General features: G+C 46.1%; 49 protein-coding genes (2 of these 49 only partly in view). 22 read left to right on the forward strand and 27 right to left on the reverse strand.

Features of this window, described 5'->3' with window-relative positions; genetic code table 11:
• Together ACRRSY_RS21015 and ACRRSY_RS21020 are read left to right on the forward strand one after the other, a co-directional pair.
• On the forward strand, positions 1-828 hold the 3' portion of the coding sequence (locus ACRRSY_RS21015) for a glycoside hydrolase family 9 protein (protein ID WP_432463965.1). 1,437 nt of this gene lie to the left of the window's left edge; only the last 828 of its 2,265 coding nucleotides appear in the window; its start codon lies beyond the left edge, outside the window; the stop codon is at positions 826-828.
• Positions 829-1,054: 226 nt separating this feature from the next.
• The gene (locus tag ACRRSY_RS21020; protein ID WP_432455621.1) at positions 1,055-1,297 is read left to right on the forward strand and encodes a GlsB/YeaQ/YmgE family stress response membrane protein; all 243 of its coding nucleotides are present in this window, start codon (positions 1,055-1,057) and stop codon (positions 1,295-1,297) included.
• A 55-nt stretch (positions 1,298-1,352) separates the two neighbouring features.
• On the opposite strand, the gene ubiK is transcribed toward ACRRSY_RS21020, so the two are convergent.
• The 4 genes from ubiK to ilvY all read right to left on the reverse strand — a co-directional run bounded on the left by ubiK (position 1,353) and on the right by ilvY (position 3,278).
• Positions 1,353-1,607 carry a ubiquinone biosynthesis accessory factor UbiK gene (ubiK, locus tag ACRRSY_RS21025; RefSeq protein ID WP_432460346.1) on the reverse strand — a complete coding sequence of 85 codons (255 nt, stop codon included), beginning with the start codon at positions 1,605-1,607 and terminating at the stop codon, positions 1,353-1,355.
• A 65-nt stretch (positions 1,608-1,672) separates the two neighbouring features.
• Positions 1,673-1,888: a hypothetical protein gene (locus tag ACRRSY_RS21030; RefSeq protein ID WP_432455619.1), complete on the reverse strand. Its 216-nt coding sequence runs from the start codon at positions 1,886-1,888 to the stop codon at positions 1,673-1,675.
• A 21-nt stretch (positions 1,889-1,909) separates the two neighbouring features.
• Entirely contained in the window at positions 1,910-2,383 is a 474-nt protein-coding gene (gene ybaK, locus ACRRSY_RS21035) for a Cys-tRNA(Pro) deacylase (RefSeq protein WP_432460347.1), read from the reverse strand.
• Between the two features lie 13 nt (positions 2,384-2,396).
• Positions 2,397-3,278, reverse strand: a complete 882-nt coding sequence (gene ilvY / locus ACRRSY_RS21040; protein ID WP_432455617.1) for an HTH-type transcriptional activator IlvY — start codon at positions 3,276-3,278, stop codon at positions 2,397-2,399.
• Between the two features lie 201 nt (positions 3,279-3,479).
• Here ilvY and ilvC point away from each other — a divergent pair, with 201 nt between their 5' ends.
• Positions 3,480-4,961 (forward strand): ketol-acid reductoisomerase, encoded by a 1,482-nt coding sequence (gene ilvC, locus ACRRSY_RS21045; protein ID WP_432455616.1) that lies wholly within the window; start codon positions 3,480-3,482, stop codon positions 4,959-4,961.
• A gap of 893 nt (positions 4,962-5,854) precedes the next feature.
• Here ilvC and ACRRSY_RS21050 read toward each other — a convergent pair.
• Entirely contained in the window at positions 5,855-6,655 is an 801-nt protein-coding gene (locus ACRRSY_RS21050; protein WP_432463966.1) for a helix-turn-helix domain-containing protein, read from the reverse strand.
• Positions 6,656-6,752: 97 nt separating this feature from the next.
• On the opposite strand from ACRRSY_RS21050, the gene ACRRSY_RS21055 reads away from it, so the two are divergent.
• The 4 genes from ACRRSY_RS21055 (at position 6,753) to ACRRSY_RS21070 (ending at position 10,683) form a co-directional block, all read left to right on the forward strand.
• Positions 6,753-8,147, forward strand: coding sequence for an SLC13 family permease (locus ACRRSY_RS21055; protein WP_432460351.1), 1,395 nt, complete (start codon positions 6,753-6,755; stop codon positions 8,145-8,147).
• A gap of 183 nt (positions 8,148-8,330) precedes the next feature.
• A complete protein-coding gene (locus ACRRSY_RS21060) occupies positions 8,331-9,275 on the forward strand; it encodes an ADP-ribosylglycohydrolase family protein (RefSeq protein ID WP_432455614.1) in 945 nt (314 codons plus the stop codon).
• Positions 9,272-10,102 (forward strand): NAD(+)--dinitrogen-reductase ADP-D-ribosyltransferase, encoded by an 831-nt coding sequence (locus ACRRSY_RS21065; RefSeq protein WP_432460352.1) that lies wholly within the window; start codon positions 9,272-9,274, stop codon positions 10,100-10,102. The genes ACRRSY_RS21060 and ACRRSY_RS21065 overlap by 4 nt, the downstream gene beginning before the upstream one ends.
• 71 nt (positions 10,103-10,173) lie before the next feature.
• Positions 10,174-10,683 carry a GNAT family N-acetyltransferase gene (locus tag ACRRSY_RS21070; RefSeq protein WP_432455612.1) on the forward strand — a complete coding sequence of 170 codons (510 nt, stop codon included), beginning with the start codon at positions 10,174-10,176 and terminating at the stop codon, positions 10,681-10,683.
• A gap of 537 nt (positions 10,684-11,220) precedes the next feature.
• Here ACRRSY_RS21070 and ACRRSY_RS21075 read toward each other — a convergent pair.
• Both ACRRSY_RS21075 and ACRRSY_RS21080 read right to left on the reverse strand, forming a co-directional pair.
• Complete coding sequence (locus tag ACRRSY_RS21075) at positions 11,221-12,177, reverse strand: choice-of-anchor A family protein (RefSeq protein ID WP_432460353.1); 957 nt, start codon at positions 12,175-12,177, stop codon at positions 11,221-11,223.
• 271 nt (positions 12,178-12,448) lie between these two features.
• Positions 12,449-13,207, reverse strand: a complete 759-nt coding sequence (locus ACRRSY_RS21080; RefSeq protein WP_432463967.1) for a GNAT family N-acetyltransferase — start codon at positions 13,205-13,207, stop codon at positions 12,449-12,451.
• Between the two features lie 300 nt (positions 13,208-13,507).
• Here ACRRSY_RS21080 and ACRRSY_RS21085 point away from each other — a divergent pair, with 300 nt between their 5' ends.
• Together ACRRSY_RS21085 and ACRRSY_RS21090 are read left to right on the forward strand one after the other, a co-directional pair.
• Positions 13,508-14,344 (forward strand): phosphate/phosphite/phosphonate ABC transporter substrate-binding protein, encoded by an 837-nt coding sequence (locus tag ACRRSY_RS21085; protein WP_432455609.1) that lies wholly within the window; start codon positions 13,508-13,510, stop codon positions 14,342-14,344.
• Complete coding sequence (locus ACRRSY_RS21090; RefSeq protein ID WP_432455608.1) at positions 14,345-15,883, forward strand: diguanylate cyclase domain-containing protein; 1,539 nt, start codon at positions 14,345-14,347, stop codon at positions 15,881-15,883.
• Between the two features lie 52 nt (positions 15,884-15,935).
• Here the strand turns inward: ACRRSY_RS21090 and ACRRSY_RS21095 are convergent, their stop codons facing one another.
• Together ACRRSY_RS21095 and ACRRSY_RS21100 are read right to left on the reverse strand one after the other, a co-directional pair.
• Positions 15,936-17,501, reverse strand: coding sequence for a carboxylesterase/lipase family protein (locus ACRRSY_RS21095; protein WP_432463968.1), 1,566 nt, complete (start codon positions 17,499-17,501; stop codon positions 15,936-15,938).
• A 21-nt stretch (positions 17,502-17,522) separates the two neighbouring features.
• Positions 17,523-18,023 carry a phenolic acid decarboxylase gene (locus ACRRSY_RS21100; protein ID WP_432455606.1) on the reverse strand — a complete coding sequence of 167 codons (501 nt, stop codon included), beginning with the start codon at positions 18,021-18,023 and terminating at the stop codon, positions 17,523-17,525.
• A 133-nt stretch (positions 18,024-18,156) separates the two neighbouring features.
• Between ACRRSY_RS21100 and ACRRSY_RS21105 the strand changes: the two genes are divergently transcribed.
• A complete protein-coding gene (locus ACRRSY_RS21105) occupies positions 18,157-19,020 on the forward strand; it encodes a LysR family transcriptional regulator (protein WP_432455605.1) in 864 nt (287 codons plus the stop codon).
• A 27-nt stretch (positions 19,021-19,047) separates the two neighbouring features.
• Here ACRRSY_RS21105 and ACRRSY_RS21110 read toward each other — a convergent pair whose 3' ends face one another.
• From ACRRSY_RS21110 to ACRRSY_RS21120, 3 genes are read right to left on the reverse strand one after another with little or no spacing between them, the layout of a single operon-like run.
• Entirely contained in the window at positions 19,048-20,163 is a 1,116-nt protein-coding gene (locus tag ACRRSY_RS21110; protein WP_432463969.1) for a DNA alkylation repair protein, read from the reverse strand.
• 43 nt (positions 20,164-20,206) lie between these two features.
• Complete coding sequence (locus tag ACRRSY_RS21115) at positions 20,207-20,647, reverse strand: HNH endonuclease (protein WP_432455603.1); 441 nt, start codon at positions 20,645-20,647, stop codon at positions 20,207-20,209.
• A gap of 34 nt (positions 20,648-20,681) precedes the next feature.
• A complete protein-coding gene (locus tag ACRRSY_RS21120; protein WP_432463970.1) occupies positions 20,682-21,716 on the reverse strand; it encodes an acyltransferase in 1,035 nt (344 codons plus the stop codon).
• A 175-nt stretch (positions 21,717-21,891) separates the two neighbouring features.
• Here ACRRSY_RS21120 and ACRRSY_RS21125 point away from each other — a divergent pair, with 175 nt between their 5' ends.
• Positions 21,892-23,355, forward strand: coding sequence for a sensor domain-containing diguanylate cyclase (locus ACRRSY_RS21125; RefSeq protein WP_432463971.1), 1,464 nt, complete (start codon positions 21,892-21,894; stop codon positions 23,353-23,355).
• 53 nt (positions 23,356-23,408) lie between these two features.
• Here the strand turns inward: ACRRSY_RS21125 and ACRRSY_RS21130 are convergent, their stop codons facing one another.
• The gene (locus tag ACRRSY_RS21130; RefSeq protein WP_432463972.1) at positions 23,409-23,936 is read right to left on the reverse strand and encodes a DUF4136 domain-containing protein; all 528 of its coding nucleotides are present in this window, start codon (positions 23,934-23,936) and stop codon (positions 23,409-23,411) included.
• Between the two features lie 242 nt (positions 23,937-24,178).
• Here ACRRSY_RS21130 and tcdA point away from each other — a divergent pair, with 242 nt between their 5' ends.
• A complete protein-coding gene (gene tcdA / locus ACRRSY_RS21135) occupies positions 24,179-24,967 on the forward strand; it encodes a tRNA cyclic N6-threonylcarbamoyladenosine(37) synthase TcdA (protein ID WP_432455599.1) in 789 nt (262 codons plus the stop codon).
• Between the two features lie 298 nt (positions 24,968-25,265).
• Here the strand turns inward: tcdA and ACRRSY_RS21140 are convergent, their stop codons facing one another.
• The 3 genes from ACRRSY_RS21140 to ACRRSY_RS21150 are packed head-to-tail and all read right to left on the reverse strand — an operon-like array spanning position 25,266 to position 30,053.
• A complete protein-coding gene (locus tag ACRRSY_RS21140) occupies positions 25,266-28,337 on the reverse strand; it encodes an efflux RND transporter permease subunit (RefSeq protein WP_432455598.1) in 3,072 nt (1,023 codons plus the stop codon).
• A gap of 11 nt (positions 28,338-28,348) precedes the next feature.
• Positions 28,349-29,470, reverse strand: a complete 1,122-nt coding sequence (locus tag ACRRSY_RS21145) for an efflux RND transporter periplasmic adaptor subunit (protein WP_432455597.1) — start codon at positions 29,468-29,470, stop codon at positions 28,349-28,351.
• Between the two features lie 16 nt (positions 29,471-29,486).
• A complete protein-coding gene (locus tag ACRRSY_RS21150; protein ID WP_432460361.1) occupies positions 29,487-30,053 on the reverse strand; it encodes a TetR/AcrR family transcriptional regulator in 567 nt (188 codons plus the stop codon).
• 177 nt (positions 30,054-30,230) lie between these two features.
• On the opposite strand from ACRRSY_RS21150, the gene rep reads away from it, so the two are divergent.
• Positions 30,231-32,249 (forward strand): DNA helicase Rep, encoded by a 2,019-nt coding sequence (gene rep / locus ACRRSY_RS21155; RefSeq protein WP_432460362.1) that lies wholly within the window; start codon positions 30,231-30,233, stop codon positions 32,247-32,249.
• A 207-nt stretch (positions 32,250-32,456) separates the two neighbouring features.
• Complete coding sequence (locus tag ACRRSY_RS21160; protein ID WP_432455594.1) at positions 32,457-33,557, forward strand: phosphotransferase; 1,101 nt, start codon at positions 32,457-32,459, stop codon at positions 33,555-33,557.
• Here ACRRSY_RS21160 and ACRRSY_RS21165 read toward each other — a convergent pair.
• Entirely contained in the window at positions 33,505-34,293 is a 789-nt protein-coding gene (locus ACRRSY_RS21165; RefSeq protein WP_432460363.1) for a substrate-binding periplasmic protein, read from the reverse strand. The two genes, ACRRSY_RS21160 and ACRRSY_RS21165, sit on opposite strands and share 53 nt — an antisense overlap.
• A 300-nt stretch (positions 34,294-34,593) precedes the next feature.
• On the opposite strand from ACRRSY_RS21165, the gene ACRRSY_RS21170 reads away from it, so the two are divergent.
• The gene (locus ACRRSY_RS21170) at positions 34,594-35,784 is read left to right on the forward strand and encodes an ROK family protein (protein WP_432460364.1); all 1,191 of its coding nucleotides are present in this window, start codon (positions 34,594-34,596) and stop codon (positions 35,782-35,784) included.
• Positions 35,785-35,839: 55 nt separating this feature from the next.
• On the opposite strand, the gene ACRRSY_RS21175 is transcribed toward ACRRSY_RS21170, so the two are convergent.
• The 3 genes from ACRRSY_RS21175 to ACRRSY_RS21185 are packed head-to-tail and all read right to left on the reverse strand — an operon-like array spanning position 35,840 to position 37,034.
• Positions 35,840-36,262 carry a DUF6691 family protein gene (locus ACRRSY_RS21175; RefSeq protein ID WP_432455591.1) on the reverse strand — a complete coding sequence of 141 codons (423 nt, stop codon included), beginning with the start codon at positions 36,260-36,262 and terminating at the stop codon, positions 35,840-35,842.
• Complete coding sequence (locus tag ACRRSY_RS21180; RefSeq protein WP_432463973.1) at positions 36,255-36,683, reverse strand: YeeE/YedE family protein; 429 nt, start codon at positions 36,681-36,683, stop codon at positions 36,255-36,257. The genes ACRRSY_RS21175 and ACRRSY_RS21180 overlap by 8 nt, the downstream gene beginning before the upstream one ends.
• Positions 36,684-36,737: 54 nt before the next feature.
• Positions 36,738-37,034: an ArsR/SmtB family transcription factor gene (locus tag ACRRSY_RS21185; RefSeq protein WP_432455589.1), complete on the reverse strand. Its 297-nt coding sequence runs from the start codon at positions 37,032-37,034 to the stop codon at positions 36,738-36,740.
• Positions 37,035-37,171: 137 nt separating this feature from the next.
• Between ACRRSY_RS21185 and ACRRSY_RS21190 the strand changes: the two genes are divergently transcribed.
• The 4 genes from ACRRSY_RS21190 to ACRRSY_RS21205 all read left to right on the forward strand — a co-directional run bounded on the left by ACRRSY_RS21190 (position 37,172) and on the right by ACRRSY_RS21205 (position 43,387).
• The gene (locus tag ACRRSY_RS21190) at positions 37,172-37,357 is read left to right on the forward strand and encodes a YgaP family membrane protein (protein ID WP_432455588.1); all 186 of its coding nucleotides are present in this window, start codon (positions 37,172-37,174) and stop codon (positions 37,355-37,357) included.
• Between the two features lie 86 nt (positions 37,358-37,443).
• Positions 37,444-39,132: an FAD-dependent oxidoreductase gene (locus ACRRSY_RS21195; RefSeq protein WP_432463974.1), complete on the forward strand. Its 1,689-nt coding sequence runs from the start codon at positions 37,444-37,446 to the stop codon at positions 39,130-39,132.
• Between the two features lie 53 nt (positions 39,133-39,185).
• Positions 39,186-40,208 (forward strand): efflux RND transporter periplasmic adaptor subunit, encoded by a 1,023-nt coding sequence (locus tag ACRRSY_RS21200; RefSeq protein ID WP_432463975.1) that lies wholly within the window; start codon positions 39,186-39,188, stop codon positions 40,206-40,208.
• 2 nt (positions 40,209-40,210) lie between these two features.
• Entirely contained in the window at positions 40,211-43,387 is a 3,177-nt protein-coding gene (locus ACRRSY_RS21205) for an efflux RND transporter permease subunit (RefSeq protein ID WP_432460367.1), read from the forward strand.
• A gap of 313 nt (positions 43,388-43,700) precedes the next feature.
• Here ACRRSY_RS21205 and ACRRSY_RS21210 read toward each other — a convergent pair whose 3' ends face one another.
• The gene (locus ACRRSY_RS21210; RefSeq protein ID WP_432463976.1) at positions 43,701-45,743 is read right to left on the reverse strand and encodes a starch-binding protein; all 2,043 of its coding nucleotides are present in this window, start codon (positions 45,741-45,743) and stop codon (positions 43,701-43,703) included.
• Between the two features lie 416 nt (positions 45,744-46,159).
• Here ACRRSY_RS21210 and ACRRSY_RS21215 point away from each other — a divergent pair, with 416 nt between their 5' ends.
• Positions 46,160-47,800: a glycoside hydrolase family 13 protein gene (locus ACRRSY_RS21215; RefSeq protein ID WP_432463977.1), complete on the forward strand. Its 1,641-nt coding sequence runs from the start codon at positions 46,160-46,162 to the stop codon at positions 47,798-47,800.
• A gap of 92 nt (positions 47,801-47,892) precedes the next feature.
• Here the strand turns inward: ACRRSY_RS21215 and ACRRSY_RS21220 are convergent, their stop codons facing one another.
• Together ACRRSY_RS21220 and ACRRSY_RS21225 are read right to left on the reverse strand one after the other, a co-directional pair.
• A complete protein-coding gene (locus tag ACRRSY_RS21220; RefSeq protein WP_432455581.1) occupies positions 47,893-48,144 on the reverse strand; it encodes a DUF2498 family protein in 252 nt (83 codons plus the stop codon).
• A 111-nt stretch (positions 48,145-48,255) separates the two neighbouring features.
• The gene (locus ACRRSY_RS21225; protein ID WP_432463978.1) at positions 48,256-49,158 is read right to left on the reverse strand and encodes a DMT family transporter; all 903 of its coding nucleotides are present in this window, start codon (positions 49,156-49,158) and stop codon (positions 48,256-48,258) included.
• 246 nt (positions 49,159-49,404) lie between these two features.
• On the opposite strand from ACRRSY_RS21225, the gene yegD reads away from it, so the two are divergent.
• On the forward strand, positions 49,405-50,778 hold the full coding sequence (yegD, locus tag ACRRSY_RS21230) for a molecular chaperone (protein ID WP_432460369.1): 1,374 nt from the start codon (positions 49,405-49,407) through the stop codon (positions 50,776-50,778).
• A 28-nt stretch (positions 50,779-50,806) separates the two neighbouring features.
• Here the strand turns inward: yegD and ACRRSY_RS21235 are convergent, their stop codons facing one another.
• The 4 genes from ACRRSY_RS21235 to ACRRSY_RS21250 all read right to left on the reverse strand — a co-directional run bounded on the left by ACRRSY_RS21235 (position 50,807) and on the right by ACRRSY_RS21250 (position 56,195).
• A complete protein-coding gene (locus ACRRSY_RS21235) occupies positions 50,807-52,075 on the reverse strand; it encodes a sensor domain-containing diguanylate cyclase (RefSeq protein ID WP_432455578.1) in 1,269 nt (422 codons plus the stop codon).
• A gap of 66 nt (positions 52,076-52,141) precedes the next feature.
• The gene (locus tag ACRRSY_RS21240; protein ID WP_432455577.1) at positions 52,142-53,086 is read right to left on the reverse strand and encodes a substrate-binding domain-containing protein; all 945 of its coding nucleotides are present in this window, start codon (positions 53,084-53,086) and stop codon (positions 52,142-52,144) included.
• Between the two features lie 248 nt (positions 53,087-53,334).
• Positions 53,335-55,161 (reverse strand): ABC transporter ATP-binding protein, encoded by a 1,827-nt coding sequence (locus ACRRSY_RS21245; RefSeq protein WP_432460371.1) that lies wholly within the window; start codon positions 55,159-55,161, stop codon positions 53,335-53,337.
• Between the two features lie 155 nt (positions 55,162-55,316).
• Positions 55,317-56,195 (reverse strand): LysR family transcriptional regulator, encoded by an 879-nt coding sequence (locus ACRRSY_RS21250; RefSeq protein WP_432460372.1) that lies wholly within the window; start codon positions 56,193-56,195, stop codon positions 55,317-55,319.
• 301 nt (positions 56,196-56,496) lie between these two features.
• On the opposite strand from ACRRSY_RS21250, the gene ACRRSY_RS21255 reads away from it, so the two are divergent.
• Positions 56,497-57,671: the 5' portion of an HD domain-containing phosphohydrolase gene (locus ACRRSY_RS21255; protein WP_432460373.1), read on the forward strand. It continues 130 nt past the right edge of the window; the window shows 1,175 of its 1,305 coding nt (coding positions 1-1,175); the start codon lies at positions 56,497-56,499; its stop codon lies off the right edge, out of view.

Consider the following 57,671-nt stretch of genomic DNA (forward strand, 5'->3'; position numbering starts at 1 on the left):
GCCTTGCGCGCATGGGCTTATCTAGAGGCCCATCCGCAATTGGAGATGATAAAACAACGTTATCATCAATTCGAATACGGAGGTCCTTACGATGATGTGGACGACCGAGATGAGCGACTACTCGCGGCACTTGCGCTCTACCAGATGACTGGCGAAGTACACTACCTCAATCACAGCAAACAATACCTCGCAAGTTTACTGGAGTTACCGCGTTTAGGTGATCCTTCCCCCAGCTGGCGAGATAACCGCAGCCGCTCAGTGCTGCTGTATTTAAAAGCTGCGCCGAAAAACGACGATTTATATCCAAGTGTCCACCAAGCTCTGAGCCACTATTTAGAACATATTTTAAGCTTGCAACAAAACAATCCATATGGCATCGCCTTTGCTGGCCATCAACAACAATTCGATTGGGGCTCCAATGGCATTATCGCTAGCACAGGTTTCCAATTACTATACGGTGGATACCTTTTGGATAAACCAGCATGGCTGGCAGCAGCGATGCAGCTGAGCCACTGGTTTTTTGGTCTCAACCCTCACGGCAAAATATTTGTGGTCGGCGACACGCCCAATCATGTGCAACACCCACACTTTCGCCCCTATGTATCAAAAGCCTCACCACTGCCAGTTGGCCTGCTCATTGGTGGCGCAAACTCGGTCGAACTGAAGGGCGATATGATGGCTGCCACCCGAGAAAATATGGCACCAATGCAGGTCTACATTGACCATCAGGATTCTTGGGCCAGCAATGAAGTGGCCATTAACTGGCAAGCGCTGTGGGCAGCTTACTTATGTTTGTTGAATCAGAGCCTGGCCAATAACCTCCAGTGACGCCACGCAAGCTGAGTTCAGGTGAATACAGGTTAGAGTCATCCAAACGAGCCAACTGATGGCGTAAACAGCGGATTAAAATTTGTATTTACACAACGAGACCAAGCAATCTTTGAGGATTGTCAGTAAACTTAAGCTGAAATGAGGCTTGCGGGGCTGAATGCAACAATAACCAGCCGCCTCCAGTTCAGTTGCACGACATAGAGTAAAGCATACAGGGGAAGACATGATGGGAATTTTGATCTGGTTGCTAATTGGCGCAGCCGCAGGCTGGTTAGCGGGACAAATCACCAAAGGAAAAAGCTTTGGCCTACTTGGCAATATTGGGGTAGGTATTGTCGGCTCAATGCTCGGCGGTTTTATTTTTCGCTTACTGGGTTTTCACAGTGCCAGTCTTGTGGCATCGCTGATTACCGCAACGGTCGGCGCGGTATTATTGCTCTATCTAGTGAGTCGATTTAAAAGCTAAAGTACATAAAAAAGCACAGCCGAAGCTGTGCTTTATCAATCAAACAAGGAGCGACTCAAGACTCTTGGTTTAAGCGCTTTTCTAACTCAGCGACTTTCTGCTCTAAGGCACTCAACTTTTCTCGGGTGCGCAACAAGACTTGTGTCTGTACGTCGAAATCTTCACGATTCACCACATCCAGCTGGTTCAACTTGGCTTGAATCACTTGTTTTACCTTGCGCTCAAACTCATCACCAACATTCTTTAAGCCGGGGGGCACCATCTCACTCACTTGTTTGGCGATCTCTTCGATTTTGGCTGGGTTAATCATCTATCTCTCCTTTAAGTTAGACTCATTGTATAGAAGCTCTGCTAAGGGCTCAAGCGGCTCTGGTATTAGTATGACCGAGCTAAACGAGCATCAATTTGAGATATACGACCCACACCACCCCGTAGCAGCAGACCCTGCAGTGCGGCGCATGAACGCTCGGCTTGCATGCCTTGAGTCGAAGCTTTCGACCAATACAAATGCCGCTGTTGGCTAGCCCGTTGATAAATCGAAGCTCTCGCTGAAAAGCCACACCAACAAAACAAACCCGCAGTCAGTCTCATAACCAGCGCTGTAATGAACGACTAATGACTAAGTTTAGCAAACTGAGCACCAAGCACCCGCTGCAGCACATCCGCCTTAAGCTGCAAAGACAAACCACGTTTACCGCCACTCACCACAATGGCAGGCAAGGCTTGAGCGCTCTCATCCACAAATGTCGCTAAACGTTTTTTTTGGCCAAAAGGGCTGATCCCCCCTTTAACATAACCAGTGGTACGCTCAGCAACGGGCACCTCGGCCATCCGCATTTTCTTGATTTTTGCGGCCTTGGCCAGTGCTTTTAAATCCAGTTGGCCAGTCACTGGCACCACTGCCACCACCATTTTCTTGGGATCGTGTTCATCACAGGCCACCAACGTTTTAAAGACTAGCTCTGCGGCCAAACCCAGTTTTTCGGCGCTATCTAGACCAAAGTTGCCCTGCTGAGGATCACTTTTATATTCCAGTAATAAATAATCCTGTTTGGCTTTTTTAAGCTGCTGTACTGCCGGCGTCATAAATCTTCACTCCTTAATTTCGCGCTGCCACTTGCCAGAATCGCTGCAGCAATGGTTCATGTAACCTTCTTGATAACATGCAGATCCCCAAATCGAAAGGCTCCAGCTCCACCCCGACCGGAATACTTTGGATCCGCTCACGCATTGGGCTGTTATCCACCACCACTTGCGGAGCGATCCCCACACCGCTGCCGAGCGCCACCATGCTAACAATAGCCTCGTGACCCGCCACCTTGGCATAAACATGAGGTTGAATACGCATCCCTTTAAACCAATGATCAATCCGAGCACGCGCTGGGCCATGTTCTGGCAAAATAAAGGGAATTTGATCCCAAGGAATAGGATTTCGCTCTAATAGTTTACGAACCGCACAGGGAACCGTGGGGCCAATAATCGACAGGGGCACCTTACTAATACTAGCAAAAGCCATGTTCAGCGGTAATTGCTCGGGGCGGGCGGCAATCGCGATATCGACTTCCCCATCGGCGACCTTACTCACCGCCAACGCCACATCGCCGGTGGCTAATTTAATATCGGCATTTGGGCAGGTAAGACGATACTTATCCAAAATATCTGGCAGGTGACTATAGCTCGCGGTCACCGAACAATACAGGGTTAACTCCCCCGCCAATTCGCTAGATTGCAAAGATAAATCCATTTGCAGCTGTCGCCATTGTTGTAACCAATTTTCGGCAAAACTGCGAAATCGCACTCCCGCCTGAGTCAGATGTACGCTGCGTTTATCACGACTAAACAAACGACTGCCAAGCTCTTCCTCTAGCCGCTGAATCACCCGACTTAAGGTAGAGGGGCTAACATGCATCGCCTGACTGGTTTTCGTAAAATGCAGGCTGTGGCTTAAGTGTAAAAACAGCTCAACACTTCGAACATCCATTGCTTTTCCTTGATAAAGCCTGTTTCATTTTATGCAATACAATATCCCAAAATCATCATTTTACGCAATATTAGTTTAGGTTTATATTAAATCCATCACGAGACAGGATAAGAAACGCGCTCAAGAAAAGAAGTGCATTGGGATCTCGTAAACACAACAACACCATCATCATTTGATTAACGCTATTTTACGGAGTCGAACATGGCTAATTATTTCAACACCCTAAGCTTGCGCGAGAAACTAGAGCAATTGGGTAAATGTCGTTTTATGGATCGCAGCGAATTTGCTGATGGTTGTAACTTTATTAAAGACTGGAACATCGTGGTAATTGGTTGTGGTGCACAAGGCCTAAACCAAGGTTTAAACATGCGTGATTCTGGGCTCAACATTTCTTACGCTTTACGTGATGCGGCAATTCAAGAGAAGCGCGCTTCTTTTGTACAAGCGACCGACAACGGCTTTAAAGTTGGGACTTACCAAGAGCTAATCCCACAAGCTGATATGGTGCTTAACCTCACCCCAGACAAGCAACACAGCAACGTGGTTGAAGCGGTGATGCCGTTAATGAAGCAAGGTTCTACCCTCGCTTACTCGCATGGCTTCAACATTGTTGAAGAAGGTATGCAAGTGCGTGAAGACATCACCGTAGTGATGGTGGCGCCCAAATGCCCAGGCACTGAGGTTCGTGAAGAATACAAACGTGGTTTTGGAGTGCCAACCCTAATCGCTGTGCATCCAGAAAATGATCCTCAAGGCAACGGTCTTGCGATTGCAAAAGCTTATGCTTCTGCAACCGGTGGTGACCGTGCCGGTGTACTTCAGTCTTCTTTTGTTGCGGAAGTTAAATCTGACCTGATGGGTGAGCAAACCATTTTATGTGGTGTGTTACAAACTGGTGCAATCTTAGCCTATGACAAAATGGTAGCCGAAGGTATTGAACCCGGCTACGCCGCTAAACTCATTCAATTTGGTTGGGAAACGGTTACCGAAGCATTGAAGCACGGTGGCATCACCAACATGGTCGACCGTCTATCTAATCCAGCTAAAATCAAATGTTTTGACCTAGCCGACGAGCTTAAAGACTTAATGCGTCCGCTATTTGAAAAACACATGGACGACATCATCGAAGGCGAATTCTCATCAACCATGATGAAAGACTGGGCCAACGATGATGTAAACCTACTAAAATGGCGTGAAGAAACTGGCCAAAGCGGTTTTGAAAAAGCGCCAGTATCTGAGGTAGAAATTACCGAACAAGAATTCTTCGACAAAGGCATCTTGTTAGTTGCCTTGGTTAAATCGGGTGTTGAACTCGCCTTCGAAACCATGGTTGCTGCTGGCATCATCGAAGAAAGTGCTTACTACGAGTCACTACACGAAACGCCACTCATCGCCAACACCATCGCTCGTAAACGTTTATACGAAATGAACGTGGTTATCTCTGATACTGCAGAATACGGTTGTTACCTATTCTCGCACGCTGCCGTGCCCCTATTGCGCGATACCGTGAACAACATCAGCCTGGAGTACATCGGTAAAGGCTTCGAAGAGCAAGATAACGGCGTGGATAACGCGCGCCTCATCGAAGTAAACGAAGCACTACGCAGCCATCCGGTCGAAGTTGTTGGTAAAAAACTTCGTGGCTACATGAAAGACATGAAGAAAATTGCCGTTGGCGGTTAATCTTCACGCTTTTGGCTAATGACGATTAGCTAACTGTGAAATTAAAAGCCCTGAGCAATGCTCGGGGCTTTTTTTGTCGGACTTATCCCCACGGCAAAACAGCACTGCCAACACGCCATTACGACCAATCAGAATCACTCGTAAAAAGCAGCGCTTTCGCCTACGGCGCCGTCATAAGCTTTGTCCAGCTAAAGCTTACCAGCAAAAGAAAGGCTGCCCTGCATCTTCTTAAATCCTGTGTTGCGCACTCACTAGGGCGTCGAAGTAACTCGCTACGCTCAAACAGACTTCAACGAATCTCCCTAGTTCATTTACGCTACTCGGAGAAGATGATGGGGAAGCCCCACTTGGATAGTTGTTGAGCTTTCTTTTATTAAATCGGTTTGCGATTAATAGTTCTTAATTTCAAATGAGTGCCTGTAGCGATTTTGATTTCACGAAGCTGAATATAGCTTAAGTGTCTGTTATCAAAGCGCCACAACACAAAGCGTCATCTCTTTTCATACCTTCATTATCGCCGAGTAGCGCAAGTGTCTAAGTGATAAAGTCGAAACCTGTTTGAGCGTAGCGAGTTTTTCGACGCACTTAGATACGAGCAACGCAGGAGGAAGATAATGCAGGGCGAGTTTTCTTTTTGCTTCGTTTTTCTTTGCTCGTCAAAGAAAAATGACGTCGCCGTCCAGGCGAAATCTACATAACCAGCTCACCTAAAAATCCAATTAAAATAGTAGACTAAAAACAAGAGCTTTCGCCTACGGCGCCGTCCAGGCGAAACCCAAACTGACCACTCGCGCCACAGCCACTAAGAACCCAAAATGTGAACCCTTCATCTTCACCGAATCGGCAAACAGCCTAAGCAACGTTCTCTACAATAAAAACGGGATCACAATAGCTTATCGTTGCTTCGCATAATCCTGAGGCGTGCAGCCAAATTGCAAGCGAAAGGCCTGCACAAAACTACTAACACTTTTATAGCCTAAGGAATGTGCAACCAAGCTGGAACTTTCCCCTCGGCTCAAGAGCTCCAGTGAGTTCATCAAACGAAAGCGGCTGCGCCATTGGCGAAAAGTCATCCCGGTTTCGGCTTTAAATAAACGTTCGATGGTGCGCACACTCGCGCCCACTGATTTTGCTAAGTCTAACAAGGGTAAATTCTGATTGGGATTTTGCACCATATGATGGATCAGTTTCGCCAATCGCGGGTCATTGCCAGCCGGGATCCGCACTTCAAAGGCCGGTAAATTCTCCAGCTCGTCAATCGCCACCAGTCCCAAACGCTGGATACTCGTTTGGTTCATGCTTGGAGGATCTTGATTAAGTCGCAGCACAATTTCGCGCATCAAGGGACTCATGCTTAACATCACCACCGCTTGTTCATGTTGGCGAATAGGAAATGACGGGTCGATGTACAGATTACGAATTTGAACAGCAGTTTCACTACTCACCTGATGATAGGTATTCATCGGGATCCAAACCGAATGAGTCGACGGCACCACCCACACGGCTTGTTCGCTGGTCACTCGCAATACCCCTTCCATGGCCCACAATAGTTGGCCTCGCGGATGGGAATGCGGTGAAATATTGACTTCGGCGAGCATATCTCGGCCATTGCTTAATACTGGTCGGCTCGCATCAATCGTGAATGCGATGTCGCTAGGCGGCAACATTGTCGCATTAGGAATATGTTTTGTCATATTTACGCCTTAAAACGACAAAGAGGATTCGCTATCTTAGAAAGGCAAGCACAATCATTTCAAGTCTTTTTTCACTCTTTCAGGAGAAGCGAACGATATGGATAGCAAACTCAACTTTAAAAATGTGATTCTATTGACGGCATTAGCTCTCGCCCTATGGTTCACGCTGTTTCCTATCGAGGGTCATGCAGATGGATTTTCGCATAGCGCCGCGGTGGTCTTCATTACTCTGATCTTTTGGAGCACTGGTGCACTCCCCCCTTTCCTCACCGGTTTGCTATTTTTTGCTTTAGTTGCAGTATTTAAACTCATCGCACCCAACATCTTGTTCTCTGGATTTGGCTCAACTGCGGTGTGGTTGATTATCTCAGGCTTTATTATTGGTTCTGCGATCTCCGTTTCCGGTTTGGGTAAAAAGCTCGCCTTCAGCATTGCTCCCTATTTAACCGCCAGTTATCCTCGCTTGATCGGTGGCCTGGTCGCCAGTGCGATGTTGCTGGGCTTTGTGATGCCCTCTTCTGTTGGGCGTTCGGTGGTATTAATTCCAATCGGTATGGCATTGGCCGAACAGGTGGGCTTTAGCCTAGGCAGCAACGGGCGTCGCGGGATCGCTACTGCACTGGCGCTAGCTTGTAATATGCCAAGCTTTGCAATCTTACCGTCCAACATTCCCAACATGATTTTGGCGGGCTCGAGCGAAACCCTGTTTAACATTCACTATCACTATACCGAATACCTACTGTTGCATTTTCCTGTCTTGGGGATCCTGAAGTCGCTATTGATCGTATTGCTGGTCCTGTGGATCTTTCCGGCAAAAATTTCATCCGCCACGGGAAAGCATTCGCCCAAACCAGATGAACCATTTGATAGTAAAATTCAAAAACGAGTTGGCATTATTTTGGGCATTACCTTGTTGTTCTGGATCAGCGACTCACTACATGGGGTAAATCCTGCCTGGGTCGGTCTAGTGACCGCGATTATCTTACTGATGCCCAAATGGGGCGTGCTGGCGGCGAAGTCCTTTAACAGCGCCATCGACTTTGGCACCGTCATCTTTGTTGCCGCAGCCTTGGGTTTAGGCGCTTTGGTGAACGCATCCGGGCTGGGTGAATATGTCGGGCAGGCTTTTAGTCACTTACTACCCAACACCGTAGAAAATACTTTCTTAAACTTTATGTCACTATCACTGATTTCGACCTTTACCGGACTCATTACCACCATTCCCGGAGTACCAACGGTGCTCTCTCCGATGGCAGCAAATTTTGCTGAGGCCACCGGCTTTAGCCTACCCGCGGTATTAATGACCCAAGTGATTGGTTTCTCAACGGTGCTGTTCCCTTACCAGGTTGCACCTTTAATCGTCGCGATGCAGCTGTCTGGCGAGCGCCTGGCCGAACTGCTGAAAATTACTCTGCCACTGGCATTGCTGACCATTGTGGTACTGATGCCTCTGGACTATTTGTGGTGGAGACTACTAGGCTGGATAGCTTAGACCGGCGAGTGATAGCTGCAGGCAAATAAGCCACGCGCGCTCTGAACCACGGTTTGGCACTGAGCAAGGCCTTGGCATCAGCTTGAAATAAACCCACAATATATAAAAGGAATTAGCGTCAACTCATGACAACTCAGACAATAAGGTTTAAGTTAAAGCATCAGCATACACAAGGGAGCTGTTATGCCTGTACCCTACGAGAATCTCGCTCAGGATAAGTCCAGGGGATGCCTGGTTGGTCTAGCGGTAGGGGATGCCATTGGCACCACCCTCGAGTTTCAGACCCCAGGGAGCTTTAAACCCCTCACCGATATGGTGGGTGGCGGTCACTTTTGTTTAAAGAAGGGCCACTGGACCGACGATACCTCGATGGCTCTGTGCCTCGGACATAGCTTACTGGAAAGTGAGGGGTTTGACCCAGGCGATCAAATGCAGCGCTACTGCAATTGGCTGGATAAAGGCTACATGAGTAGTATTGGTGTTTGCTTTGATGTAGGGGTGACGGTCTCCTCCGCCCTGCGCCGTTATCAAAAAACCGGCCAAGTCTTTGCTGGCTCCAAGGCACGCTGGAGCTCTGGCAATGGTTCGATCATGCGCCTAGCGCCGATCCCGATTTTTTACCAGCAACAGCCACTTGCAGCGGTTCATTATGGCGGCGAAAGCTCACGCACCACTCATGCCTCACCGCTATGCATCGATGCCTGTCGCTATTTATCGCTGCTATTACTGAGCTTGATTGAAGGTGGCGACAAACAGAGTTTTCATCACATCGCCTACACCCCACAAAGCGATGAAATAAGCCGCATCAAGGCGGGTGAGTTTCTCGAAAAACCTTACGCTGCGCTCACCGGCAGTGGCTATGTGATTGAGAGCCTCGAATCGGCACTGTGGTGTTTTATCAATAGTGACGATTTTGAATCCTGCGTGCTGGCGGCGGCCAACTTGGGCAACGATGCCGATACCACCGCCGCCATTGCCGGTCAGTTAGCTGGGGCTTATTACGGCCATCAAAATATTCGTCAGGACTGGCGGCAGGCCTTGCATCAACACCAACAGATTGCCAGCTTGGCCGATGGGCTGTTCGCGGCTTCACAAAACCAGCCAGAACACGTCATCGCAGCCCGATGAATTCGCAGCTCTACAGCCCCAGCGCCAGCGAAACGCAGTTATTGCAGCAGATCTGCCTGCCGCTGAATCATTGCAATCTGCCTTCCTGGTTACTGGCCAGTTTGGCCTATCAGCAACAGCCGATCCCCTTGCAACTGGATTTAATTAGCACCTGGTATCCAAAATTATTTACGGGTGTAAAGCGGGCCGAAACTGCCGAACAACGCGCCGCACAGTTTAAAGACTTTATGAATTTTCGCTTTAACTTAGCGCAGGGGCGCAGCCAAGCAAACCCAAACCACCAACCTCCGCCGCGGCCGAAGGTCAACTATCGACGGCTATTGCTGGGGTGGTTATTTGACTCCGATAATCAACAGGGGGCGGCGTGGCGCAGCTGGGTGGAGTCACGCTTTGGCCTGCTCACTTGTTTTCACCATGAAACGCTGGCCGATCCGGACGGCCCGGCCTATTTGCGCTTTCGCCAACAGTGTAGCCAAGCGACCTACAATACCAATGAACTCTATGACCAGTTGGATCTACTCTACTGCTTTTGCCAACAGGAGCTGCGGCTGCGTCACCCCAATGGCGAGCACCTCAGCCTCTATCGAGGTTGCACCGCCTTGCCGGAATATAACCTCGAAGGACGAGCGGTAAAACTGTTCAATAACCTCAGCTCCTTCACCGCCGATCCCGAGGCGGCATTACGCTTCGGCTCAAAAGTGTTTGCGGTGCAGGTGCCTTTGAGCAAAATCGTCTGTTTCGAGTCGCTACTGCCCCGCAGCCTGCAAGGCGAGCAAGAATTCATGGTCTTGGGTGGCTTATATCGCGTCGAACCTTTCAAGTTTTAAAGACCAGCAGTTGACAGAATATCAATGAGTGATGCACGTTGGTCTAAGTATATTGCTATTTGGAGCATTCAATGATTAAAACCAAACAATTAAAACTAAGAAAACCCGATACAAACGACATCGACATTATTGCAGAGATTTTATCTTGTCCGCTGCAAACTAAATATCTTCCTCACGAAAAACCATATTCAACACAACAACAACGCAGTTATCTAGAAAATCGAATACAGCATTGGCAAGAGCATCAATTTGGAACCTTTATTATTGAACTTACCCATCAAGCCTCTAAAAAAATCGGCTTTATCGGCTTTGAATATGCACCGAACCCAGCGTTTATCGATATCCGAATGGGCCTGGTCCATGCCTGCGGGGGTTATGGTTATGCGACTGAATCGGCACATGCAGTCCTAAAATGGGCTTTTAATCAAAACATAGCCAATGCGCTCTATGGGGTTGCTGTACAAGAAAATATTGCCTCCCAACGCGTGCTTACAAAGATCGGAATGAAACCCGTGCAAGACGTAGATCTATACCATCGACCGGGTCTGATCAACTTTGTCATTGAGTCGCCAAAGTCATAACACCATCATCAAATCCACCTGAAATGAACTCACAGAGGACCCAGACAAGCATGCAAATAGTCACCGCAGAAAAACAAGAAAAGGAACAAAATATTCAGCGCCACACTCTCAAATTGATAATTCGGTAAAATATGAGTCAACGCCTCCGAACAGAGCAGATTTTGTATTAACTAGAGATGAGAAACAGCAATTCCCATCCAATGAAGCAAAGCTCTCTGACCGCGAGGCCATAATCTACATTCATAAACTGATTCAATATAATTGCTTGTTAACGACACTTCGAGGCAGCAACTAAGCATTTGTTTTTAATCCGAATATTACTAGTGTTGAGCGCTAACAGGTGAATCACATTATCAATACTCAAATTTGCAAAATAGCAAATGATAAACACAACCATTGGGCCATCTGAAGGCGTTTAATACTCGCCTCAAAAAGTGCGGCCAGTCCACCGCCAAACCGTTCGAAATGGCACTAAAAAAGCCCCATGCAAGGCATGGGGCTGTTCACAGGCGCACAGGAAAATAGCTAAAGCTGATTTTAGATGCAATTACGGCGGCGCGATAACACCACAAAGCCTAAGCCAAGGGCAAATAAAATAGAACTCGAACCTTCACTCACCGTCGCAGGAATTTGCGGCTCTTGCCAGTTAAAGCCGGTATTGTGGAATTCTCTGGCACCGGTGAAACTCTCTGCCGCAACACTGCCATCAAACACTGCACCACCAACCAAATCGGCATCCATTGCCAATACCGCGCCGACAAAGGCGATACTGTTAAAATCGATAGTTTCTGCTTCGTAGAAGTTCCACAAAATATTCGCCGCGCCAATGTTCAGGCCATCATCTAAGATCCCAAAACCGCTGGTAAGGTTGACCCCTCCGGCTACCGATACCGCAGAGCCGGCTACGTTAATAACCACCGTTTTAGCCGAGCCAGCCGCTAATGACAAAGAGTTATTTTGGGCAAACACCTCACTGAAGTTGACATTAAATACCGCCATATCATCGCTACCACTATAAGACAAGTGACTAGCGCTAAAGCTACCATTTGCAGTTAAACCGGAAAAATATGCGGAATCGGCACGTAGTTGCGACTCAAGACCAGCCATATTACTGGCCATGGCAGCTTGCTCGCCTGCCGTCACTTTTTGCACACTGGAGCCGCCACCATTTAGGTTTACGTTGCTCACATTTAAGTTGCCACCGTAAGTCAGGCTGCCAGCATTCAGGTTAATATTCGAAGCATTGATATTGCCTGCAACTGTAACCGTATCTTCAAAAGGGACGGTGGTTTCACGAATCGCAAAAGTTGGCGATTGCCCAGCGGCATTTAAGTCACCACCAATAATGGTTCGTCCTTCGACTTCTCCACCTTGGTAGTTATAGTCACCAGTGAGGATTAAATTGTAATCACTTAAAGGCGTTGCTTGGCTAGCAGCTGAGTACAATAAGGCAACACCGATCACTGCTGCTTGGCCAAATTTTTCATAAAACATATAACTTTTCCTGATACTGCTAAGTCGCCTAAATTTATTCTATGTTTTCAAAGTGAAACCGTGATAAGCGATGGTTTCTCGACCGCTCAGTCTGCGCATCAAAAGCAAAAATTAAGCCAACAAGTAAATAACCATTTAATTCAATGCCTTACGAATAAGTAAATAAAACTGTACATGAGGAATGATGCAAATGTGTAAAAAAACTCGACAACTGCTCAATATTAGCATTTCAGCAACAAGCTTTAGATTCGCCTCATCATACGATACGAGCTTAAGCTTGAATGAATTTGTCAAACCGACTATCCATACATGCACTAATATCTGTCGTCACAAACCGACCGTTGTAAAACAAACTAAAGATGGTTGCCGGAGAAGGGCAGTTTTGCGCCTGCTGACAAGTATCAAGCTTAATAACGGTCAATGGAATATGACGTTTTTTACAACTTTCTCTTAAAGATTGAGTCGCATGATATTCAGCAAAAGGGCAGCGATTAGAAAAATAGACGACACAGCCTTGCGGTACAAGCCCCGGGCTTTTAAGCTGAGCAGCGAAGCTAGGGAGTACCAGCTCCTCGTCGAAGGCTAAACAGAGTAAAACGAAGCCATCCGCAGTTTCATCGCTCACCACAAAACCCTGTTTAATTAACCATTTGCTATCGCTCATAAAATGATTTTTGTTGCGACCCGCCACCGCAACTAAACCTAGTTTGGCCTGCTGCTTGGCATCTTCAATCGCTTGGTTTAAAAGATATAGACCATGCCCATGGCCTTTATATTTTCCCGACACCCAAAAACAACCAAGCGCCAAGTAATTAGGCGCCACGATCGGCAACCATGCGGTTTCGGCAGGACCATATTCAATAAACACCTTTGCCCGTTGATTGAGGCGTTTGAATACATAGCCTTGCTCAAATTGTTGGGTTAACCAGTCTTTTTTTGCCTGATAACTTTGTTGACACTTTTTATCCGAAAATGCACAGCAGATATGCTCAGTTGCAATATTCGACGGACTTAAACTGATGTATTCCACTTTTCAACTCCTTGCTCCTTAACCTTCATCCATTAACTCCAATCAAGCGCTTGGTTCGCCAATAAATAAAATAAAGACCACTTTCTACACAAACGCCACTTTCATGCGCCTTAAAACCACACATGATAATGGTACTCACTCATAACAAGCGTTTATAAGTTGAGCCATGCAAGAAGCCACGATCTTGTTTGCCAAAAGTGACATACTCACCAGAAATAACCAGAAATCTCGATGACACGACTCATTGTGACTATATTGTAAAATAAGCTGATAATGCCCCCCAATTAAAGTAGGTGCCCGATGAAGCAACTGACTGCCCTTATTTTATTTATTTTAAGTACGACCAGTACCACTGGTTACACAGCGCAAACAGAGCGAGTTTACTCTGTGGGGATTGTGCCTCAATTTGAAACCAATAAACTGCATCAAATTTGGCATCCAATACTGCTGCAGCTAACCGCTAAAACAGGCTACAAATTTAAATTGTTGGGCTCCACCTCTATCCCTGATTTCGAGCAAGACTTGGCCGCTGCCAAATACGACTTCGCTTACATGAATCCTTACCACCTGCTGATTGCCAATCAGCAAGCTGGTTATCTTCCTTTAGTTCGCGATCATGGCCGTAAGCTTTATGGCGTATTAGTTGTAAAAAAAGACAGCAATATCACAAGCCCTACACAACTAGATGGCAAGACCTTGGTTTTTCCGTCGCCTAATGCACTGGGCGCATCGCTACTGATGCGACAAGAACTGAAAGACCAATATGACCTCAACTTTAACGCTCGCTATGTCAAAACTCACGACTCTGTTTACCTCAATGTATTATTAGATGAAGCAGACGCAGGCGGTGGAGTGCAAAAAACCCTGAATCGCCAAAAGAAACAATATAAAGAACTACTAAACATCATTCACAGCACCGCAAAAGTAGCGCCTCACCCCTTTACTGCACGACCTCAAGTTCCAATTGAAGTAAGAGAGCGAGTACGTGATGCTTTATTAGAGATGGGCAGCTCAAAAAAGGGGCTGTTACTATTATCCAAGATCCCTATTAACAGTATAGGACCGGCAAACCTAGATGATTATTTACCACTCAAAACAATGGACCTTGAACGTTTCTATGTGGCGCCAAATAAATAGATGAAAATTAATTTAAAGCTCGCGATACCACCTTTGATAGGCCTGATTCTGATAAGCCTGATTATTCAGTTGTACTGGATCCCGCTGCAATTGGAAAACGCCAAGACAGAATATAAGAAACATACTTATGAATTGCTCACTTTGGGAGAATCATCAATTGCCAAGAGCCTACTGCAACGAGACTTGGGCGCTTTATACGTTCACCTCGAATATTTAGAAGAAACCTATAAGTCTCGCTGGCAGAACATCGCGCTATATAACTATAACAACAAGCGTTATTACCCCATCGTAAAACCATCGCTAAATGACAAGCAGAGCAAGCAACTAATTCATATTGTTCATGAACTAAGTTCAGGAGAGAAATATCTAGGTCGTATTGAGTTAGACGTAAACTGGAGTGATAAGCGACAAACCGTTATCTCGGATATTAATAAGGTGAGAAACATGGTGATAGGCTTGGTTTTATTAAGCCAACTCATTGCCCTATTAAGCCAATATAAAATTATCTATAGGCCACTTAAAAAGCTCAGCCTCGCCACCCAGAAAGTCGTCGAAGGTGATTTTAGACCGGCACTCCCATCACTAACGGAAGACGAAATTGGCGATCTAAGCAAAGCATTTAAAACCATGGTAGAAGAACTGGCATTCCGTAAAAATGCGCTTGACGAACATGCTATTATTAGCGCCGTAGATCGCTCAGGTCGGATCACCTACGTCAACACCAAGTTTTTACAAATATCCGGTTATTCTGAAGAAGAACTGCTCGGCAAAACTCACCGAGTGATTAAATCAAAAGTTCATTCACCAGAATTTTATAAGAGCATGTGGTCAACCATCACTCAAGGCAAGGTGTGGCAAGGAGAAATTTGTAATTTGACGAAAAACGGTGAGCACTATTGGGTCAGCTCAACCATTGTCCCCTTTTTAAATGAACACGGTGTGCCGCAACGTTATATCTCGTTACGCACCGATATCACCGAGCAAAAATCCGCTGAAGAACGGCTTCGGCACATGGCCAACCATGATGCCCTCACAGGTCTAGCCACTCGACGACTCTGTCGGGAAAAGTTGTCTACCGCCATCGCGATGGCACATCGTCACAAAAAATGCGCAGCTGTTTTATTTATTGACCTCGATGGTTTTAAAACAATCAACGACAGCTATGGTCATGATGCTGGTGATGCAGTGCTGATGAATGTTGGCAAAAGACTTTGCGCCACGGTACGTGAAATGGATACCGTGGCACGGATTGGCGGGGATGAGTTTATGGTGGTATTGAGCGACATTAGCGATCCTGACGATATCAAATTAATTGCGCAAAAGCTGATTAACAATTTGAAGGCTCCTTTTCATTTCAACGAGCAGCCTCTTCAGATCGGAGCCAGCATCGGTATCGCACTGTATCCAGACCATGCTCAAGATGCAGAAAGGCTGATTAATCGAGCCGATGAAGCCATGTATACGGTAAAATCTAATGGCAAAAACAATTATGCTTTTGCCGAAAAAGATTCACCGTCTCATACTGAACACCCGCATTGACGCTCAAATTCCCCTGTTATTTTAGTGGGGTATTTGAGCTTGAAGCGAAGCGCTAGAAAGAATAGCCATCCCATAACAGGCGTCGCGACTTTTCTGGATCGCGCTGTTGCTTTGACTGGGCGTCAAAACGCATGCTATAGCGTTGATTAAGCTGATACTGGCTCCAACTAACTTGACCTGTTTTCGCAAAATCAAGCCACTGACGATGCATCGAATCGGCCAGTGATTGTGGTGCATCACTACCAACAAACGCTTTGGCTTGATCCGTTACTAAGGTATTGAAAGAGAAAGGAACATCCACAAAATGGGCGGCCCCTAACTGACCACCAAATGCTTTTGAACGCCAGGAAAAATTATAATGCCAAACTGGATTACCATTGTTGACCAGTGTCTCTGCAATATGTAACGCCGGCATTCTAAAGGTGTAGTCCGATTGAATATCGGCGAAGATATCCCCCTGAGTTGCTTGCCCATCCTCGGAATACACCTGCATTGGTTTTCCCGCTAACTTTAAGTCCCCTAAAAATAGCGACACCTCGGCATTCGTCATGCGGTCTAGTTGGCCACCAGGAACAAGATACAATCTCGCTTCCTGATCGGTGCTACCAACAATGACCGGAATGCTCGGATCGGCATTTTTAGCAAGGTTCACCATTGGCGTATCAACAATCAGCTTCCCGTCCATAACAGGCAGAAAAGCCGTTCCACCCCAAGACAACTCGCCCCATTGCTCACGGTCTTGGATCTGCTGCCCCAGCGCGACTACCCCAGCAACTAGCTCAGGATAAGGCACACTCGCAATTCCTTCAATTGAGGCTGCAACCTTGAATCGTTCAGCAAATGCCTCGCTTAGGCGCGTGGCTTGCGCTGTGCTTACCGCCTGCATTGGCGGGCTTTGCATAATCGCTTTATGAAATAGACCTTTCGCCGCCGGAGTGCCGAGTAAAATTGCAACACTTTCGGCCCCAGCCGATTGTCCAAATAAAGTCACCTGTTTAGGATCACCACCAAAGGCAGCAATATGCTGTTGCACCCATTGCAAGGCGAGAATTTGATCCAAGATCCCGCGATTATCGGGTGCGCCTTGCAAATGCATAAAACCATCCACGCCAACCCGATAATTAACCGTGACCACAATCGCCCCCTGCTTGGCATAGCTACTACCGTTGTATACCGATTCGCCAGCATCTTCACGAATAAAAGCGCCACCCGGGATCCATACCATCACCGGTAGTTTTCCCGGCAACTTGCCCATCTCAGCAGGAGCCCAAATATTTAAGGTAAGATCTCCTGGAGCGCCAACTAACTCGGTTTTAACACCACGACTCGGCTGCGGAGTTGGTGCGCCCAAAGCGCTAGCATCTAACACCCCACTCCAAGCTTGCTTGGCTTGCGGAGCCTGAAAGCGGCGCCCTTCAACAAAGGGGTTTTCGGCATAGGGCACACCATAGAAGCTGACGATATCATCTTTCACCACACCCGCCACTTGGCCCAAACCCGTAGTCACCATCAGCTGGTTATTAGGGGGAATAGGAGACGCGGCAAAGGCTGAGCTCACAAACATCGAAAGTAGGCTCACAGCACTCAACAATAAGGTTTTAAATGGATAGTTTTTCATGATTAAATCTCTGCTATTGCACTAGTTCGGAAAAGATTCGGGAAGCTCAGCAGGTGCACAGGCGATAATATCATCTCGATCCGCACCACAATCTTCCATGAAGGTTATTTTAGCAAACTCATCAACCACCTCTTTCGGGTAGGTTGGTCCAGCGTCGCGGTATTGCTGCATTAATTCTAGATGTTCATTTTGATAACAAACGGTTTTTTTCGGGTCATTAAATACCCAACGCGGAAAGAAGATCACTCCATGTAACTCTAGTCGCGCTAAATTAATAGTTAAACTTACGCAGGTACCCGTGGGTTCATCCCAAGAAATTTTATAGACGTGCTGCGCGATCGGGTGAATATGGGCGACCTGATCGGTGACCCAGCGACCGCCAACAATACCACTGTGGATCCGGTAGTCAAACACGGTGTCAGACTTCACATAGATTTCGTATTTCCAACCATTTTCATAAGTATAAACAAGATGTTTTCCGACTAACGGGTCCAAAGCTAATTCATTTTTTTCGCTGTTCATAAAATTGCTCTCCTAAGAATGCTTGAGAATAATTTCTCGCATTGAGTTAATTTCGAACAACATTATCATTTGAAATATAAATCTAAAAACGCTATTTTTCATTCACAACAATCTAAAAATTAGATGGATAGTCATGCATCGCTCTACTTTGGAACAATGGTACATCCTGCAAACCGTGATCGATGTCGGTGGATTCACCGCAGCGGCAAAACAAGTGCACCGCAGTCAATCCTCGGTAAGTTATGCGATCAAAAACTTACAACAGCAGCTCGACGTAGAATTGCTGCGGATCCACGGCAAAAAAGTACAGTTAACACCACTCGGGGCAACCTTATTGGAAGACGTTCGACCCTTATTAAAAGAATTCGCCAACATTGAGCTTCGAGCCAAACTGCTCACCGCTGGCGCGCCTGCCAACATTAAGTTAGAAGTCGACAGTATCTACCCTAAGTCATTGCTGTTTAGAGCTTTAAGTGCATTTAAACAAACCTTTCCCCACACTCAGGTAGAACTCAAAGAAATCGTCCGTCTCGCCCCAACCAATAGTCTGGCAAATTGCGATTTATCGATTGGGCTTCCTTTCAATGGCAAGTTAATGGCCCAAAAACTTTTAGATGTAGAATTGGTAGCCGTGGCACACCCCGCACATCCCTTGCATCACCTTAAGAAAACGCGTTTAACTGAAGCCGACTTGAATCATTACATTCAAGTTCATTTGGATAATAACCATCAATATGCCAGTGCAACAATTGAGCGTTCAAGTCAACGCTGGACAGTCAATACCGTTGATGCCGCTATCGAAGCGGTGCGCAGTAATCTTTGTTTTGGCTGGCTACCTGCACATCGTATTGAAGACTTAATCAACCAAGGCGAATTAACGCCACTCCCCTTAGATATGGGAAGAGTTAGAAGCATTCCTTTATACCTAATCTATATGGACTATGATCGACGTAATCCCGCCATACAGGCCTTAGCCGAACTGATTTGCGAGGTTTAAGCAACCTAAGCAAACCAGTTTAAAAACTTAACTTTCGACGATAAAACTTAAACGAGCTAACTCTCGTCCATTCACATGCAACGCGACATAATGTTTTCCGGGATAGTATTTTCGGGTAGAAATCGCTTTAAAAGAGTGGTTTTTCTCCATCGCAAAAGTCTCCCCCTGATTTAAACAGAGATTTTTTAATTTAAAGACCTTGGCCGCAGTTTTTCCATTAGCTTTCATAAAATGCAACGCGTAGTCCAAAACAAACTTTTGTTGGCTTTTTTCAGCGCTTATTGCCAAGGCAAAAGTGAGCACATCGCCTAATTTAAACCGAGCATTGAGCAGCGCAAATTCCTGCAGCTGCAGCTTTGGCTCAGCGGTATAACCGAGTAAGGGGAAACTCAAGGGATGGCCTTGTTTCACCAAGCTGCGAGTCGCGTGTTTAATCACCCAATCAAGCTGTGGGTCATTGTTCTTTTGCCAAGCCTGACATAAGTCTAAAACTTGCTCTGGATGATCTTTACTGATGTCATTCAGGTTATTCGCCACCGAGCGCCGCACATACAAACTGGGATCATTCTTGAGTTGTTCCAGCAAAGGAATAATGGGCGATGGGTCACGGATCAGAGACTTTAACTGCGCTCCCCAAGGCAAACGCGGACGGCAGCCCTCACTCACCAGACGCCGCAGATGTTCATCTTGGTGCACCAACCAGCGATGCAACTGTGCCCAGGTTTGCTCCGGATGCAGCTCAAGAAAGGGGCGGATCGCAAACTCCGCACTATATAGGGGGCTCAGCTTCGCCAACACTGGTAGGGCGAGCTGGGGATACTCGATACCTGCCACCGCCACGTAATCGGTGACTGGCCATATCGCAAAACCACGTAAGCTATCCTTTGGATCACCACCATCCCAATACTTTGGTAAGTTGCTCAACAGCTTCGCTGTTTGGCCAAAATCTTGCGGTAGCGTTTGTTGCAACGCCGCAATAATATGCTGCACCCGTTGCTTCAGTTCTAATTGCTCTAAGCCTGCCTGTGCCAACTCCATAAAACCTAAGGCATCAAATTGCGGATACACCGCCACCAAACCCTTTGCGATCCGTTGCAAGGCAGGTTCGGCTAAAGCATTTTTCATCAACATTTGTTCGGCCATATTCTCTTAAAATCCTATGTAATAAATTGAATCTCGCGATTCATCATCTGGATCGCCATTGATACGTTGATAGATTGGATTTACCGACATTACAATGCTCACAGAGGATCTGCAGATTATCAATATCATATGCTAACTCTGGATGCGTCGATCTCGGCCGAATGTGGTCGACGTGCATCACCGCGCCAGTGGCCGGAGAAGCACCACAACATGAACAAGTATTGCCGTATAACTCAAAGGCTTTGGTTCGTAAACGTAACCACTTAGCAGACGAATAAAAATTGAATGTTTTCGGCTCACGATAGGGGACCTGTTGAAAGTGACTAAAATCTTGAGGGGTTTCACCTGGCGCATAAAAAGTTACTTTCGGGTTAGCCTCTTGATTCACTTTAAGCCATTTAAAAACCGATCTTAAAGCGCCAGCTTCGGTCTTATAGTTGCTCCGCTTCATGTTTCCATTCAAATAATAACTAACGAGGTACATTTATTCTGCTCCTTCACGACAAAATAACGGCTTATTAAGGCACTAACCACCGGGTAAATACAGAACGAGTGAATAACCAACTTAAACCCAAAGCTAACAGTAAGACAATCGCCATAAGCACTGGCAGGGCGATACTCGAATGGCCAAACCATTGGTAAATCCCATAGTCTAGGTGACGAACCGGGATCAGGAACAAAGGGTGGACTAAATAGATCCCAAAACTATATTTAGAGACGGTTTTAATCATCGGTCTCCAACCATTGGGGACCTTTTCTGCGTAGGCTTTCACCAATACAAATAACGACATGGCAATCACTACAGTATTGAGGCTCTTATAGCCCATAAATACACTACTATATTCCCCTTGCTGCCAAATGTAATAAACACTGCCCAATACATTGAAACCTAAAGTCGCAAGGCCAGTCATCAACCAAAACTTCAAGTAAGGTTTCTGTTCATGGTTAAACAAATACCAGCCCACAACTAAATAACCACTATATAAAATGATATTTTGCCGCAATGGCGTTTCTACCTTTAACCAATGCATTAAAGTGAGTAATAACCACGCCGCCAATAACAATAAAACCCGCTGATGATCCATTTTATGCAGCAACGGGGCTAACAAGGGGATCACAAAATACAGGGGAATGAAATCGTAAAAAAACCAAAGGTGATACCAAGTATGCTGATTGTTGGCATGTGCTAACAGACTTTCGGTTATCGTCCACGACCAACGTCCATCATGAAATCCCGCAACAACTGCATAAATCACCGTCCAAGCAATAAATGGCAATAATACCTTCGCTAAACGCCGTGACAAATAATAACCACAGTCAAAAGGCCGCCTATCTGACAGCAATAAGGCGCCACTAATCATCATAAAAATCGGCACTGCCCAACGACTCATCGCATTCAATGAGACCGCAGGCAACCACTGATGCCAGGCAAGGCTGGGAATTAACTCCCGATAAGGCCCCAAAACATGGATCCCCACCACCGCAATCACTGCAATAAAACGCAGGCACTCGATATAAAATAAAGAAGGACGAGTCACTTGAGTATCGCTCATAAAAATTCATGTACCTTTATAGAAGTGTTCGCTCACTTAAAAATTATTCCCCCGCTATACTTACCGCCACATGAGCGCCGACAAGCAAGCAAGAAAGGGCTTTCGTTAATTGCCTTAACCCACCTTTAACCTTACACTAAGAGATTGAATAATCGTTAATTTGCAAGGAATGCAAGTGTCTATATCTCAGTTCGGGGGCAGCAAACAGAAGTTTATTTTAGTATTATCTATATTGCTACTCTGTTCCTTTTGTTTAACTTCATGGTTAAGCTACCAAGTTGCCTACCACTCGATGAGTCAACAAATCGAAACCAACCATTTACCGCTCACCAGCGATACCGTTTATTCAGAGATTCAACAAGATTTACTACAACCCATTTTCATCTCTTCCTTAATGGCCCAAGATACCTTTTTACGCGATTGGGCATTACACCAAGAAACCGAAGTTGAGCCTATCGTTCGTTACCTCAGCACCATTCAGCACCGCTATCACACCGTCACCACTTTTTTTGTATCTAATCAAACCCTACGTTACTATCATCCCAAAGGTGTCATTAAAACGCTCTCGCCAGATGAAGCAAATGATGCTTGGTATTTTCGAGTGCAGCAACTGCCAAAGACCCAAGACTACGAAACCAACATTGATTATGACACCGCCGACCCAACCCGCACGACCGTGTTTGTCAACTACAAGGTCTATGACTACAAGCACAATTTGATTGGGGTGACAGGGGTTGGTCTGAATGTAACCTTAGTCAAAAAACTAATTTCACTTTATCAACAACGCTATCAACGTAGCGTTTATTTCATCGACCCTGAGGGTAATGTAGCGCTTAGTGATGAACACTACCGTGGTCCGCGAAATATCTATCAACGCCCCGGTTTATCGGAGCAGGCCAAGACCTTACTATCCAGCCCCAGTGGACGCTACCAGTTCAAGCAAGACAATCTTCAATTTTACCTAAATGCGCGCTACATTCCCGAATTCAATTGGTATTTAATGGTTGAACAACAAGATGCGCCAGCTACGAAGCAACTCAAACAGATTCTATGGATTAATCTACTGATTAGCCTGCTGGTGACTTTCATTGTGTTAATAGTGGCTAATTTTACGATTGGAAATTACCAACGTCGTCTGGAAAAACTGGCGTCTACCGATAAACTCACCGGCGCGTTTAATCGACAAAGTTTTGAAATACAGCTAGAACAGGTGATCGACATTCAACATCGCTCCAACAGCCCTTGCTCCTTAGTTATCTTTGATGTTGACCATTTCAAAGCAATTAATGACCAATATGGCCATCTGGTTGGTGATGAAGCACTCAAGCACATTGCTGCACTAGCCACGGAACAGCTGCGCGGCTCAGATATTATCTGCCGTTGGGGAGGCGAAGAATTTATCGTTCTATTGCCAAATTGTGATGCCTCAGCCGCATTTGAGGTGGCCGAAAAAATACGCCTAGCAATCAAACATACCACGGTCTGCGTGAATGGAAATGAACTGCAGTTAAGCATTAGCTGCGGGATTGCGCAGGCCAAAAGCCATGAAGTTTTTGTTAATTTACTAATTAACCGTGCCGATCAAGCGATGTACAGCGCCAAGAGAAACGGTCGTAATTGTAGTGAAATAGCCCCATAAAGTTCACTCGTTGGCGAGCTCACAATGAAAACTTGGGGCATTTCAGCACTAGGTTACCTTGGTTGCGGCGGGTATTGAGCTAACATTAAGGTAATCTGTTCCGCAATAAATTTTGCGCGACTCTCTGGTCCCATCGTCTCTTTTAACTGGCTTTGAGAAATAGAGCGCCAAACGATGGTTTGATTCTGTTGGTCTAGCAGCTCCACAACTAATTTGCCATATTTACGCTCTTTATAACGGTCGGGAGAACTCATCCCAATTGCGCTATGCCGACTGCCAAAACCAACCGAAAAGCTACCACCAAGAGCTTCTAGTTCACTAGCCGAATCAACGCGATAGTCAACCAATAAGTCAGCCTGTTCTGCTGCAACCATTTGCAAGCCCTTTTGCTCCAATTGAGCCGCTAACTCAGCTTTGATGCGCTGTTCGTCGAGACTTTGCACCGCATCATCTGCACCAGCAACAAATGCGTAATGATGATATTGCGAAAAGTCTTGACCCACTTGGTAATCAGTTGCAGGCTGAATCGTACAAGCCACCGAAAGCAAAGTGAATAAGGCAATACTGAAGACTCGATACATGGCGGAACTCCTGCTGCAAGCAGCATTAAAAACATTTCCCTAAATCTACCATAATTTAAGATAAATAGATCTCTGCAAGTGGCCTTTGCTGTTTAGATTTATTTCGCGACTCAGTAGACTAAACCGCTGCGAGTAGGATGTTTTACTAACCAGGCTCATCAGGCTGCTCAACAAGTCGTCAGTGCTTACCCAGAGCGAATCGCTTTGCTATAATCGCCACGTAATTTTAGTAATGGTTTATTATGTCTCAATTTGAACAACGCTTTGGTGGGATCGCCCGCCTTTATGGCCGCCGCGCGCTCAGTAAATTTCAGCACTCTCACGTCTGTGTTATCGGCATCGGCGGAGTCGGTTCATGGGCCGCGGAAGCATTGGCAAGAAGTGGGATCGGAAAAATTACCCTGATCGATTTAGACGACATTTGCACCACCAATACCAACCGCCAAGTACATGCAACTCGCGCGACCGTTGGCCAGTCAAAAACAGCGGTCATGTGCGAACGTATTCAACAGATTAATCCCGAGTGTATTTGTCAGGAAATCGAAGACTTCGTCACCCGAGATAACCTATACCAATACCTAACCCAAGACTTCGATTATGTGATTGATGCCATCGACAGCGTCAAAGCAAAAGCGGCGCTAATCGCTTATTGTAAGCGTAATAAAATCAAACTAATTAGCGTCGGCGGTGCAGGTGGACAGATAGACCCCACTCAAATAACCATAAGCGATTTGGCAAAAACGATTCAAGATCCTCTCGCGGCCAAGGTGCGTAATGAGCTGCGTCGTTTTTACAACTTCAGTAAAAATACAAAACGTAAATTCGGCATCGATTGTGTCTATTCTACCGAACAGCTGATTTACCCCAGTGATGACGGAGGCACCTGTATGGCCAAACCCGATAGTACTGGCAGTATGCGCATGGATTGTAGCAGTGGTTTTGGGGCGGTGACGCATGTAACGGCAAGCTTTGGCTTCGCCGCTGTCTCACGTGTACTAAAAAAACTCGCCGAACAAGCAAACGCGGCTTGAACATGTTTAGCGCGTAGTGACATTGTGGCGCAGAACAAACAACCAGCACCCAATACAACTCTCCCCCAGAATGGTACTAAGCTTATACACCCGATGTTTTAGGCTCACTTTAAAATCACCTTTCTATGCTGAGCATCGCCCAACATCGTTAGTATCGGCATCAACAATACAGCCTTGGATCTCAAATAGACTGTCAGATTGGTAGCATAATACGAAGCTCTCGACGCCATGAACAACTGACACAAAAAAGCCCAGCAGTGCTGGGCTTTTATCCATTGTTCACATCAACGATGAGAGCTTAATCCGCAACAGTTTCCCCTTGCAGATGTTCCACGCTTGGGATTTGCTTATGATTTGCACCTAAGTAAGAGTAAATCACAGGCAATACAAACAAGGTGAATACCGTACCGATGGACAAGCCAGCACAAATCACCATCCCAATATCAAAACGAGCCGCTGCGCCCGGACCCACCGCCAATAACAAGGGGATGAGGCCAGCCACCATCGAAATGGTCGTCATCAAAATTGCCCGTAGACGAATTCGAGCAGCATGACGAATCGCGGTAATTTTATCTTCACCGCGCAATATTTGCCGTTCTTTGGCGACTTCACACATCAAAATACCGTGCTTAGTAATCAAACCTACCAGAGTAATCATACCAATTTGAGTATAGATATTCAGCGTCGCCAAGCCCCAGCCCATCATCAACAAGGCACCACAAATCGCCAAAGGTACCGAGACCATGATCACCAAAGGATCACGGAGACTCTCAAACTGAGCCGCCAAAACCAGGAAGATGATCGCCAAAGCTAAACCAAAGGTGGCAAACAGCGCCGAACCTTCTTGTTTAAACTGACGGGATTCACCTTTATAGTTAAAGCTATAGCCCTTAGGCAATAATTCGGCTGATTTCTGCTCTAGAAAATTAAGAGCATCCCCCATGGTTTGACCCGGCATTAACGCCGCATTCAGTGTCACCGAGTTGGTCTGATTCATTTGCAACAAGGCTTCCGGTTGGCCTTTGAGCTTCCAATCAATCAAATTCACTAATGGAACCAAACTGCTATCAACAGTTTTCACATAAAACTGACCAATCGCTTCTGGGCTAAGGCGGTCTTCACGTTTCACCTGTGGGATCACCTCATAAGAGCGACCATCAAAGTTAATGTGATTGACATAACCATCCCCCATCAAAGTGCCTAAGGTACTGGCAATATCGGCCATTTTCACCCCATAAGCACCAGCTTTATCTCGGTTCACCTGAATATCTAAAGTCCCAGTTTCGAACTTAGTATCTAGGTCACTAAACACAAAGAAACCACTCTGCATCGCCGCTTGCTGTAATTCCTGCGCAAGGCTAACTAAGCTACGATAGTCGCCAGTTCCCTGCAATACAAACTGCACTGGGAAACCGCCACTAGAGCCCGGTAATACCGGTAGCGGGAATGAAGCGACCGATACTCCGGCAATATCCGCGGTTTTTGCTTGAATCGTTTTCACCAAGGTATCTTGATCCATAGTACGGTCGTCCCATACCACGGTTCGTAAGAATCCTAAACCCTGGGTAGAGCTCGGGATCCCCGCTAAGGTGAACGAACCAGCAATATCATCTAACTTCAAGGCCCGACGACCAATCTCAGTGGTGTATTGATCAACGTAATCAAGGTTTGCCCCGGCTGGTCCAGTTGCCATAATCATCGCCGCACCTTTATCTTCGGCAGGCGCCAATTCGGTAGGGATAATTTTTAGCAAAGGATACAAAGACCCCATCACGATCAACGCAAAGATGACCACCACAGGGCGACGAGCCAGTACCGCGCCCACCATGCGATCGTAACCACTGTCTAAGCGATTCAAGAAACGATGAACACCGGCTTCAAAACGCCCAGGATGAGGGTTATGTTTTAGCAATACCGAACACATCACTGGCGATAGGGTTAAGGCAACAAAGCCCGACACCACCACCGCACCAGCAAGAGTTAAGGCAAATTCGGCAAATAACACCCCAGTTAAACCTTCGACCATGGCAATCGGTGAGTAAACAGCGGCCAGAGTAATGGTCATCGAGATCACTGGAAGGGCAATTTCTCGAGTCCCCACGATCGCCGCATCGAAGGGTTTCATTCCCAGTCGAATGTGCCGATCGACGTTCTCCACCACCACAATTGCGTCATCCACCACCAAACCAATTGCCAGTACCATGGCCAATAGGGTTAATAAGTTAAGCGAAAAACCAAGCGCTTGCATCGCTAAACAGACACCAACCAAAGACAGTGGGATGGCAATCACCGGGATCAATACCGCACGGAAATTCCCCATAAATAGGAAAATAACCACTACGACAATCACCGTTGCCTCGACAATGGTATGTAATACTTCATCGATCGAAGACTCGATATATTCGGTCGAGTCATAGAGTACTTCCATCTTCATGCTATCGGGAAGATTAACCTGAATATTGGGTAGCATCTCGTTAATCAGTGTTGCCACGGTAAGTGGATTTGCGGTTGGCGTCGGATCGATGGCGACCACCACCGCGGTGGTTGCATCGGCTTTGGCACGAACCGTTTCCCGGGCAGAATCAAGCTCTAACTCAGCCACATCGCCTAAACGCACAATCCCCGAAGCACTACGCGAAACAATCAACTGTTGGAACTCTTCACGCGTCTTCAGATCAGTATCCGCTTCAACGTTATATACTTTGAAGCGACTCTTGGCCTGACCAGGCGCCGATCTAAAGTTATTATTTTGCAATGCACTCACAACTTCCGCGGCAGTCAGTTTGTGATTCGCCAGTTTCACCGGATCTAACCACACCCGCATCGACAACTGAGGACCATAAACATTGGCCTTGGCAACACCGGTCACCGTCACCATTTGCGGCTGTACGTTTCGATTCACGTAATCCACCAGCTGAGCTGATTTTAAATCCTCACTGCTAAAGGAAATATACATAATCGAGGTACTAGAACCCGTAGAACGGGCAATATTTGGATCTAAAGCTTCACTCGGTAACTGCGCACGAACCGCGTTAACTTTAGCCATCACCTCAGATAAAGCTGCATCGGGATCGGCACCAGTTTTCATATACGCAGTGATCGTACTGCTACCCATCGCCGATTTAGACTCTAAGAAATCGAGGTTATCGGCTTCCGCAATCGACTGTTGTAAAGGTTGGGTAATAAAACCCTGAATCACTTCTGCTGGCGCACCATAATATGAGGTGGTAACAGTAATCACCGTATTGGTTAACTCTGGGTACTCACGAATTTGCAGCTTAAATATGGATTGCATACCCACAATTAATAGCAACAAACTCAAAGACAGAGCCAATACGGGTCGCCGAATAAAAATATCGGTAAATTTCATGACCTAAGCTCCTAGTCTTTTGGCAAAGTTTGATCGCGCTGAACGAAGTTGTCTTCGACAAGTTTCACCCGAGCACCGTTACGCAAACGAACCTGTCCAGACACCACAACCTGCTCATCCGCTTTAATACCCGAGGTCACCACCGCAACATCGCCACGACGCTCACCGATGGTAACCGTACGTTGTTTAGCAACTAAGATCTCGCTGCCATCCTCTGCGGTTTGTGGTTCAATCACATAAATAGACTCACCATACAAGGAGAAGGTAATTGCTTGCTGCGGAACCACCACTTGATTGGCTTGTACCGGTTGCCAAATACGAACGCTGGCATACATACCGGAACGCAGTAAGGCTTCATCGTTAGGTAAGGTCGCCTGCACTTGAATCACCCCACTTTGCGAATCAACCGTAGGTTCGATTGTGGTAATTTTTCCTTTAAACCACTGTTCAGGGTAAGCGTCGGTATTCAGCTCAACTTCAGTCCCCACATCAATCAGCGAAATCTCTTTTTGTGGGACAATAAAGCGTAACAACATGCGATTCAGGTTTTCTAAGCGCGCGATGTCATTCCCTGGCTGCAAATACTCACCAAGGTTGATTTGGCGGATCCCCATCACCCCATCAAAGGGAGCGCGAATTTCACGAAGCTCAATGGTCGCTTTTAAAGATGCTATCTCACTCACCAAAGCTAAATAAGTCGCTTCCGAGTCATCGAACTGGGTTTGCGACACCGAACCTTTGGTTAACAACGTTTTATTACGCTCCATTTGTCGCTTAATCGCAGGTAATTTCGCTTCGGCACTAGCTAAGTTAGCTCTTTCTACATCCGCCTCTAAGCTCACCAAGCGTTGGCCCGATTTCACGGTATCACCCGATGAAAAATGAATGTCAGTCACCAAGCCCGATACCGAACTAGAAATATTAACGCCCTGATAAGGTTCAATAAAACCGATCGATTCAATTGCTGGATGCCAATCTTGCGCCTTAGCTGAAGCCACCTCAACAGGCAATTCAGGTATCGGTCTATTCGCCATAAATTGAGCAATCATTTTTTGTTTAAACAAGTAAAAACCAAACACACTACCAAACAGTACCACTGCGATAAGTAGCATGATCGCCATCCATTTCTTCATTTCCCAACTCCAGTCACTAAGGATGTAAAATAATAGCGTCCCAGCTAGCTAATTGAGCAGCATCCATATCTTGCTCACTAAATTGCACTTGCCGAAGCATCATAAAACGACAGATTTCATTAATTTGACCAAAGGCCAAAGCGTATAACAACTCTCCAGGTAAAGGTTTAAAGTAGCCTTGTTCGACACCTGAACTTAAAAAATGTTTCACCGGCTGAAACAAGTCTTCAACCAATTGTTGATGACGATGACCCCTGGGTAAGGTCTCTAAGTGAACCCATAAACGATGTATCGTTGGATTCAGCTTATGATAATTTAGCGCATTTCGCCAAAGACGACGATGCTGACCCAGCAAGTCAGACTCATCTTCAACCCCCGCAACAAAAGCCTCGGCATACAAACGTAAGTTACGTTCATGCAGTTCAGCCATCAGGGTTTCTTTATTTTTGAAGTATAAATAAATCGTTCCGGTAGCCACCCCCGCCTGCTTTGCCACGCGATGGATAGAACAAGCGTCAACCCCAGAGCGACTAATTAAGACGCCAGCTGCGCTCAAAATACGCACACGTTTATCACTAGTCATAAAATGAACACTGATTCATAAAGTCGAAAAGTATAAAACAATGAACAATTTAATCAATGAATATGTGTTCAGTTCACAGTTTTTTCGTTCTCAATTCTAAAAACCACACGAACAGCAGCATAGATTGCCTTACGTCAATCAGCTAAAATAGTCGGCCAATTATTGAAGGACCTCCTTGTGAAGTTAAACCCCGCTCAATCAAAAGCTGTCAGTTATGTCTCGGGCCCCTGTTTAGTATTAGCTGGCGCAGGTAGCGGAAAAACACGAGTCATTACCAACAAAATTGCCCATTTAATTCAAAACTGTGGCTATAAGCCGAAACACATTGCAGCGGTGACATTCACCAATAAAGCGGCGAGAGAGATGAAGGAGCGAGTGGGGCAGACCCTAGGGCGCAAAGAAAGCCGCGGCTTACGAGTGTCGACTTTTCATACCTTAGGTTTAGATATTATTCGTCGTGAATATAAAAGTTTAAAACTAAAACCCAACTTCTCGCTATTTGATGACCAAGACCAAATGTCTTTACTCAAAGAGTTAACGGAACAACAGCTAGAAGGCGATAAAGATTTACTTAAACAACTGATTACCAGCATTTCCAACTGGAAAAATGACCTCATTTTGCCCACTCAGGCGCTACGCCACGCGCAAGGTGAACAACAGCAATTATTTGCCAGTCTATATGAAACTTACCAACGCCAACTCACCGCTTATAATGCCTTGGATTTTGATGACTTAATTTTAATGCCAACTCTGCTACTCACCCACGATTCAGCAGTTCGCCAACGTTGGCAAGACAGCATTCAATACCTACTGGTAGATGAGTACCAAGATACCAATACCAGCCAGTATCAACTGGTCAAGCTACTCGCCGGCAGCCGGGCTTGTTTTACCGTGGTTGGAGATGATGACCAAAGCATTTATTCTTGGCGCGGTGCACAACCGAAAAACTTGATGCAACTGCAAACCGACTTCCCGGCATTACAGGTCATCAAGTTAGAGCAAAACTATCGTTCAACTCAGCGGATCCTAAAATGTGCCAATATTCTGATCGAAAATAACGAACATATATTTGATAAAACCTTATTCTCCGAACTCGATTATGGTGAAGCGGTCAAAATATTGTTCGCCAAGAACGAAGAGCAAGAAGCTGAGCGTGTGGTCGCCGAATTAATCGGCCATCGCTTTATGAATGGTGCCAGCCATAAAGACTACGCTATTCTCTATCGAGGCAATCACCAGTCACGCTTATTAGAAAAGGTTCTGATGAACAACCGCGTGCCCTACAAAATTAGTGGTGGCACGTCATTTTTCTCTCGCGCCGAAATCAAAGATATCATGGCCTACCTACGTGTTTTAGTAAATCAGGAGGATGACAATGCCTTGCTGCGAGTGATTAATACCCCCCGCCGTGAAATTGGCCCAAGCACCTTGGAAAAAGTAGGCAGCTTTGCCAACCAGCAACAAATCAGTTTGTTTGCTGCAGCCAAACATTCTGAAATGGAAAGCATTTTACCCACCCGAGCACTCAAATCTGTCGGCCAGTTCAGCCACTGGTTACTCAGCCTCGCACAGCGGGTAGAACAGGGAGATGCACTGCAAGCGGTGCGTGATTTAATCCGTGATATTCACTACGAAGACTTCCTTTACGAAACCAGTCCCAGCCCTAAAGCCGCAGAAATGCGGATGAAAAACGTGTCTGAGCTGTTTCGCTGGGTGAGCGGAATGTTAGAAGGAGATGACGACAACGAGGCGATGAACCTGCCGCAAGTTGTGAATCGCCTAATGTTACGAGACATGATGGAACGAGGCGAAGACGATGAAGAAAGTGATCAAGTGCAATTGATGACCTTACATGCCTCAAAAGGTTTGGAATTTCCTTATGTTTACTTAATCGGAATGGAAGAAGGTCTGCTCCCCCACCAAAGCAGTATCGATGAGGAAAATGTTGATGAAGAGCGGCGCCTAGCTTATGTGGGGATCACTCGAGCGCAACGAGAACTCACCTTTACCTTAACCAAAGAACGCCGTCAGTTTGGTGAATTAATTAAGCCTGAGCCAAGCCGCTTTCTCTATGAATTACCTCAAAACGATCTCATTTGGGAACAAAGACGCCAAAAAGAAAGTGTAGAGCAACGCCAAGAAAAAGGCTCAATTGGTATTGCGGCACTTCGTGCAGCGCTCAACAAAGATAAATAAATCTTTATTTTTTAATCAATTAAAGGTCACTTATTGGACAAACCTCAAGCCTAAATTAGGTCGTAGATGTGATCCCAAGCGAATAATTTCCGCTGCTAGTGGAAGTTCTGTGACCGAAAAGGTTTTCATCTCTAAATTTTACCTTACTTGCTTCTGCGATCGGCATAGACTCAGCAAATTAGGATCAATGGATGTGAGGTCAATACGATGAACCCACTCGTGAAGCAACGCCAACAGACGCAGTTAAACTTTCAGCAGGGTGAAGCAAACATTATTGTTGGGCAAGCAGAGGCCTGCCCATTGCCCGTCGAAGAGTTAGCAAGCTTAAGGCTTGATTCCCCCTATGTCGTCGAAACCTTTGAAGACGGCTTAACCGCCATTGTGCTCCACTTGTATATTCATGGCCGTCACTACAATCTAAAGCGGAAGCGAGCGCAGGCTTTAGTGCATAATGTGGATGGTGAAACTTCATTTTTAAATGAAGTGCAACGCCGCCGAGACATCCAAGCCTTAAAAGATTCCCCCCGAACCGCTAAAGCTTTTGCACCTCTGGTAAGTACGCTCTACGCAAATTATCGGCTGGGATTCATTTTATCACCGTGGATCGACGGTAAACCTCTCGCCAGTTTTAGCCGGGAGATATTCCGTCAGATATTTGCCACGCTGTTCGCTCTGGAGCAAGCAGGTCTGATGGAATGGGATCTATGCCCAGGGAATATTTTATACGATGGCCGTAATATTCACTTATTCGATTTTGGCTATATGTATGCTTATAACCCCCTCGAACACTACAATAGTGACGGTCTCGCCTCACCCGCTTTTCATGCGGCAGAACGTCTAGAAACCCGTAACGTATTCGGTTACTTATTGCGTTATCAGGATGTGATGAGCCCAGCCGATCAACTGGCGCTATTTCGTGAATTGAAGGAAACCGCTCTCGACAGCTATACCCAAAAGCTCATTTGGCTAAAGCAAAACTACGCACAACCGCTTATTATTCAATGGCAAACTGAAATTATCGAGCGCTGGGAATATGCCTTAGATAACGAACGCTCCTTAAAAAACTTATTTATTAGCGAAAGTTTTCGCTCGCATTGTCTTGATATTGCCGATGACATTCACGGTAAGAGCTGCACGACAATGACCTTAAAGCGGATCGACAAAGTCATTACCATGTTAGCGACGGTGTTTCTGCAACTAGAAAACAACGGTGCCTTACTATTCGATAATGCCACACTCAGCCAAATCGAATTGATCAAAAAATATCAAGCTTATCGGCATTTAGCGAAGCAGTACCAACAGTCATAGCAGATCCAATGAAATGCTCAGCGCTCTGCTGGTTTACTGTTAGTTTTTTGCAAATTTGCAAATGTTGATTAAAAGCAGCCATAAACCCAGGATGCTCTGCCAACCAAGTGTGACTGATATACACACCGATCGGTATGTATTTCATTAATTGGCTATATAACTTCTGACGAATATGCTGATCTGATAGCTCTTGCTGATATACATCTTCTGGCGCTAATACCGAATCGATACGCCCACGCTCTAACATTTCAAACAAAATATGGTAGTTATAACGTGATTTAATATGAGGAAACTGCTGATCTAACAACCAGCGGTGCATCGCCGAACCATGCAATACACCCACCGTTAATTGTCTTATTTGAGCATCATTCATCGTTGGCAAGTGTTCATTGAGACCATATAACATCCGTCTGGCATAGGCAACGGGCTGACTAAACGCCGCCACCGCACTCCTTGCCGAAGTTTCACTTGCGATAAAAAACATGTCCATCAGTCCTAGCTCCAGCTGCTGTTCAGCGCGAGACACTGGACGAACAGTCACCGAATAAGGTTGATTGAGAGAATTTAAAGTGCAATAAACCAAATCGACAGATGAACCACTAAGCCGTTGGTCTTCCAACACAGTGTAAGGGGGCAATACATGGGTGACCACCCGTAATTCATCAGCCAACAAGCAAGGGGTTAGATTCAAAAGAATAAGACTGAGCCATAACCGCAGCCAAACATAAAATTGCAAACAGCCTCCAATCTAAATCCAACAGGTCGTGGTTAAACTATAGCCAAGTCCCAGCAAACAACTAAATCTTGGCAGTCAAGTTATCTTTTCTAGCTGTCTACCCGTCGTTTAATACACAAGCGACAATTGGAGCAATTCGCTGCAGATTTTCTACAGCGAAGTCCACAATGAAAGATAGCCAGCAACTGACCCTTTGTATTGAATGCGTGACTCAATTAACAATTCGCTAAAATTTGCTGACGAGTTAATAGATAAGTGACTATTTTTAATACATAAATTATTATTGCAGGCCATCATTGCATGAAGAAAGTGACTGAAACTGAGTTGATCCGAGCCGCTAACCGTCGAGATATTTTGCGGACACTTCGCCAACATCAGGAACTAGCAAGAGTTGATATAGGTTCTTACAGTAAGCTAAGTCCAGCGACCATCACCGCCATTACTGCCGAATTACTTCAACAAGGTTTACTCAGCGAACAAAGAAGCGAATTAGATCCATCCGCAAGCCGGGGTCGCCCCAAAGTTAAACTAAAAATTGTAAGTGATGCTGCTTTTTATATTGGTCTTAAGCTATCCATCAATGAAGTCCGACTATTCCTCGGTGACGCAACTGGAAAAATTGTTGGGCAAACAAAGTTGAATCCAGCCACTCTAGAATTCAATCAAATACAACTTCTTAACTGGTTGCATGATGTGGTTGAAGACTTCATTCAACAACAAGGTCTCGACCGCAGTAAGATCCGTGGACTCGGCATTGCTCAGCAAGGCGTCGTAAGAAGTGATGCTCGGGGAATTTTATGGAGCCCAGCGGTATGTGGTGAACATCCACAACTACTCGATCAACTCGAACAACGCTTGGAACTCCCTGTTTTTATGGCAAATGACGCCTATTGCTTAGCCGTTGCCATCAAGAATCAAGAGCAATACCGAGCAACAGATAACTTAGTTGCTATTCAACTCGGCTACGGGGTTGGCATGGGACTAATTGTGAACAATCCAAGCTATCAACCATCGATGATCGCTTCAACGGAATTTGGCCACACCAAATTCAGTCTCAATGGGCCACAATGCCGTTGCGGTAAACGCGGCTGTATCGAGGCTTACCTAGGCGATTACGCCATCTATCGAGATGCTTGCGCTATCTATAAATTACCACAAGATGATTTACTCCATCCTAGCGAACAACAAATGCAGCATTTAAATCAGTTAGCCAGCAATCCCAATGAGCCCATGACCCAAATATTTAATCAAGCAGGCATGGTGTTAGGTCTAGGCTTAGCCAATATCATGGCGCTATTTAACCCACAGAAAATTGTTATCTCTGGCCCTGGGATCAGAGCATTTAGCCACATGCAAAGCGCCATGAATAACACTTTAGAAGCCAGTGTATTGCCTTATCATCATGTTGAAAACGTGGTTGAAACTTGCAATTGGAATGAAGACTTATCGGGGCTAGGGATCATTGCCATCATTCAGCAACACACCGACTAATCCCACTCACCGAGCAAGCCATAAGAGGAAGCCCTGCTTCCTCCTAGTTTCTGGTTTAAGTCTTAGCAAAAATCCACTGACTCGCGTAATGGCCAAACAACATGCTGGCAATAAACCAATAAATCATCATATCTCCACGTAACAGACCCGCGACAGCAGGACCCGGACAGATACCAACCATGCCCCAGCCAATACCAAATAACACGGAGCCTACAACCAGACGCCCAGTAATCGCTTGTTTAACCGATACACAGCGATACTCATCGCCATTTATAGCCAGCCGGCGAGGCTTGATAATTAAATGGTAAAAAGGAATGAAGACCAGCAAAGCACCGCCAATCACAAAGGCTAAACTCGGATCCCAAGCGCCAAATATATCTAAAAAATTAAGCACCTTATTCGGATCAACCATTTGCGATATATTCATCCCCAGACCAAATAATAAACCGGTGACTAAACCCACGATAACTTTATACATGGACGAGTCCAAAATGGGCATTCAAGCCCACCACCAACACCGCAGTGAACATAAATATCGATGTGGCTAAAATAGACCGAGTGGAAAATCGGCCAATCCCACAGATCCCATGGCCACTTGTACAGCCATTAGCCAATTGTGTCCCCACGCCCACCGCCAAGCCAGCGATAATGGTCCAAGCCAAGGAATAATTAGGCAACATCGGTAAACTCACCCCCAATGGCTGGGTAATCAATACGCTGACTGCCATCGCTGCAATGAAAGCAACCCGCCATGGCCATTCACTCTTAGCCGCGCCAAAAATGCCACCTAATACACTGCTAATCCCTGCAGTTCTACCCGTCAACAGTAATAACAAAGACGCAGACAGGCCCAATAACATGCCCCCCAACAGGGCGCTCCAAGGGGTAAAGTGACTCATAAATAACTCCAAGAAAAAAATAGAAAATGATGGCTGTAGGTGGGCTGTTAAAAATTAACCGCAGAAATTTTGTCGTAAACTACTAAGTAACTGCTTAATCCGAGGATCGGCTAAAGAGTAATAAACATTTTGAGACTCTTTACGCACCGACACCAACTGACTTTCTCTTAATACCTTTAAATGTTGAGAAAACGCAGACTGACTATTTTGACTATATTGGCGTAGTTCTGTCACCCCCATTTCACCATCACTAAGCAAACAAAGTACGACTAGGCGATCGGGATGAGCAATAGTTTTAAGCAACTCACTGACTAATAAAACATTGTTACGTAGCGCCAATACATCTTGCATAGTTCCCCCTATCAACATGGCGAAATTATACAAAACCACCTTATTTAGTCAAATCTAATTTAGAATATTTTAATTTAGACCATTGCGAATTAGATAAAGCTAATATAAAGTTACTACAGTTTTTCAGGAGGTCGATTATGTCTTTAGAAAATGTGGTTCGGATTTTTGCTGGCAGTATGGTGTTGTGCTCACTGCTATTAACTTACTGGGTTCATCCTAACTTTGTTTGGTTTACCGTATTCATCGGAGTGAACCTAATCCAAAGTGCAGTGACTGGCTTTTGCCCAGCGGCAATGGTGTTTAAACGTCTAGGTTTTAAATAAACGGCGTTTGATATTTATCAATTTAGTCTTGAGTTTCAAGAGCGGTATTTGCCGATACCGCTATAGTTTAATTTTTGGAGAGAGTTATGCGTAAGATTGTTATTGTGGGGGGAGTTGCAGGCGGCGCTTCAGCTGCAGCGAGGGCGCGGCGTTTAAGTGAAAGCGCTGAAATTATTATGTTGGAACGCGGCCCCTATATTTCTTTTGCAAACTGTGGCCTGCCCTATCATATTGGTGGCGACATCGAACAACGTGATGCGCTGTTATTGCAAACTCCCGCAAGCTTTAAAGCCCGCTTCAATGTTGATGTCAGAGTGATGCATGAAGTACTGAGCATTGACCGAGAACACAAAACGGTAACGATCCGCGACTTACTGACTCAGCAAGATTATCAAGAAAGTTACGATGCTCTGGTGCTTAGTCCAGGAGCCGCACCAATTGTCCCCCCATTACCCGGTATTGATAATCAGCGCACCTTTTCACTGCGCAATATTCCTGATATGGACAAAATCATCGCCAGTATCGATATCAATCAACCCAAACATGCCACCGTAGTTGGCGGTGGCTTTATTGGCATCGAAATGGCTGAAGCATTGGTGCAACGTGGAATCAATACCAGCCTGATTGAACTCTCTTCTCAGATCATGGCACCGGTCGACCCAGAAATGGCCAGCCCACTTCACCAAGAGCTACGCCATCACGGTGTTGATTTACATTTAGGCGTCGCCTTAGAAGCGGTATTCCCGCCCGCTGCGGAACAAAAAGAAGAGCTGGCAAACCTCAATTCCGACGCGCTTTCTTTGCGCCTCAGCAATGGTGAGATGCTCGAAACAGAACTCCTCATCATGGCTATCGGGGTAAAACCAGAAACGAGCTTAGCCAAGCTTGCAGGGCTTGAGTTAGGAAAACTCGGCGGGATTCAAGTGAATAGCCAACTACAAACTTCCGACCCATCTATTTATGCGGTGGGGGATGCCATAGAAGACCCTGAATTTGTTACCGGAGATGCCGCATTAATCCCACTTGCGGGGCCAGCGAATCGTCAAGGACGAATGGTTGCAAATAACATCTTTGGTGCCAACGAGCACTACCAACGCAGCCAGGGTACGGCTATCTGTAAAGTCTTCGATTTAGCCGTAGCTTCCACTGGCTTAAATGAAAAAAACTTGCAAGCTAAGGGGCTTGAGTATCAAAAAGTATACCTGCACGCAGCAAGCCACGCCGGCTATTATCCGGGCGCTCAGCCAATAAATTTAAAACTATTATTTCATCCTCAAAGTGGCTTGATCTATGGCGCACAAGCGATAGGTAAAGAGGGAGTCGACAAGCGAATTGATATCCTTGCGGTCGCCCAGCGAGCCGGTATGACCGTCTTCGACTTACAACACCTTGAGCTAACTTATGCGCCACCTTTTGGCAGCGCGAAGGATATCATTAACCAAGCAGGCTTTGTCGCAGCGAATAGTATTGAAGGGCATACCCACCTGTGTCATAGCGCTGAAATCAATCAAGCCTCCGAGCAACAACTTATCTTAGACGTGCGCAATCCCAACGAATTAGAGCAACTCGGTAGGATCCCCGGAGCAATCAACATTCCAGTGGATCAACTTCGTGAACGCATTGATGAGCTCCCTAAAGACAAGGAAATACTCATTTATTGCATGGTTGGTTTACGTGGCAACGTTGCCTATCGCCAGTTAGCCAATCTTGGTTTTAAGGCCAAAAATCTTACCGGAGGCTATAAAACTTGGCTCGCAGAGCAAGCTTGTCTTTAGCAGACTAGGACTACGGCGCTAGTACTAGCGCCTTTTTACAAGGGAGATGTCAGATGCAAAGCTTAGCCACTGTTTTTTTCACTGGACTGCTAACGTTTGCAGCCAACACGGTTGATGCCGCCCCTGCAGACCTAGAAACGGTTACGGTCAGCTCGGCAATGACCCCCATTCATGTTGAACTCGACGCGGTCATCGAAGCTGTCGATGCGGCAACCTTAGCTGCACAGACCTCGGGGCGAGTATTAAGCCTTTATTATGATGTGAATGATTTTGTCGAGAAAGACGCCATCATTCTCGAAATCACCAGCACTCAGCAATCAGCCGCCTACGCCGCGGCAAACGCCCAACTCAGCAGTGCCATTGCGCAAAACAACGAAGCGCAACGCCAATGGTTACGCCTGCAAAAGCTCTATCCCCAAGGCGCGGTCTCTAAGGGTCAACTGGATCTGGCCGAAACAGAGGCAAAGGCAGCAACCAGTGCAGTAAAAGCCGCCAAGGCCGCCCTAGTACAAGCAAAAGAAACGCTTGATTACACCATTGTTAAAGCACCTTTCTCTGGCGTTGTAACCGAACGCCATGTGCAATTGGGTGAGACCATTTCACAAGGCCAAGCACTTTATTCTGGCTACTCACTCGAACATATGCGTGCGGTAGCCAATGTGCCACAGCGTTATTTAGATGTGATTAATAATCAAACTTTGTTCTCGCTGATTATCGATGGCCAAAATCCGATACAGTCCAAGGACTTTATTCTGTTTAGCCACGCCGATCAACAATCTCACACTTTCAAGATCCGGCTTAATCTGCCCACTGAACGCGCCAACATTTATCCCGGTAGCTGGGCGAAGTTGAGTTTTAGTTACGGCTGGCGAGAGCAAATCTGGATCCCTCAGTCTGCGGTATTACAGCTCAATGAACTCAGTGCGGTCTATTTAAAAACTGCCAAGGGCTTTAGCCTGAACCAAGTTCGCCTTGGAGAACGCAAACAACAACAGGTACAAGTGCTTTCTGGCTTACAAGAAAATGACCAAATCGCACTATCGGCTTACCAAGCGATGTTAGATGGGGAGCAGTAGTCATGGGAATTGCAGGACGCATTGGCGAGCGCTTCTTAAACTCACCGATTACCCCTTTATTAGCCTTAATTGGTCTATTACTTGGGATATTTTCGGTACTGATCACCCCCAAAGAAGAAGAACCACAAATTGATGTGACCTTTGCTGATGTCTATATTCCCTTCCCCGGTGCAAGTCCCAAAGAAGTCGAGAATTTAGTTACGCTACCAGCAGAAAAAATCATCTCCGAGCTGAATGGTATCGATACTCTGTATTCATTCTCACAACCCAATGGTGCGATGATTATTGTGGTGTTTGATGTCGGTGTAAAACGCAATGACGCCATCGTAAACTTATACAACCAAATCTATGCAAACTTAGACAAGCTCCCCAGTGGTGCGGGCGTCGGACAACCCTTAATTAAACCCAGAGCAATTGACGATGTACCCATCGTAAGCCTGTCCTTATGGGACGAGAGTCTCACACTGAGTCCCTTCGACCTAACTAAAATCGCCCGCACTTTAGAAACTGAATTAAAACGGATCCCCGGCACCAAAGATGTCTATACCTTAGGTGAGCAAGCGATGGTCGCTTCAGTCCGAGTTGATCCAGTGAAACTCAACGCCTATGGGGTCGAATTTGACCAGATCGCCCAGCAGTTACAAAGCAATAACCAACAATCAGGATTAGCCGATCTGATCCAAGATAACCGAGTCATCAAGGTGCAAAGCGGGCAATTCTTACGATCCGCCAGCGAATTAGAGAACTTGGTGATAGCAACCCACAATCAAAAACCGGTATTCTTGGCTGATGTTGCCAGCATCAAGGTTGGAGCTGAATTACCCAGTCAAAGCGTGTGGCTGGTCAACCAGCAAGGTAAATTTCCTTCCGTCACGATTGCTATCGCCAAACAAGCGGGTGAAAACGCGGTACAACTGGCGGAACGTATCGAACAACGGCTAAGCCAACTGGATAATGTACTCATTCCACATCAGGTGAAACACCAACTGAGCCGTAATTATGGCGCCACTGCCGCTGACAAAGCCAATACCCTGATTGGCAAACTGGTGTTTGCCACAATCGCCGTTGTACTGTTGGTGCTGCTGGCTATGGGCTGGCGAGAAGCTATTGTGGTGGGGATCGCGATTGTCATCACCCTCGCGATGACTTTATTTGCTTCCTGGGCTTGGGGCTTTACCCTTAATCGAGTCTCTCTCTTTGCACTGATTTTTTCCATCGGCATTCTAGTCGATGACGCAATTGTGGTGGTCGAAAACATCCACCGACATATGCGGCTGGCAGCCAAGCATGCCGAACCCGCCAAGCTAAGCCAAATTATCCCTCAAGCGGTAGATGAAGTGGGTGGGCCAACTATTTTGGCAACGTTTACCGTGATTGCCGCACTGCTTCCGATGGCCTTTGTTTCCGGTTTGATGGGGCCCTACATGAGCCCCATTCCAATTAATGCCAGCCTTGGCATGTTAATCTCTTTGTCGGTGGCCTTTATCCTGTCACCTTGGCTAAGCGCTAAACTACTCAAAAATACCCCTGATCATCCAGCCGAATCGAGCCAAGGCTCGAAATTACACCGTTTATTCGAACAACTAATGCGGCCGTTTCTAGACCCTCACCGAGGCGGCAAGAACCGGATCTGGTTGTGGTTAGTCGTACTATTGATGATTATTGCCGCCGTCGCCTTACCCATTAATAAATTGGTGGTTATGAAAATGCTTCCCTTCGACAACAAGTCAGAGTTTCAGGTGATGGTTGATCTACCTGAAGGGCGCAGTTTAGAGCAAAATCAAAGACTTCTCTTTGAGCTGAGCGATTACTTGCTCACCATCCCCGAAGTTGCTGACTTACAACTATATGCCGGCACCACCGCCCCGATTAACTTCAATGGCTTAGTCCGTCACTACTTTACACGCAGTAGCCAAGAGCTCGGTGATATCCAGGTAAACTTAGTTGATAAAGCCCATCGGCAACGTGATAGTCACAGTATTGCCAGTTCGGTGCGACAACAACTGCAAGCGATCGGTGCCCCCTATCAGGCCAACATCAAAATCGTTGAAGTCCCGCCAGGGCCACCAGTTTGGTCACCAATTGTGGCAGAGGTCTATGGTCCCAGCGATGAAATACGCCAACAAGCCGCAAGTGCTTTAATGCAGCATTTTCATCATACCAACGACATCGTTGATATCGACATCATGCAACCCAGCCCACAAACTCAATGGCGAATTACGATTGATCGTAGTAAGAGTGCTCAGCTTGGGATTAGCTATGGGAACATTGTTACCCTCATTACCACCGCGATTGGCGGAAAAGATGTCAGCTTCTTACATCGAGAACAACAACTCTATCCGGTCCCGATCCGCTTACAGCTGGCAGAAAAAGACAAGTTTGATTTAGAGCAGCTGCTCAATTTACGACTGCATAACCCACAAGGCGATGCGATCCCCTTGAGTGAATTGGTAAGCATCAATCAAGGCAGCACTAACCTGCCGATTATGCATAAAAACGCCATTCCTATGATTATGGTCGTTGCCGACATGGCTGGTGATTTAGACAGTCCCTTATACGGCATGTTTGAGATGGCCTTCAGTGCCAAAGATGCCGGCTTGCCTTTTGCGCAACACTATATCGACCAACCAGATGGGCTGAGCGAGATTGCCATTTTATGGGATGGTGAATGGAAAATAACCTACGAAACTTTCCGCGACATGGGACTCGCCTATGCGGTGGGGATGATCATGATTTACCTATTAGTGGTTGCCCAGTTTCGTTCTTATTTGGTCCCCTTGATCATCATGGCTCCGATCCCGTTAACCATCATCGGGGTCATGCCGGGACACGCCCTATTAGGCGCCCAGTTCACTGCCACATCGATGATCGGTATGATAGCCCTCGCGGGGATCATTGTGCGTAACTCTATTTTGCTGGTGGATTTTATCAATCAGCAGGCAAGCGCTGGTATACCTTTTTCCAAAGCCGTAATAAGTTCGGGGGCGGTACGAGCCAAACCCATCGTGTTAACCGGACTAGCCGCGATGATCGGGGCTTTATTCATCCTCGATGACCCAATCTTTAATGGCTTAGCCATCAGCCTTATCTTTGGAATTCTGGTTTCTACGCTACTGACCTTAGTGGTTATACCAGTATTATATTTTGCCTTAATGCGTAAGCACTATCCTCAAGGATAATCACAATCCGTGGATGCCCGCTATCGCCTGCTTACAATCTTAAGATCGGGCCTATCTGGATCTGCAAAGGTGGGCCTGTTTCATTCATCCTGCAGTGTGCGGCAATGATGCACGGACGCCACCGAAGCGCGGAGCCTGACTCGCTTCGCTCTCACAAAGCCCTATGTGGTGCCGCTAAAAGTCCCTCACCGCGCCCAGCATAAAAAAGCCCGGCACAAGCCGGGCACAATCGAGACGCATGAATAAATGAAGGTTTGCTATGCGGTTAGTACAATCGTTTTACCGCCACGATTAAAGGTAACCCGCAAGCAAATTAGTCGCTGCAATAGCTTGACGCAACCCAGCTTCCAGAGGCGTAACAAAGCGCATCACCATCGGTACTCAAGTCACTACTTTGATTGGCGCCATTATCACTAAAAATCACATTTAAATGACTCAAGGGGGTGCCAAAATCATAACAATAGTAATTCCCTTTTTGCTGCATCGCAGTACCAGGCCATTGGACATCGTTCACAACCATTTCAGCTTGAACTGACCAGTAATAAATGCTTGGATTAGTAAAGCCAACCTGGTTGTCATAACACACTTCACTGCCACCCACCGGCTGATCCGTGACGATAAAACCACAGTCGGTCAAACTCTTCCATTGTCCGCCTTGGTAACAGCTGGCACCTGCTACGGTTAAATCGGCAGTTTGCTTAGCACCATTATCACTAAAGATAACATTCACACGACTTAGGCTTGCCCCAAGATCATGACAGTAAAAACTACCATTTTTCTGCATGCTCACACCAGGCCAATTGGCATCGGCTAAGCTGCCCAAAGGTTGAGCCCCCCAATAGTAAAGACTTGGCGAATTAAATTGAGCCGCGTTGTCATAACAAATGGTGCTGGCGGTCACAGGAGTCAGGCAAGCACTTCCGCTACAACCACAATCATCCCCAGTACAAGGCTCAATTTTTGCGCCAACATGGATCGCCGCAGCATTATCGCCACTCACGCTGAAGTGGGCCATTCCACCACTCACGGTAATCACTCCAGGACCTTTCGCATCCGCCGAAACGATACACTCACCGCTCGTCTCATCGAAGTTAGCCTCAATAATATTACAGTAGTCACCGTCCGCCATACCAGTATTCAGATCTTGCTCTAGAGTACCGTCTGCGCGTTTGTTGATCACAACGAAACCTAGGCCGCCGCGACCAAAAGCAATTTGGTCGTTACCATTATCCCACCAATTGGTTAATTGCCACTGTGCCGCAGTGTGGTTACGGAATGCCACCATATTCGCGACACCACGCCACTTATGCTCACAAACCCAGTCCCCACCATCGAAACCACAGGCATTGCCAGTATGCACACCAGTACTTGGTGGACCCGCATCAAAGTCGCCATTAAAGTAATAACCCGACATGATTTTTGGATAACCATAAGGATAAGCAAGGGTGAAAATATTCGCTAAGAAGTAACCATCACCCGCTGTACCATGCCAAATCGGTCCGTTAGGATTATGTCGTTCCTCATCATGATTGGTAACAAAAGTCACGGCGTCAGCACTGGCTAGCTCCATCGAAGACGATAGATTTCTCAACCAGGCAATGTTGCTATTACGAAATGCCGGACCAATTTGGCGCGCAAAGGCAAATTCCGTCACGTTACCATTATAAGTATATTCGGTTGGACGAATCGGCTCGCCACCAGCACCGATCACTTCTTGGAAAAGATATGGATTGCCATTCAGTTTAGATTTTATCGCCGCGATATCTTCCGCAGGGATATGTTTTGCCGCATCAATTCGAAAACCAGCCACCCCCATACTCGTGGCATCATTCATATAATCGGCAATTTTTTGTCGCACGTAATCAGAACTGGTTTTTAAATCATTGAGGCCCACTAGATCACAATACTGTACCTGCCAACGATTGCCATAATCTATTTCGCGAGTACAAGAGTTGAAATCATTGGTGCCATAGGGAACATCGGGGAAATATCGATCCCATGCTGCCATATGGTTAATCACCGCATCGACATAAATATCGACACCCGAAGCCTTACAGCGTTGTACCATATCTTGAAACTGCTCGCGGTTGCCACTGCGGCTATTGAAGCGATAACTCACTGGCTGATAACGAGCCCACCAAGCGGGATTGTCTACCCCCTCATTTGGTGGGGAGACTTGTACCGCAGCGAAGCCCTTAGGCCCTAAAAAGGTTTCACATTCGGTGGCAACATCTTGCCAACTCCACTCAAACAAATGAACAAAAGCAGTGCGAGGCACTGCCGTGGCGCTAGAGGCATAGCTCAGCGCCGCACCAGCTAGCAAGGCGCTAGTGGCGATTTTACTAAATTTTCTCATTGCTACTTTCCCGTGTAATCTTTGAGCGTCTCTTTAGACTAATGTTTCACCGCCACTCTTTGGTGGTCTATGGTGAGAAGGTAAATAAACCGCAGGAAAGAACCACAAGTAAAATCCAAACTTACCCATCCTTGGCGATATACCTCGACGCTCAATTTACGCCGATTCAGCAAAGCATGCTGTAGTGAAACCGTGATTTGAGCAAACCGTCACAATAAATAATTAACCCGATAGTTACGGCATGAAGCGGATCATATTTTAGTAAAAAATTCTTAATTTTATGAGACGAAATGCGCCACACCAGCTACTGCTAACAAATAAATCACTATGAAAACGTTATCAAGCCAACAGCAAGCTAGGTCAGCATTTTTTAAAGCAGTACAATAGCGTCTACACGCTTTATTTCGGAGACCAAGATGGAAAAGCAGTGGTGGCATTCGGCAGTGGTTTATCAGGTTTACCCTCGTAGTTTTTGTGATAGCAGTGGGGATGGTAATGGTGATCTGCGTGGTATCATCAGCAAACTAGCTTATCTTGAAAAATTAGGGATTAACCTGATTTGGTTATCCCCGGTTTACCTTTCTCCGATGAAAGATAACGGCTACGACATCGCTGACTATCAAGCCATCGATCCCCGTTTTGGCAGCCTAAATGACTTACGAGAATTAATCGCCACTGCACGCCAACATCATATTGGCATCATCATGGACTTGGTTCTTAACCATAGTTCCGACCAACACCACTGGTTCCAACAAGCGAAGCAAAGCCTAGATAACCCTTATCGCGATTATTATATTTGGCGCGATCAGCCTAACTCTCTTCGTTCGATCTTTGGTGGGCCCGCTTGGAACTATGATGCCACCACCGATCAGTACTATTTTCACTTGTTTGCCGATTCTCAGCCCGATTTAAATTGGGAAAATACTCAGGTAGAGAAAGAAATTCAACAAATGATCAGTTGGTGGGTTGCTCAAGGAGTGGCAGGGTTTCGCTTAGACGTAATCGATCTTATTGGCAAACAGATTGACCAGGGGATCACCGAGAATGGTCCTCGATTGCATCCTTTGTTACAGCAACTACATCAGGCCTGTTTCGCCAATCACAATTTAGTCACCGTTGGAGAAACTTGGGGGGCCACACCTGAAATAGCTAAACGTTACTCTGATCCTGCTCGCGAAGAACTATCGATGGTGTTTCAATTTGAACACGCCGCTTTAGACTGGCATCCACAACATGGTAAATGGCAAACTCAAAAATTTGATCTGGTGGCTTTGAAAAGAGTATTGAGCAAGTGGCAAACCGCCTTTCAAGGCGATGGTTGGAATGCACTGTTCTGGAATAATCACGACCTACCACGCATCGTGAGTCGCTGGGGGAATGACCGACAATATCGCCAACGCAGCGCCAAATTATTTGCCACCTTATTACATGGCATGCAAGGCACGCCCTATATTTATCAAGGTGAAGAAATTGGCATGACCAACGTCCGCTTTGAACATTTGGATGACTACCAAGACATCGAAATCAAAAATAGTTATCAGGAAAAAGTACTTGAACAGCAAAGCTTAAGTCATCAACAATTTATGCAGGGTGTATATGCCAGCGCCCGCGACAACGCAAGAACACCAATGCAATGGGATAATTTACCGCATGCTGGTTTCAGCAAGGTTCAGCCATGGCTTGCCGTGAATCCAAACTATCCAGAAGTGAATGTGAGTAAGGCCTTACAAAACCCTCACTCGGTGTTCTACCACTACCAGCGCCTAATTGCCTTGCGTAAGTCCGCCGACTACGGAGAGATCTTGATATATGGCAGCTTTGAACTACTACTCCCCGAGCATCCACAAGTATTCGCTTACCTGCGACGCTACCAACAACAAGCTTTGTTAGTCGTCACTAACTTAAGTGAACAAGCGGTCGCTGTGAGTCTGGATTATCAGATAAAGGCACTGATTCTAAATAATCTACAACAAGACGAAGCGCAAATTAGTCATTTACAAGGACTCAGCTTAGCGCCTTACCAAGCCTTGTTATACGCCTTGGACACAACTAACTAGGCCACGAATGTCATTCACCGGGGAGAGTGCGCTGAACACCATCAACACACGGTGAGTGCTCATACTGAAGTCAAGCTTAGCCCGAGTATGTGCTAGGCCGATTCGCTAAGACTGTACTGTTCCGACAAGCGATGGCATAACCATTTATACAAATTAAAAGCAGTTGGACTATTCACCGTGGGTAACAGCTCCTCATCCAGAAAAGCTTCGCCCTTAAAAGTGAGAACATCGTGATACTGAGTCACGTCACGTACTTCAATACCGGGAATATAGTCATCATGTTCACGCAACATTTGATTAGCAATATCAATCAAGGCTTGTTTAGTTATCGTTTGTTTGCTCATTACAGTAAGTTTGTTCCGATCCAAAGATAAACCTTAGCATACACACTTGGTCCACTACACCCTAATTTTTAGATCAAAACTTGTGGTGTTTTTCGCACCCTTAACGGTAAATCAGGGCCGCGCTTCGATGATCGTTTTTTTCGGCCGCCACTGCTGGATCAGTAAGCCTGCAATGATCAATAACAAGCCGAGGTAAGTTGCTGGTTCAATTTGTTCTGCCAGAAAATAGGAGATGAAAAACAACGACAGAAACGGCGAAATAAAAATTAAATTACTGATCCGTGCAGTATTGTCAGTCAATTTTAGCGCCAAAACCCAACAAACAAAAGCAACCCCCATCTCAAATAAACCCACATAGGCAGCGCCTAACCAAGCTTTAAAATGCCAGCTGGGTAAACCGTCGCTGAACCAGCAATAAGCGAATACCATTGGTAGGCTAAAACTAAAGGCTACCAATAAACTCGCCACTGCATCACCATGATTGCGAGTATTCATGATCCAATAACCTGCCCATAGCAGGGTGCTGAATAAGGCTAACAATACACCCGCCACGCTATCGAACTGCATCGCTAAAATGTCACCACGAGTGGCAATCACCAATACCCCAAAATAACCTAAAGCCATGGCAAGCAGATCCTGACGCCGCAATTGCTGCTGCAAAAAAGGCACCGCCAACAAGGCCAAGGTAATCGCCCAAGTATAATTCAGCGATTGAGCCTGCTGAGCGGGGAGCAAGTCGTAAGCCTTAAACAATACCAAGTAATAGGCAAAGGGGTTAATCGCTCCGACCAATAGGAAATACCCAGGGCGCTGGCGCGCATAACGAAAGGCCAAATGTAATTTTTGTTGCCAAAGCAATATCCCAGTCAACAGCAGCATCGAGCTGAAAGAAGCCAATGACACCAGTTGAATCGGACTCAGCCACTGTAACGCCAACTTAAATGCAGTCGCCACCGTTGACCACATCAACACGGCGCTAAGGCCAAATAAGTAAGCTCTAGTCTGGTTTTTCATTTTCGGTTCTATTTCAAGCACTCAAGCCTTTCAGTGTAAGGGGCTCCCGCCGCTATCACAAGCCTCAACGCCATTTCCAATAAACCCTTGCCAAACCAAGCTGAGCCGCTCTCCCGCGAGCTTACGCCGCGAAACCAATTTGAAGAAATAAAGCACGCTATGAACCAAAGACCAAGCAAGGGTACTGTACCCTTGGCGCTTAATTTGCTAACCTGCGCGGCCTTTTCTATCCGTGAGGCATGTTTTGTGAATCAATCAATCGCCGGTTTCGATTTTGGCACCTCTAACTGCGCTGTCGGTATCATGCAGGGGCAACAAGCCCATTTAGTAAAGTTACCAGCACATGGTCATTACATGCCCTCCACTCTGTTTGCCCCACAATCAGAGATGATTTGCGGTTGGCTCTATCAACAACTGGACGCCCAAGGCCAAGCCGAAGCCTATAAACATGCTCGCTCTCATCAGCTATCTGCCAGCTTACGAGCCTTACGCGAATTAAAACTAGACGGTTATGATGAACATTTGAGTTTTGGCCAACAAGCATTGCATGAATACCTCATCGATCCCGCCGACTGTTATTACGTGCGATCTCCGAAGTCATTCTTAGGCGCCAGTGGCATTCGCGAACGCCAACAACAACAATTTGAAGACATTGCAGCAGCGATGATGTGGCACATCGCCGAGCAAGTGAAGCAAACCGGTTTAGCCAACTTGGAAAAAGTGGTGATTGGTCGACCGGTCAACTTTCAAGGTTTAAATAGTGAGCTAAGCAACCAACAAGCACTCAACATCTTGCGCAATGCGGCTAAATACGTTGGTTTTAAGCATGTTGAGTTTTTGTATGAGCCAATGGCGGCGGGCCTCAGTTATCAACAACAACTCCACAAAGAGCAACGCGTTTTAGTCATCGATATTGGCGGCGGCACCAGTGATATATCGATGCTCACCATGGGACCAAACTACTTAGCAGAACGCGACCATCAAAGCTTAGTACTGGGATATAACGGTGAACGGATCGGCGGCAATGATTTTGATATCGCACTAAACTTTGAAACACTAATGCCTTGTTTAGGCGCCAAACTTCTATTGGCCAGTGGCCAACCAATGCCGATTAAACCCTTTTGGGATGCCGCTGCGATCAACGATTTCCCAGCGCAGGCTCGCTTCTATCATCAAGACACCAGCTTATTGTTGCAAAGACTACTCAAAGAACCACAACTCGCGCCTTTAAAAGCCTTAGTGCGACTAAGCCAAGGACGCTTAACCTACCAAATGAGCGCCTCGGCAGAGCAAGCCAAAATAGCCCTTAGTGAACAGTCTGAAACCGTGGTCGACCTAGGTTATTTAAGTGAACAACTACAGGCCGAAGTCAGCCAGACAAGCTACCGTCAAGCCGCAGAACGCTTGCTCACTAATATTGCCAAGTTAAGTGATGAAGTACTTGCCCAAGCAGCTTGCCAACCCGAAGTTATTTTCTTAACTGGTGGTAGCGCCAATTCTCCGATGATAAAAGACTTCTTAGCGAAACGTTACCAAGCGCCGTTGATTTGTGGAGATAACTTCGGCAGCGTGACCAGCGGCCTTACCCTGTGGGCTAATCATATTTTTCAGGCCACTTAAAGCAACAACCAACAAGCCGTCGCTTGAATTACAATTGATAAAATTGCGGCGCTAAGGCAACTTGGTTCTTGCCTCGCTGTTTCGCGATATAGAGCGCACTATCGGCACGCGCAATCAGCGATTCAGGGCTAGAGTCGTTCTCGGTCAACATCGCTAAACCAATACTAACCGACCAAAAATGATGCTGTCCATTGACCGTGATTGGTGATTGTTCCAGATGTTGACGCACCCGCTGTGCAATCAGCATCGCTGATGATTGAGCAGTATTGGGGAGTAACAGTAGAAACTCTTCGCCTCCCCAGCGAGCCAAAAAGTCACCATCACGTAATACCTTGAGGCTTTCAATAGCAAACATCCGCAATACGTCATCTCCAATGGCATGTCCATACTGATCGTTAATTTGCTTAAAATCATCAATATCTAATATCAAACAGCACAAAGGATTATCGCTGCGCTTACTCATTGCAAATTCAGTCACTAAAACTTGGTTCATCGAGCGTCGATTCATTAAGCCCGTTAGCACATCATGATTCGCCTGAAACTCCAAACGTTGTTGCTGCCGATGTAACTGAGTCACGTCCATCATCACCGACTGCACCGCAGGTTCACCTTCCCAACTGACTAAGCTTTCGCTAATATTTAGCCACACCGAGTCGCCATCTTGTCGCAAATACTCTGTCACTACGGAATGTGATTCCATCTCTCCAAGCAGCAAGCGCTCATGTAATTCAATAGCTTGTTGCTGGTTATCTTCAGGGATCAAGGCTAACAAACTTGGCAGAGCGAGAAGCGGTTCAACATGACTAAATCCCACTAAATCGGCTAGTGCTTGATTGCTATACAGCGGTTTAAAAAAGCGATGAACTAAAATACCTTGCAAGGAAGACTCGACCAACGAACGATAGCGTTGCTCGCTTTGTTGCAGTGCTTGTTTCGCGGCGACTTGCTGGGAAACATCAATTAGCGTAATTTGCAGCGCTGGTGCGCCCTGCCACTGGCAAAGATGATCAATACTAATCACCGAACAGAGCTGGCCAAATCTGTCTCTATTCTGATACCCCACCACTTTGGGACGCATTTTGCCAGCCATTATCGCCGCGTAATTTTGTAGGGCTTGCTGGCGATCATGTTCACAAAACAGCGTCAGTAACGATGGCAATGCCATCACCTGCGCTGCATTATCATAACCAAACATATGCGCATAACAATCATCAACAAACAACGGAACAAAGTCACGATGAATAGCGGTACCATAATTGCCGCAAATATTATTCTGCTTGCGCATAATTCGCTTCATCAGCATGCCATCTATATAGCTTAGTCAGACGGTTTCACTTACTCAAATCAGGCGGTTTAATTTCAACTAATCAAGCCCCAACACCTGCTTAACTTTAGCTTGATTAATATTTGAATGATCCACAAATAAAACCCCTGTATCCCATAACAAAGGCTGATCTTGCAATTCTGGTTGGTGACCTAACATGGCTTGATACGCCGCGTATACTGCGAGATACCCCATAGCAAAAGGCTGTTGTATCACCACCCCATAGATATCTTTATTGACAATCGCGGCATTAATACTTCGATTGGAATCAAAACCGATATGCACCATCGAGCCCTGCCGCTCCAATTGCCGAAGAGAAACCACGGTGGCAAGAGTCGTCAGCTCATTCGGAGTAAAAATGCCCTGCACATCTTGCATATGATTCAGTATCGATAAAGCTTTAAAGCGCGCCGACCCAACTGTGGTCCCAAGATACACATCAACCACGACCTCTAACCCGCCTTTCACTGCCTCATCAATGAACCCTTGCTCTCTCGCCGCGGTCGTCACCACACTTTTATCGAGTCGGAAAAGTGCAACTTTACCTTTCCCCCCCAGCGCTTTCGCCATTTTTCTTCCAGCCAAAGCACCTGCCATATAATTATCGGTTTTAATGATCAACATCGGTGCGCCACCAACATCTCTGTCGATATACACCGTGGCAATGTTGATACTTTTTAATAAAGCGACATCCACAGCTCGCTCTGGACTATTTGGAGCTAACACTAAAGCACCACAACCGCGATCTAATACCGTATTAATTAATGCCCCTTGACCTTCAACATTTAGTTCATTATTAGCGCCACGAACATAAACTTCAGTGCCAATTTTTGCGGCCGCACTTCTCGCCCCCCGCTCAACTAATTTCCAAAAATCAGCGCCACCACCAGCGGTCACCACACCGATACATTCGGCCGTAACAGAGCCCATTCCCAAGCAAAGACTGAATAACAGCGTACTCGTCAGACTAAAAAATCTACGCATAGACAGGCTTCAACAACGTCAATCGCATAAGTGTAACCTTAGAAAAAACAATCATAATCAAGCTTATTGTTATCAATGGATTGCCCCTTTTACCTTTAACAATAGTCAAAAAATATGGGTTCGTGCACTTATCAGCCGCAGCCTCGCCCTTATTAGTTGACTTCAGCGGAACCTCCGAGCCCCATACAACACCCAATAAAAAAGGCCTGCGTGAATGCAGGCCTTAGGATGAAGAAAAGGTTCAGGCTTTATTCTCCGAGGAAACCGCCCGTTTGATGCGCCCATAATTGACTATAGATCCCATCACCTTGAATCAACTCGGCATGACTACCCTGTTCAATAATTTTTCCCTTATCTAATACAATTAGGCGATCCATCGCAGCGATGGTGGATAAACGGTGAGCAATGGCGATCACCGTTTTACCATGCATCAAGCGATTTAAACTGGTTTGGATCGCCGCTTCAACTTCCGAATCCAAGGCTGAAGTGGCTTCATCTAAGACTAAAACAGGAGCATCTTTTAATAATACTCGAGTGATTGCGATACGTTGACGTTGCCCACCGGAGAGTTTCACCCCTCGCTCACCGACATGAGCGTCATAACCGCAACGACCATCTTGATCACTCAAACCTAAAATGAATTCATGGGCTTTGGCTTGTTTAGCCGCAGCAATCATTTGCTCTTCACTGGCATCGGGACGACCATATAAAATATTGTCACGCACCGAACGATGCAATAGGGAAGTATCTTGCGTCACCATCCCAATTTGAGCCCGCAAGCTATCTTGAGTCACTTGACTAATATTTTGACCATCGATCTCGATTGAGCCGCCCTCAACATCATGAAAGCGCAATAATAAATTCACCAGAGTGGTTTTCCCTGCACCAGAACGCCCCACTAAACCAATCTTTTCGCCAGCCTTAATACTCAGATTGAGGTGTTCGATAACCCCACTTTTCTCACCATAATGAAAACGGATGTCACGATAATCAATCTGACCTTGATCCACCCGCAAAGGCTTAGCATCATGCTCATCAACCACCGTCTGTGGGCTTGTTAAGGTCGTCATCCCGTCGGCTACGGTGCCTATGTTTTCAAATAAAGAACCTATTTCCCACATGATCCACTGAGCCATACCATTCAAGCGCAGCACCAAAGCAATAGAAATAGCAATTGCCCCTACCGAGATGTCACCTAACATCCATAAGTAAATAGACAGGGCCGCAATACTAAATGTAAGCAAATAATTTGACAGTTGCACACAAACATTGAGCCCGGTCACCAAACGCATCTGTTGATGAACGGTTTGTAAAAATCCTTGCATGCCTTCTTGAGCGTAATCGGCCTCGCGTTGATTATGCGAAAATAACTTCACGGTTGCGATGTTGGTATAGCTATCCACAATTCGACCACTCATTAAAGAACGAGCATCCGCTTGTTCGGTCGACACTCGCTTTAATTTCGGCACAAAACGGAACTGAATTGCGATGTAAACCACCAGCCATAGCAGCATCGGCCAAATGAGGCGTATATCAGCCTGTGCCACCAACAGCACCATGGAAGTGAAATAGACCAATACATAAACCATTAAGTCGAGTAATTTCATCACCGTTTCACGTACCGACAAGGCCGTTTGCATGACTTTAGTCGCGACACGCCCAGCAAAATCGTTAGCAAAGAAGGAAACACTCTGCCGCAATAAATAGCGATGCGCCGACCAACGGATCGCCATCGGAAAATTACCGAGCAAAGCTTGGTGAATTAACAGCGAATCGAGTAGGGTAAGCAGTGGCATCACCACCAACAGCGTGATGCCCATCAGCCACAAGGTGGAAGATTCTTCACTTAATATCGTATTTGGATCTTTGCTGCCTAACCAATCAACCAACTGCCCCATAAAGCCAAATAAAGCAACTTCACAGATAGCGATCAACGCAGCGATGACGGCCATGCATAACAGCGGTACCATCATCCCCTGACAATAATGGAGACAAAACTGATATAAGCCCTTAGGGGGTTGCTCAGGCTCTTGCGTGGGGAAAGGCGCAGTTAAGCGCTCAAAAAAACCAAACATTTGAAATTCCTTGCGATAAAACCAGTGTTTCGAACGATCAACAAACCATTATACTTTACGAAATATATTAAAAATTGTGCAACATTGAGCGCCATACCAAGACCATTCAGGCCTCAATGCCAGTTAACATAGTGATCCGTTTGAATACGCATCGCTTATTCAGCCGCTTGCTGCAAACTATAGGGAGTAGAGGGTTCGGTAACCCCTAATAGGCTTTCCACTTGACGGATCTGCTGCAATGCCGCCGAATCCTTCCGATAACTAAGATATACCGGACGTAACCAAGGCTCTGAACATTCCACCAAATGAAGTTGCTGCGATTCGAGAAAAGGCTCAACCATCGACACTGGCAAATAACAGGCTCCACCTTTTTCTAAGATGAAATCCAAAGCAATTCGTCCCGTCGAGGTGCGCAAAAATGGCGGTGGCATTTTACTATGACGAAGCGCATGCTCGGAAGCAAAACGGGTGCCCCAGTCAACATAAATATACGAGTTTTCTAGCGCCAATTGCTGAGTTTGGTGGCGAGTAGAAACAAATACAAGCTCTAAATCGACAACTTTTTTACAGGCCAACTCTTCAGATTTTAAAGGGTCAACGCCCACCCCAATGTCTAGCGTTCGCTCGATTAAGGCGCGATGCATTTGTTCACGGCTTAAGGTCTCAGCACGAAAGGCATAACCGCTAAATGCTTCGGTCACCACACTCAAACAATGCTGCAAATAAGCATCCCAAACGTTAGGCGTGCCAGCAATGGTCAATTGAATGGCATGCGCTTTGGTGAGTAATAACTCTGCCTTCGCTTGCTCAAGAGTACGCACCATATTTTCAGCATAGGAGGTTAAACGTTCGCCAGAACTAGTCAACTTAATGGCATTCCGGTCACGAATAAATAACTGAGCGTCAAAGAAGCTCTCTAATTGCTTAATGCGTGCACTAACCGCCGCTTGAGTGATATATAAATTTTCTGCCGCTCGCCCAAAGTGCTTCTCTTTTGCCACTTCTAAAAACGTTCGAAATACTTTTACGTCCATTCTCTCACCCCTATAACAGCAGCAACGAGAGTAACAAACAATTTTTACGCTTACGACAAATAATATTTTTAACGTCGTCAAGAAGGAGGCTCAAAAAAACCACAAAAAACACCCGCAAAAAACACCCGCAAAACTTCCACTGTAAAGTCTTCGTAAGGGTTTATCTGAAACTAACAGCGTAAACTAAACACCAAGCAGCAAAAAATTCAACACGCTTACTCTATTGCAGCCCCTCTGATTGAAGCACCTCTGAACCTTGTCTACACTTTTAACTATAATCAAAAATATGGTTAGGCGTGTCATGTCACCAACAATCGACTCCGAACAGATTATTCAGATTAATATGCGTCACGCCTTACTCGCAATTGCCAAAGCGCTCGATTTTGTCGGCGTCGATGACATGCATCATGGGCAACGCGTAGCCTATATGGCTTACGAGTGTGCAAAACGCATGACTTGGACCGAAGCAGAACAACAATTTACCTATTTCTCAGGTTTGATTCACGACTGTGGAGTCTCTTCCACTGAGCAGCATTTAGCGCTACTTGACTTATTCCAACCCGAATCGACTGAAGTTCATTGTCTGCACGGATATCAAGCCTTGTTAAAGTGCCCGGTGATTCACCAATTCGCCAACGTTGTTCGCTATCATCATACTCCCTGGGAACAATTGGCAGCACTGAACATTGCTGAATTAGACAAACGAGTCGCAGCGCTAGTGTTTGTCGCCGACCGACTCGACTTCTTACGAGCGCAATACACCTTAGATATCGGTGAAGAACAAATTATTTTGCACGAAACCGCCATTGCCGAAATATTACAGAGTAATCGTGGTCGCCTGTTCCACCCGCAAATAGTGGACAGTATGTGTGAGCTCGTTGCTATCGATGGTTTTTGGTACAACATGAACATTAGTCACATTGAAAAAATGGGCTTAAGCTTTCAACAAGATCAACTCTATGACCAACAACTAAGTCTCCAAGAGGCCGCTGAGTTAGCGCGCTTCTTAGCCAGAATTGTTGATGCCAAAAGCCCTTTTACCTTTCAACATTCAGACAAAGTCGCGATATTAGCCCAGCAGTTGGCACTGGCATCTGGTATTTCGGCACGAACTGCCGAGATGATCTACATCGCAGGCTTATTACATGATGTTGGCAAACTGCGAACTCCTGATGGGCTATTACACAAATCCGCTTCTTTCAGCGAAGAAGAATACGCACAAATTAAACGTCACACCGTTGATACCAGTGAAATATTAGTTAACTTTTTTCCTAAGTCGCCGATTGGCGCATGGGCCTCAAATCATCATGAACGGCTCGATGGTTCTGGCTACCCTTTTCGAAAAACAGCCAATGATCTTGATATTCCTTCACGGGTCATAGCCATTGCTGACGTATTTCAAGCACTCACTCAACAACGCCCTTACCGAGATGCTCTCGATTTACAACAAGTGTTCAATATCATGGGGCCACTGGT

Source organism: Agarivorans sp. QJM3NY_33 (assembly GCF_050870865.2).
In the GTDB taxonomy this organism is placed as follows: domain Bacteria; phylum Pseudomonadota; class Gammaproteobacteria; order Enterobacterales; family Celerinatantimonadaceae; genus Agarivorans.

Bases quoted from the DNA above. Each gene is read 5' to 3' on its own strand.
- ACRRSY_RS21020 (WP_432455621.1), top strand. From the start codon at position 1,055: ATGATGGGAATTTTGATCTGGTTGCTAATTGGCGCAGCCGCAGGCTGG.
- ubiK (WP_432460346.1), bottom strand. From the start codon at position 1,607: ATGATTAACCCAGCCAAAATCGAAGAGATCGCCAAACAAGTGAGTGAG.
- ACRRSY_RS21030 (WP_432455619.1), bottom strand. From the start codon at position 1,888: ATGAGACTGACTGCGGGTTTGTTTTGTTGGTGTGGCTTTTCAGCGAGA.
- ybaK (WP_432460347.1), bottom strand. From the start codon at position 2,383: ATGACGCCGGCAGTACAGCAGCTTAAAAAAGCCAAACAGGATTATTTA.
- ilvY (WP_432455617.1), bottom strand. From the start codon at position 3,278: ATGGATGTTCGAAGTGTTGAGCTGTTTTTACACTTAAGCCACAGCCTG.
- ilvC (WP_432455616.1), top strand. From the start codon at position 3,480: ATGGCTAATTATTTCAACACCCTAAGCTTGCGCGAGAAACTAGAGCAA.
- ACRRSY_RS21050 (WP_432463966.1), bottom strand. From the start codon at position 6,655: ATGACAAAACATATTCCTAATGCGACAATGTTGCCGCCTAGCGACATC.
- ACRRSY_RS21055 (WP_432460351.1), top strand. From the start codon at position 6,753: ATGGATAGCAAACTCAACTTTAAAAATGTGATTCTATTGACGGCATTA.
- ACRRSY_RS21060 (WP_432455614.1), top strand. From the start codon at position 8,331: ATGCCTGTACCCTACGAGAATCTCGCTCAGGATAAGTCCAGGGGATGC.
- ACRRSY_RS21065 (WP_432460352.1), top strand. From the start codon at position 9,272: ATGAATTCGCAGCTCTACAGCCCCAGCGCCAGCGAAACGCAGTTATTG.
- ACRRSY_RS21070 (WP_432455612.1), top strand. From the start codon at position 10,174: ATGATTAAAACCAAACAATTAAAACTAAGAAAACCCGATACAAACGAC.
- ACRRSY_RS21075 (WP_432460353.1), bottom strand. From the start codon at position 12,177: ATGTTTTATGAAAAATTTGGCCAAGCAGCAGTGATCGGTGTTGCCTTA.
- ACRRSY_RS21085 (WP_432455609.1), top strand. From the start codon at position 13,508: ATGAAGCAACTGACTGCCCTTATTTTATTTATTTTAAGTACGACCAGT.
- ACRRSY_RS21090 (WP_432455608.1), top strand. From the start codon at position 14,345: ATGAAAATTAATTTAAAGCTCGCGATACCACCTTTGATAGGCCTGATT.
- ACRRSY_RS21095 (WP_432463968.1), bottom strand. From the start codon at position 17,501: ATGAAAAACTATCCATTTAAAACCTTATTGTTGAGTGCTGTGAGCCTA.
- ACRRSY_RS21100 (WP_432455606.1), bottom strand. From the start codon at position 18,023: ATGAACAGCGAAAAAAATGAATTAGCTTTGGACCCGTTAGTCGGAAAA.
- ACRRSY_RS21105 (WP_432455605.1), top strand. From the start codon at position 18,157: ATGCATCGCTCTACTTTGGAACAATGGTACATCCTGCAAACCGTGATC.
- ACRRSY_RS21110 (WP_432463969.1), bottom strand. From the start codon at position 20,163: ATGGCCGAACAAATGTTGATGAAAAATGCTTTAGCCGAACCTGCCTTG.
- ACRRSY_RS21115 (WP_432455603.1), bottom strand. From the start codon at position 20,647: ATGTACCTCGTTAGTTATTATTTGAATGGAAACATGAAGCGGAGCAAC.
- ACRRSY_RS21120 (WP_432463970.1), bottom strand. From the start codon at position 21,716: ATGAGCGATACTCAAGTGACTCGTCCTTCTTTATTTTATATCGAGTGC.
- ACRRSY_RS21130 (WP_432463972.1), bottom strand. From the start codon at position 23,936: ATGTATCGAGTCTTCAGTATTGCCTTATTCACTTTGCTTTCGGTGGCT.
- tcdA (WP_432455599.1), top strand. From the start codon at position 24,179: ATGTCTCAATTTGAACAACGCTTTGGTGGGATCGCCCGCCTTTATGGC.
- ACRRSY_RS21140 (WP_432455598.1), bottom strand. From the start codon at position 28,337: ATGAAATTTACCGATATTTTTATTCGGCGACCCGTATTGGCTCTGTCT.
- ACRRSY_RS21145 (WP_432455597.1), bottom strand. From the start codon at position 29,470: ATGAAGAAATGGATGGCGATCATGCTACTTATCGCAGTGGTACTGTTT.
- ACRRSY_RS21150 (WP_432460361.1), bottom strand. From the start codon at position 30,053: ATGACTAGTGATAAACGTGTGCGTATTTTGAGCGCAGCTGGCGTCTTA.
- ACRRSY_RS21160 (WP_432455594.1), top strand. From the start codon at position 32,457: ATGAACCCACTCGTGAAGCAACGCCAACAGACGCAGTTAAACTTTCAG.
- ACRRSY_RS21170 (WP_432460364.1), top strand. From the start codon at position 34,594: ATGAAGAAAGTGACTGAAACTGAGTTGATCCGAGCCGCTAACCGTCGA.
- ACRRSY_RS21175 (WP_432455591.1), bottom strand. From the start codon at position 36,262: ATGTATAAAGTTATCGTGGGTTTAGTCACCGGTTTATTATTTGGTCTG.
- ACRRSY_RS21180 (WP_432463973.1), bottom strand. From the start codon at position 36,683: ATGAGTCACTTTACCCCTTGGAGCGCCCTGTTGGGGGGCATGTTATTG.
- ACRRSY_RS21185 (WP_432455589.1), bottom strand. From the start codon at position 37,034: ATGCAAGATGTATTGGCGCTACGTAACAATGTTTTATTAGTCAGTGAG.
- ACRRSY_RS21190 (WP_432455588.1), top strand. From the start codon at position 37,172: ATGTCTTTAGAAAATGTGGTTCGGATTTTTGCTGGCAGTATGGTGTTG.
- ACRRSY_RS21195 (WP_432463974.1), top strand. From the start codon at position 37,444: ATGCGTAAGATTGTTATTGTGGGGGGAGTTGCAGGCGGCGCTTCAGCT.
- ACRRSY_RS21200 (WP_432463975.1), top strand. From the start codon at position 39,186: ATGCAAAGCTTAGCCACTGTTTTTTTCACTGGACTGCTAACGTTTGCA.
- ACRRSY_RS21205 (WP_432460367.1), top strand. From the start codon at position 40,211: ATGGGAATTGCAGGACGCATTGGCGAGCGCTTCTTAAACTCACCGATT.
- ACRRSY_RS21210 (WP_432463976.1), bottom strand. From the start codon at position 45,743: ATGAGAAAATTTAGTAAAATCGCCACTAGCGCCTTGCTAGCTGGTGCG.
- ACRRSY_RS21215 (WP_432463977.1), top strand. From the start codon at position 46,160: ATGGAAAAGCAGTGGTGGCATTCGGCAGTGGTTTATCAGGTTTACCCT.
- ACRRSY_RS21220 (WP_432455581.1), bottom strand. From the start codon at position 48,144: ATGAGCAAACAAACGATAACTAAACAAGCCTTGATTGATATTGCTAAT.
- ACRRSY_RS21225 (WP_432463978.1), bottom strand. From the start codon at position 49,158: ATGAAAAACCAGACTAGAGCTTACTTATTTGGCCTTAGCGCCGTGTTG.
- ACRRSY_RS21235 (WP_432455578.1), bottom strand. From the start codon at position 52,075: ATGAAGCGAATTATGCGCAAGCAGAATAATATTTGCGGCAATTATGGT.
- ACRRSY_RS21240 (WP_432455577.1), bottom strand. From the start codon at position 53,086: ATGCGTAGATTTTTTAGTCTGACGAGTACGCTGTTATTCAGTCTTTGC.
- ACRRSY_RS21245 (WP_432460371.1), bottom strand. From the start codon at position 55,161: ATGTTTGGTTTTTTTGAGCGCTTAACTGCGCCTTTCCCCACGCAAGAG.
- ACRRSY_RS21250 (WP_432460372.1), bottom strand. From the start codon at position 56,195: ATGGACGTAAAAGTATTTCGAACGTTTTTAGAAGTGGCAAAAGAGAAG.